Annotated in this window: 45 protein-coding genes (1 of these 45 running past the window's edge); 22 read left to right on the forward strand and 23 right to left on the reverse strand. The window is 64.6% G+C overall.

Features of this window, described 5'->3' with window-relative positions; translation table 11 throughout:
* Positions 1-185: 185 nt before the first annotated feature.
* Positions 186-875, reverse strand: a complete 690-nt coding sequence (locus IVB12_RS04020; RefSeq protein ID WP_247296118.1) for an aspartate/glutamate racemase family protein — start codon at positions 873-875, stop codon at positions 186-188.
* A 260-nt stretch (positions 876-1,135) separates the two neighbouring features.
* On the opposite strand from IVB12_RS04020, the gene IVB12_RS04025 reads away from it, so the two are divergent.
* The 4 genes from IVB12_RS04025 to IVB12_RS04040 are packed head-to-tail and all read left to right on the forward strand — an operon-like array spanning position 1,136 to position 5,638.
* Positions 1,136-2,797, forward strand: a complete 1,662-nt coding sequence (locus tag IVB12_RS04025) for a thiamine pyrophosphate-binding protein (RefSeq protein ID WP_247295881.1) — start codon at positions 1,136-1,138, stop codon at positions 2,795-2,797.
* Between the two features lie 3 nt (positions 2,798-2,800).
* A complete protein-coding gene (locus IVB12_RS04030; protein ID WP_247295884.1) occupies positions 2,801-4,066 on the forward strand; it encodes an FAD-dependent oxidoreductase in 1,266 nt (421 codons plus the stop codon).
* Positions 4,067-4,075: 9 nt separating this feature from the next.
* On the forward strand, positions 4,076-4,819 hold the full coding sequence (locus IVB12_RS04035) for an aspartate/glutamate racemase family protein (protein WP_247295887.1): 744 nt from the start codon (positions 4,076-4,078) through the stop codon (positions 4,817-4,819).
* A 39-nt stretch (positions 4,820-4,858) separates the two neighbouring features.
* Positions 4,859-5,638 (forward strand): SDR family oxidoreductase, encoded by a 780-nt coding sequence (locus IVB12_RS04040; RefSeq protein ID WP_247295889.1) that lies wholly within the window; start codon positions 4,859-4,861, stop codon positions 5,636-5,638.
* 99 nt (positions 5,639-5,737) lie between these two features.
* Here IVB12_RS04040 and IVB12_RS04045 read toward each other — a convergent pair whose 3' ends face one another.
* Genes IVB12_RS04045 through IVB12_RS04055 form a run of 3 tightly spaced genes read right to left on the reverse strand, consistent with a single transcriptional unit; the run spans position 5,738 to position 9,495 of the window.
* Positions 5,738-6,532 carry an IclR family transcriptional regulator gene (locus tag IVB12_RS04045; RefSeq protein ID WP_247295890.1) on the reverse strand — a complete coding sequence of 265 codons (795 nt, stop codon included), beginning with the start codon at positions 6,530-6,532 and terminating at the stop codon, positions 5,738-5,740.
* Positions 6,533-6,554: 22 nt separating this feature from the next.
* Complete coding sequence (locus IVB12_RS04050; protein WP_247295892.1) at positions 6,555-8,288, reverse strand: FAD-dependent oxidoreductase; 1,734 nt, start codon at positions 8,286-8,288, stop codon at positions 6,555-6,557.
* Between the two features lie 7 nt (positions 8,289-8,295).
* The gene (locus IVB12_RS04055; protein WP_247295894.1) at positions 8,296-9,495 is read right to left on the reverse strand and encodes an ABC transporter substrate-binding protein; all 1,200 of its coding nucleotides are present in this window, start codon (positions 9,493-9,495) and stop codon (positions 8,296-8,298) included.
* 142 nt (positions 9,496-9,637) lie between these two features.
* Here IVB12_RS04055 and IVB12_RS04060 point away from each other — a divergent pair, with 142 nt between their 5' ends.
* On the forward strand, positions 9,638-9,898 hold the full coding sequence (locus tag IVB12_RS04060; protein ID WP_247296134.1) for a hypothetical protein: 261 nt from the start codon (positions 9,638-9,640) through the stop codon (positions 9,896-9,898).
* Here IVB12_RS04060 and IVB12_RS04065 read toward each other — a convergent pair.
* The gene (locus tag IVB12_RS04065) at positions 9,843-11,405 is read right to left on the reverse strand and encodes a hypothetical protein (protein WP_247295896.1); all 1,563 of its coding nucleotides are present in this window, start codon (positions 11,403-11,405) and stop codon (positions 9,843-9,845) included. The genes IVB12_RS04060 and IVB12_RS04065 overlap by 56 nt on opposite strands.
* A 353-nt stretch (positions 11,406-11,758) precedes the next feature.
* On the opposite strand from IVB12_RS04065, the gene IVB12_RS04070 reads away from it, so the two are divergent.
* From IVB12_RS04070 to IVB12_RS04095, 6 genes are all read left to right on the forward strand, one after another.
* Positions 11,759-12,220 (forward strand): Hsp20 family protein, encoded by a 462-nt coding sequence (locus tag IVB12_RS04070; RefSeq protein WP_247278317.1) that lies wholly within the window; start codon positions 11,759-11,761, stop codon positions 12,218-12,220.
* Between the two features lie 75 nt (positions 12,221-12,295).
* Entirely contained in the window at positions 12,296-12,787 is a 492-nt protein-coding gene (locus IVB12_RS04075) for an Hsp20/alpha crystallin family protein (protein WP_247278318.1), read from the forward strand.
* A gap of 84 nt (positions 12,788-12,871) precedes the next feature.
* Positions 12,872-13,207: a hypothetical protein gene (locus IVB12_RS04080; protein WP_247295898.1), complete on the forward strand. Its 336-nt coding sequence runs from the start codon at positions 12,872-12,874 to the stop codon at positions 13,205-13,207.
* Between the two features lie 158 nt (positions 13,208-13,365).
* Complete coding sequence (locus IVB12_RS04085) at positions 13,366-14,469, forward strand: trypsin-like peptidase domain-containing protein (protein WP_247295900.1); 1,104 nt, start codon at positions 13,366-13,368, stop codon at positions 14,467-14,469.
* A gap of 125 nt (positions 14,470-14,594) precedes the next feature.
* On the forward strand, positions 14,595-15,386 hold the full coding sequence (locus IVB12_RS04090) for a fumarylacetoacetate hydrolase family protein (RefSeq protein WP_247295902.1): 792 nt from the start codon (positions 14,595-14,597) through the stop codon (positions 15,384-15,386).
* Positions 15,387-15,536: 150 nt separating this feature from the next.
* Complete coding sequence (locus IVB12_RS04095) at positions 15,537-15,920, forward strand: hypothetical protein (RefSeq protein ID WP_247295904.1); 384 nt, start codon at positions 15,537-15,539, stop codon at positions 15,918-15,920.
* A 71-nt stretch (positions 15,921-15,991) separates the two neighbouring features.
* Here the strand turns inward: IVB12_RS04095 and IVB12_RS04100 are convergent, their stop codons facing one another.
* Positions 15,992-16,843: a CoA ester lyase gene (locus IVB12_RS04100; RefSeq protein ID WP_247295906.1), complete on the reverse strand. Its 852-nt coding sequence runs from the start codon at positions 16,841-16,843 to the stop codon at positions 15,992-15,994.
* Positions 16,843-17,295 (reverse strand): MaoC family dehydratase, encoded by a 453-nt coding sequence (locus tag IVB12_RS04105; protein WP_209959275.1) that lies wholly within the window; start codon positions 17,293-17,295, stop codon positions 16,843-16,845. Before IVB12_RS04105 ends, IVB12_RS04100 begins: the two co-directional genes overlap by 1 nt.
* Before the next feature lie 228 nt (positions 17,296-17,523).
* Between IVB12_RS04105 and IVB12_RS04110 the strand changes: the two genes are divergently transcribed.
* Positions 17,524-18,690, forward strand: coding sequence for an acyl-CoA dehydrogenase family protein (locus IVB12_RS04110; RefSeq protein ID WP_247295908.1), 1,167 nt, complete (start codon positions 17,524-17,526; stop codon positions 18,688-18,690).
* Between the two features lie 34 nt (positions 18,691-18,724).
* On the opposite strand, the gene IVB12_RS04115 is transcribed toward IVB12_RS04110, so the two are convergent.
* Both IVB12_RS04115 and upp read right to left on the reverse strand, forming a co-directional pair.
* Complete coding sequence (locus IVB12_RS04115; protein ID WP_247295910.1) at positions 18,725-20,296, reverse strand: AMP-binding protein; 1,572 nt, start codon at positions 20,294-20,296, stop codon at positions 18,725-18,727.
* Between the two features lie 33 nt (positions 20,297-20,329).
* Complete coding sequence (gene upp / locus IVB12_RS04120) at positions 20,330-20,965, reverse strand: uracil phosphoribosyltransferase (protein WP_130216606.1); 636 nt, start codon at positions 20,963-20,965, stop codon at positions 20,330-20,332.
* A gap of 618 nt (positions 20,966-21,583) precedes the next feature.
* Between upp and IVB12_RS04125 the strand changes: the two genes are divergently transcribed.
* The 6 genes from IVB12_RS04125 to IVB12_RS04150 all read left to right on the forward strand — a co-directional run bounded on the left by IVB12_RS04125 (position 21,584) and on the right by IVB12_RS04150 (position 29,776).
* The gene (locus IVB12_RS04125; protein WP_247295912.1) at positions 21,584-21,673 is read left to right on the forward strand and encodes a K(+)-transporting ATPase subunit F; all 90 of its coding nucleotides are present in this window, start codon (positions 21,584-21,586) and stop codon (positions 21,671-21,673) included.
* Positions 21,674-21,784: 111 nt separating this feature from the next.
* Positions 21,785-23,488 carry a potassium-transporting ATPase subunit KdpA gene (gene kdpA / locus IVB12_RS04130; protein ID WP_247295913.1) on the forward strand — a complete coding sequence of 568 codons (1,704 nt, stop codon included), beginning with the start codon at positions 21,785-21,787 and terminating at the stop codon, positions 23,486-23,488.
* A gap of 17 nt (positions 23,489-23,505) precedes the next feature.
* Positions 23,506-25,620: a potassium-transporting ATPase subunit KdpB gene (gene kdpB / locus IVB12_RS04135; RefSeq protein ID WP_247295915.1), complete on the forward strand. Its 2,115-nt coding sequence runs from the start codon at positions 23,506-23,508 to the stop codon at positions 25,618-25,620.
* 106 nt (positions 25,621-25,726) lie between these two features.
* Positions 25,727-26,329 (forward strand): K(+)-transporting ATPase subunit C, encoded by a 603-nt coding sequence (locus IVB12_RS04140; RefSeq protein WP_247295917.1) that lies wholly within the window; start codon positions 25,727-25,729, stop codon positions 26,327-26,329.
* Between the two features lie 37 nt (positions 26,330-26,366).
* Positions 26,367-29,090 carry a sensor histidine kinase KdpD gene (locus IVB12_RS04145; RefSeq protein ID WP_247295920.1) on the forward strand — a complete coding sequence of 908 codons (2,724 nt, stop codon included), beginning with the start codon at positions 26,367-26,369 and terminating at the stop codon, positions 29,088-29,090.
* Complete coding sequence (locus tag IVB12_RS04150) at positions 29,087-29,776, forward strand: response regulator transcription factor (RefSeq protein ID WP_247295923.1); 690 nt, start codon at positions 29,087-29,089, stop codon at positions 29,774-29,776. The genes IVB12_RS04145 and IVB12_RS04150 overlap by 4 nt, the downstream gene beginning before the upstream one ends.
* A gap of 49 nt (positions 29,777-29,825) precedes the next feature.
* On the opposite strand, the gene IVB12_RS04155 is transcribed toward IVB12_RS04150, so the two are convergent.
* Complete coding sequence (locus IVB12_RS04155; protein WP_247295925.1) at positions 29,826-30,710, reverse strand: Ku protein; 885 nt, start codon at positions 30,708-30,710, stop codon at positions 29,826-29,828.
* Between the two features lie 116 nt (positions 30,711-30,826).
* Here IVB12_RS04155 and ligD point away from each other — a divergent pair, with 116 nt between their 5' ends.
* The gene (gene ligD / locus IVB12_RS04160) at positions 30,827-33,511 is read left to right on the forward strand and encodes a DNA ligase D (protein ID WP_247295927.1); all 2,685 of its coding nucleotides are present in this window, start codon (positions 30,827-30,829) and stop codon (positions 33,509-33,511) included.
* A 68-nt stretch (positions 33,512-33,579) separates the two neighbouring features.
* Here the strand turns inward: ligD and IVB12_RS04165 are convergent, their stop codons facing one another.
* Positions 33,580-33,744 carry a DUF3309 family protein gene (locus tag IVB12_RS04165; protein WP_084298933.1) on the reverse strand — a complete coding sequence of 55 codons (165 nt, stop codon included), beginning with the start codon at positions 33,742-33,744 and terminating at the stop codon, positions 33,580-33,582.
* Between the two features lie 180 nt (positions 33,745-33,924).
* Between IVB12_RS04165 and IVB12_RS04170 the strand changes: the two genes are divergently transcribed.
* Positions 33,925-34,239, forward strand: coding sequence for a polyhydroxyalkanoic acid system family protein (locus IVB12_RS04170; protein ID WP_247295929.1), 315 nt, complete (start codon positions 33,925-33,927; stop codon positions 34,237-34,239).
* Positions 34,240-34,241: 2 nt separating this feature from the next.
* On the opposite strand, the gene treY is transcribed toward IVB12_RS04170, so the two are convergent.
* The 6 genes from treY to IVB12_RS04200 are packed head-to-tail and all read right to left on the reverse strand — an operon-like array spanning position 34,242 to position 48,245.
* Positions 34,242-37,028, reverse strand: coding sequence for a malto-oligosyltrehalose synthase (treY, locus tag IVB12_RS04175; RefSeq protein WP_247295931.1), 2,787 nt, complete (start codon positions 37,026-37,028; stop codon positions 34,242-34,244).
* Position 37,029: 1 nt separating this feature from the next.
* Entirely contained in the window at positions 37,030-38,784 is a 1,755-nt protein-coding gene (gene treZ / locus IVB12_RS04180; RefSeq protein WP_247295932.1) for a malto-oligosyltrehalose trehalohydrolase, read from the reverse strand.
* The gene (gene glgX / locus IVB12_RS04185; RefSeq protein ID WP_247295934.1) at positions 38,781-40,859 is read right to left on the reverse strand and encodes a glycogen debranching protein GlgX; all 2,079 of its coding nucleotides are present in this window, start codon (positions 40,857-40,859) and stop codon (positions 38,781-38,783) included. Before glgX ends, treZ begins: the two co-directional genes overlap by 4 nt.
* 3 nt (positions 40,860-40,862) lie before the next feature.
* Positions 40,863-43,001, reverse strand: a complete 2,139-nt coding sequence (glgB, locus tag IVB12_RS04190; protein ID WP_247295936.1) for a 1,4-alpha-glucan branching protein GlgB — start codon at positions 42,999-43,001, stop codon at positions 40,863-40,865.
* Positions 42,994-46,287 (reverse strand): maltose alpha-D-glucosyltransferase, encoded by a 3,294-nt coding sequence (gene treS, locus IVB12_RS04195; RefSeq protein WP_247295938.1) that lies wholly within the window; start codon positions 46,285-46,287, stop codon positions 42,994-42,996. Before treS ends, glgB begins: the two co-directional genes overlap by 8 nt.
* Positions 46,288-46,298: 11 nt before the next feature.
* The gene (locus tag IVB12_RS04200; protein WP_247295942.1) at positions 46,299-48,245 is read right to left on the reverse strand and encodes a maltotransferase domain-containing protein; all 1,947 of its coding nucleotides are present in this window, start codon (positions 48,243-48,245) and stop codon (positions 46,299-46,301) included.
* Positions 48,246-48,449: 204 nt separating this feature from the next.
* Between IVB12_RS04200 and malQ the strand changes: the two genes are divergently transcribed.
* On the forward strand, positions 48,450-50,411 hold the full coding sequence (malQ, locus tag IVB12_RS04205) for a 4-alpha-glucanotransferase (RefSeq protein ID WP_247295943.1): 1,962 nt from the start codon (positions 48,450-48,452) through the stop codon (positions 50,409-50,411).
* A gap of 19 nt (positions 50,412-50,430) precedes the next feature.
* The gene (locus tag IVB12_RS04210; RefSeq protein WP_247295945.1) at positions 50,431-52,230 is read left to right on the forward strand and encodes a glycoside hydrolase family 15 protein; all 1,800 of its coding nucleotides are present in this window, start codon (positions 50,431-50,433) and stop codon (positions 52,228-52,230) included.
* Between the two features lie 78 nt (positions 52,231-52,308).
* Here IVB12_RS04210 and IVB12_RS04215 read toward each other — a convergent pair whose 3' ends face one another.
* The 6 genes in view from IVB12_RS04215 to IVB12_RS04240 are tightly spaced (at most 45 nt apart) and all read right to left on the reverse strand, a layout consistent with a single transcriptional unit that may run on beyond the window.
* Positions 52,309-53,121, reverse strand: a complete 813-nt coding sequence (locus tag IVB12_RS04215; protein WP_247295947.1) for an HAD family hydrolase — start codon at positions 53,119-53,121, stop codon at positions 52,309-52,311.
* 45 nt (positions 53,122-53,166) lie between these two features.
* On the reverse strand, positions 53,167-53,697 hold the full coding sequence (locus tag IVB12_RS04220) for a gluconokinase (RefSeq protein ID WP_247295949.1): 531 nt from the start codon (positions 53,695-53,697) through the stop codon (positions 53,167-53,169).
* The gene (gene pgl, locus IVB12_RS04225; RefSeq protein ID WP_247296120.1) at positions 53,684-54,433 is read right to left on the reverse strand and encodes a 6-phosphogluconolactonase; all 750 of its coding nucleotides are present in this window, start codon (positions 54,431-54,433) and stop codon (positions 53,684-53,686) included. The genes IVB12_RS04220 and pgl overlap by 14 nt, the downstream gene beginning before the upstream one ends.
* A complete protein-coding gene (gene zwf / locus IVB12_RS04230) occupies positions 54,433-55,944 on the reverse strand; it encodes a glucose-6-phosphate dehydrogenase (protein ID WP_247295951.1) in 1,512 nt (503 codons plus the stop codon). Before zwf ends, pgl begins: the two co-directional genes overlap by 1 nt.
* Positions 55,945-55,988: 44 nt before the next feature.
* A complete protein-coding gene (gene gnd, locus IVB12_RS04235; RefSeq protein ID WP_247295953.1) occupies positions 55,989-56,987 on the reverse strand; it encodes a phosphogluconate dehydrogenase (NAD(+)-dependent, decarboxylating) in 999 nt (332 codons plus the stop codon).
* Between the two features lie 12 nt (positions 56,988-56,999).
* On the reverse strand, positions 57,000-57,671 hold the 3' portion of the coding sequence (locus IVB12_RS04240; RefSeq protein ID WP_247295954.1) for a bifunctional transaldolase/phosoglucose isomerase. The gene runs 2,178 nt beyond the window's last position; 672 of the gene's 2,850 nt are visible here — the last part of the coding sequence; its start codon lies off the right edge, out of view; its stop codon occupies positions 57,000-57,002.

The following is a 57,671-nucleotide window of genomic DNA, read 5'->3' on the forward strand; positions in this document are numbered from 1 at the left end:
CGATAGGATGATCGAGCAACATCGTCGTCTCCAGGTTGAATGGATGCAACCTCAGTCTGGCCTCAGACTTGGTCGCTATCCACCCCCATGGAATCTTCGCTGCGCTCGCAATGACGTGGAGAGAGGAGAGCACCCCAGCACCGCCTGCTGATGGCATGCTGCCGTCGCCGGGATTTGATACAAATTCACCCGATCGCGAAGTCGGCTGCCGTCTCGGCATGAATGGCCGTCGTGTCGAACGTCTCGACCGAGGTATCGTCAAGGCCGACCAGCATCGTGATCTCGGTGCAGCCGAGGATGATGCACTCCCCGCCGGCGCGGACGAGCGCAGCCATCACGTCCTGATAGCGCCGGCGCGAGGGAGCGGTGACAGTTCCAAGACACAGCTCATCGTAAATGATCCGGTTCACATCGGCGCGCGCCTCAGGGGGAGGAACCAGGACGTCGAGATCATGCGCGCGCAGCCGGTCGATGTAAAAGTCTTGCTCCATCGTGAACTTGGTGCCGAGCAGCCCGACCCGGCGGTATCCTTTCGCCCGTATCCGCTCCGCTGTCGCATCGCCAATGTGAATCAACGGAACGGTCACGCTGGAGCTGATGTCGGGCGCCAGTTTGTGCATCGTGTTCGTGCACAACACGATCGCTCGCGCCCCGGCGCTTTCGAGACGCCGCGCGACTTCCGCCAGGCTGGCGGCGGCCTCGCTCCAGCGGCCGCCGTACTGCATCTCCTTGATCTGCTGAAAATCGTAGGAATACAGCAGCAGCGGCGCCGAATGCAGCTTGCCCATGCGGTCGCGGACCCGCTCATTGATGAGCCTGTAATAGAGCGCGGTGCTCTCCCAGCTCATGCCCCCGATCAGGCCGATGGTTTGCATTCGGTCTCCAGACACGTTGGTTTCGGCCGGATCGTAGACGAAGACGTCGACGCTCGCCATCATCGTTGTGGCCCATGGCGGACGCCGGGCGCAGACGTGACCTCAAAGCCCGATCGTGCAAACGGCAAGGGCGGGCATGACGCCTGCGCAGGCGGCGAGAAGCCTTTCGATCTTGCACGTCCTGTCGGCCTGTCCTACGCCAATTCCGCACACAATTGGCGAGGCGCTGGGCGCGTCGTCAAAGCCTTGAGGGAGCCGTCATGACCATTCGCAACACCCGCACCGGGGGCCAGATCCTGATCGATCAGCTCCTCGCCCAGGGCGTCGAGCGCGTCACCTGCGTGCCGGGTGAGAGCTATCTGGCGGCCCTCGATGCGCTGCACGACAGCCCGATCGATGTCGTGATCTGCCGCGCCGAAGGCGGCGCTGCGATGATGGCGGAGGCCTATGGTAAGCTCACCGGCCGCCCCGGAATCTGCTTCGTCACGCGCGGGCCCGGCGCGACCAATGCCAGCCACGGCGTCCACATCGCGATGCAGGATTCGACGCCGATGATCCTGTTCGTCGGCCAGGTCGATAGCGGCATGCGCGAGCGCGAGGCGTTCCAGGAGCTGGACTACAAGGCCGTGTTCGGCACCATGGCGAAATGGGCCGTCGAGATCGATCGCCCCGACCGCATTCCGGAGCTGGTCGCGCGCGCCTTCCGTGTCGCCATGCAGGGCCGCCCTGGTCCCGTCGTGATCGCGCTGCCGGAGAACATGCTGACCGAGACCGCAGCGGTTGCCGACGCCATGCGCATCGAGCCGGCGGTGAGCTGGCCCGCGCCGGCCGACATCGAGAAGCTCGACGCGTTGCTTGCGGGCGCCAAGGCGCCGCTCGTCATTCTCGGCGGCTCGCGCTGGACGGATGAGGCGACCAGGAGCATCGCCCGCTTTGCCGAGCGCTTCGACCTGCCGGTCGCGACCTCGTTCCGCCGGGCTTCGCTGATCGACGCCGACCATTCGCATTACGCCGGCGATCTCGGCATCGGGCCGAGCCCGGGGCTGAAGGCGCGCATCGAGGGCGCCGACGTCATTCTGCTCATCGGCGGCCGCATGTCGGAGATGCCGTCCTCGTCTTACACGCTGCTCGGCATTCCGGTTCCGCAGCAGAAGCTGATCCACGTGCATCCGGGCTCCGAGGAGCTCGGCCGCGTCTATCAGCCGGCGCTGGCGATCCAGGCGACGCCCGCCGCGTTCGCGGCGGCCGTCGAGACGCTGAAGCCCGCCGGAACGGTGGCCTGGAAGGGCGAAGCGGCGAAGGCGCATGCCGATTATCTCGCCTGGACCGAGAAGGCGCGCGAGCTGCCGGGCACGTTCCAGTACGGCCAGGTCATGACCTGGCTGCGCGACCGCCTGCCCAAGGACGCGATCGTCTGCAACGGCGCCGGCAATTATGCCGGCTGGATCCATCGCCACCACCGCTTCCACAGCTTTGCCGCGCAGCTCGCGCCGACCTCGGGTTCGATGGGCTATGGCGTGCCGGCGGGCGTGCTGGCCAAGCGGCAATATCCGGACCGCGTCGTCGTCGCCTTTGCCGGCGACGGCTGCTTCCTGATGAACGGCCAAGAGTTCGCCACCGCCGTGCAGTATGACGCACCGCTGATCGTCATCATCGTCGACAATTCGCAATACGGCACCATCCGCATGCATCAGGAGCGGGATTATCCCGGCCGCGTCGTCGGCACCCAGCTCAAGAACCCTGATTTCGCGATGTACGCGAAAGCGTTCGGCGGCCATGGCGAGCGCGTCGAGCGCACCGAGCAGTTCGCACCGGCGTTCGAGCGCGCGCTCGCCTCGGGCAAGCCGTCGATCCTCCACTGCATCATCGATCCGCGCGCGATCTCAGTCGGCAAGGACTTTGTGCCCGCGGCGAAGGCTTAGGCGATGGCGACCGGCCGCCACGTCGCCATCATCGGTGCCGGCGCGATCGGCGTGATTAGCGCCATCGAGGCGCTGCGCGAGGGCCATCGCGTCACGCTGATCGATCCGGGCGAGCCCGGTGGCGAGCAGGCGGCGAGCTATGGCAATGCCGGCTGGCTCTCGTCGCATTCGGTGATCCCGCCGGCCGAGCCGGGCGTCTGGAAGAAGGTACCGGGTTATCTGATGGATCCGCTCGGGCCGCTCGCGATCCGCTGGTCTTATCTGCCGAAAGCGCTGCCCTGGCTGATCAAATATCTGCTCTCGGGCTGGACCGAGACGCGGGTCGAGAAGACCGCCTTTGCGCTGCGCGACCTCTTGAAGGACGCACCGTTCTTGCACAAAAAGCTCGCGGAAGAAGCGGGCGTGCCTGAATTGATCGAGCGCAACGGCGTGATGCACGTGTTCCCGTCGCGCGGCAATTTCGACAGTGATCTCGGCTGGCGCCTGCGCAAGCGCGTCGGTGTTGAATGGCTCGAGCTCAACGCCGACGAGATGCGCCAGCGCGAGCCGGACCTGCATCCGCGCTACACCTTTGGCGTGGTGGTGGAGGAGGCCGGCCGCTGCCGCAATCCCGGCGCTTATGTCGCAGCGCTCGCCAATCACGCGCTCGCCAGCGGTGCGAAGCACGTGCGCGCCAAGGCGACAGGGCTAAAACTCTCCGGCGACAAGCTCGTCGCCGTCGTTACCGAAACCGGCGAGATCGCTTGCGATGCCGCAGTGGTGGCGGCGGGCGCCCGCTCGAAGCAACTTACTGCGTCCGTCGGCGATCCGCTGCCGCTCGAGACCGAACGCGGCTATCATGTCATGATCGAGAACCCGGAATCGGGGCCGCGCAGCTCGATGATGGCGTCCGATGCCAAGATGGTGGTGAACTGGACCGACAGCGGCCTGCGCGCTGCCGGCACGGTCGAGATCGCCGGCCTCGAAGCCGCGCCAAACTGGAAGCGAGCCGAAATCCTGCGCAACCACCTCATCAGCATGTTCCCCAAGCTGCCGAAGGACATGCCAGCCTCGCGCGTCAAGACCTGGTTCGGTCATCGTCCGAGCATGCCGGATGGACGACCCTGCATCGGCCATGCGCGGGCCTCGCGCGATATCGTCTATGCCTTCGGCCATGGCCACATCGGCCTGGTCGGCTCGGCGCGTACCGGCCGTCTGGTCGCGCAGCTCCTCAGCGGCAAGCAGCCTGAGATTCCGCTGGCGCCGTTCGCACCCGATCGTTTCCTCTGAGATCGCAACATGAATCCTCCAGCCGATTCGTCCTCCCGCATTGCCCGTGGCGGCAAGGTCATCTATGGCGCGCCGCTCGGTATTTTGATGCTGGAAGCGCGCTTTCCGCGCATCCCCGGCGACATGGGTAACGGCACGACCTGGCCGTTCCCCGTGCTTTACCGCGTGGTGAGTGGCGCTTCGCCGGAGAAAGTGGTGCTGAAGGGCGCAGCCGGCCTGCTGCCCGATTTCATCGATGCCGCGAAAGACCTGGTGCGGCTCGGGGCCGAAGCCATCACCACCAATTGCGGCTTCCTCTCGTTGTTCCAGAAGGAGATCGCGGCCGCCGTCGGCGTGCCGGTTGCGACCTCGTCGCTGATGCAGGTGCCGTGGGTGCAGGCGACCTTGCCGCCCGGCAAGCGCGTCGGCCTCGTCACGGTGTCGGGCTCGACGCTCTCGCCCGCCCATCTCGAAGGTGCCGGCGTGCCGCTCGATACGCCGCTGGTCGGCACCGAAAACGGCAAGGAGTTTTTTCGCGTCCTGATCAAGGCCGAGAAGGACGATATGGACGTGGCGCAAGCCGAGCGCGACGTGGTCGAGGCCGGCAAGCAGCTCGTCGCGAAGAATCCGGAGGTCGGCGCCATCGTGCTCGAATGCACCAACATGCCGCCTTACGCCGCAGCGCTCCAGGCCGAGGTCGGGTTGCCGGTCTATGACATCTATTCCATGATCACCTGGTTTCATGCCGGACTGCGCCCGCGCGTCTTTGCGTGAACGCGTCCGTGAGATCGTCACAAGTCCTGGAGTGAACCCATGAAGCTAACCGGCAAGGTCGCCGCCATCACCGGCGCGGCGCGCGGCATTGGCAAGGCTTGCGCGAAGAGATTCCTGGACGACGGCGTCAAGGTCGTCATCTCGGATGTCGATGCCGACGGCTTGGCCGCCACGGCGGCCGAGCTCGGACGGCCGGATGCCTTGCGCACCGTGGTCGCCAATGTCGCCGCGCGCGCGGACGTGGATCATCTTGTCGCAACTGCTGCCAAGGAATTCGGCCGGCTCGACATCATGGTCAACAATGCCGGCGTGGCCCGCAATCAGGACCTTCTCGATATCTCCGAGCAGGATTTCGACGACGTCATCGCCATCAATCTGAAAGGCGCGTTCTTCGGCGTGCAGGCGGCGGCGAAGCAGATGATCGCGCAGGGCGGCGGCGGGGTCATCATCAACATGTCCTCGGTGAACGCGCTGCTGGCAATTCCGACGCTCGCGACCTACGCCATCTCCAAGGGCGGCATGAAGCAGCTCACCTCCGTCGCCGCCGTCGCGCTCGCCCCGCACAACATCCGCGTCGTCGCGGTCGGGCCCGGCACGATCCTGACCGACATGGTGGCTTCGGCGATTTATACGTCCGAGGATGCGCGCAAGACCGTGCTATCGCGCACGCCCGCGGGCCGCGGCGGCGAGCCGAGCGAGGTCGCCTCGGTCGTGGCGTTCCTGGCCAGTGACGATGCCTCCTACATCACCGGGCAGACGATCTATCCGGATGGCGGCCGGCTGATCCTGAACTACACGGTGCCGGTGAAGGAGAAGTAGGGCTGGAAAGTCGGCCCACATGCGCTGTCATCGCCCGGCCCGTGAATCCATCCCCCCTTCGCGGGGCATGACAGCAGTTGTGAGGCGGCGGTTTGCCTCTTACTCCGCCGCAACCGTCATCCTGTGTCCGAGCCGCTTCGAGATGCCGCCGGCGCAGTCGCGCAGCGCATGCCCGATCGGGCTGTCCCAGCGCGCATCAAAGGTGCCCTCCGGGCCCATCGCGGTGATGACCAGCGCGACGTGGCCGGAATGATCGAAGACCGGTGCTGCGAACGCATTGACGCCGGGCAGAGGATCGCCGAGCGCGCGGGCGAGGCCATGCTTGCGAACCTCCGTGAGCATCTCGGCGATCTTCGCGCCTTTCACCGCGCGCTTGGGATTGTAGCCGACCCCGTGGCGGTCGAGGCCGCTTTCGAGCGCGGCATTGATCGTGTTCTCCGGTAGGAAGGCGGCGAAGGCCCGGCCGGTCGCGGTCTCCAGCAGCGCCATCACCGAGCCGGCCCGCATCACGATGTGGACGGGCTGGGCCGGCTCTTCCAGTTGCACCACGGTGGGACCGTGCGTGCCCCAGACCGCGAGCGAGACCGCGTGGCCGATCTGGCTTGCAAGGCTAGCGATCCTGGGACGTGCGATGCGCACACCGGAGAGGCGGCGCAGGCTGATCAGGCCGAGCTCCAGCGCCAGCGCGCCGATCTCGTAGCGGCCGGTGGTCTCGTCCTGCTCGATCAATCCGATGCGCGAGAAGCTGGCGAGATAGGGATGCGCCTTGGCCGGCGTCATGCCGGCTTCGCGGGCGAGATCGCGCAGCATCATCGGCTCGCCGCTGCTTGCGAGCGCGCGGAGCAGTTCTCCGCCGACCTCGATCGACTGGATGCCGCGGCTTGCCCTCTTCATGCGCCTCCTGACGTGCGTCCGCTTACGCCGCCTTGCGCTTGGCGGCGCTGTCGGCAAGGTGTCGTCCGGCAATGTAGCCGAAGGTCAGCGCCGGCCCAAGCGTGATGCCGGCGCCGGGATAGTTGCCGCCCATGATGCTCGCCATGTCGTTGCCGGCGGCATAGAGCCCCGGAATCACCCGACCTTCGGCGTCGAGCGCGCGCGCGTTCTCGTCGGTGACAATGCCGGCATAGGTGCCGAGATCGCCGATCACCATCTTGATGGCGTAAAACGGGCCGTGCTCGATCGGCGCGACGCAGGGATTCGGGCCGTGCAGCGCATCGCCCTGGTAGCGATTATAAGCCTTCGAGCCCTTGCCGAAGGCGGCATCCTGGCCCTGTGGCGCGGTCGCATTGAATTGCTTGACGGTCTCGGTGAACGCCTTGGCATCGATCCCGGCCTTCGCCGCGAGCGCTTCCAGCGTGTCGCCACGCATGAGGTAACCGGTCTTGAGGTGATGGCCGAGCGGCATCGGGAAGGGCGGCACGCAGCCGAGGCCGTATTTGCGCAGCGTTTTGTGATCGCAGACCAGAAACGCCGCGATCTCTTCGCCGGGCTTGGCCGCCTTCACCATGGCCTGGACGAAGTCGTGATAGGAATTGCCCTCGTTGGTAAAGCGCTTGCCGTCGCGCATCACCGCGATCACGCCGGGCTTGGCGCGGTCGATGAAATGCGGCATCACGCCCTTCGAGCCGTCCTTGCGCGTGGTCAGCGACACCGGCACCCAGGCGGCCGCGTTCGGCAGGCGATCCTCGACATGCCCGCCGGCACTTTCCGCAAGGCGCAGGCCGTCACCAATGTTGCCGGTCGGTCCCGGCGAATGGTGCTCATTGCCCGTCGGCGCATGTGGAAACAGCTTTCTGCGCCGCTCGACATCGTGGGGAAAGCCACCGCAGGCGAGCACGACGCCCTGGCGCGCGCGGACGCGCACATCGCGTCCCTCGCGCGAAACGATTGCGCCGGTCACGGTACCGTTCTCGACCGAGAGCTCGCGCACCGGCGAGGACAGCCACATCGGAATCTTCAGGTCGAGCGCGGATTTCGCCAGCCGTCCTGCGAGCGCATTGCCGTTGGTGAGCGTCATGCCGCGGCCGTAGCGCAGCACGTCCATGAGATGACGTGACAGGCGCTTGGCGACATAGGCCGCCGAGGTCAGCGACTTCGTCACGCGCATGAAGTGGATGATCTCCTTGCCGGAGCCGAGCATCATGCCGAACACGGTCAGTTCGGGCAGGGGCATGCCGAGGGTCTTGATGAGGTCGCCGAGCTCGCGGCCGTCGAATGGGCGCGTTACCATGGAGCGGCCGCCCTGCGCACCGCCGGGCGCCTCGGCATGGTAGTCGGGAAACACCAGCGGCATGTCGAAGCGCAGCGCGGTCTTGGTGGTGAAGAAATCGACCGCTTCGGGGCCGGCGCTGAGGAATGCATCGACCCGCGCGGCGTCGTAATTGTTGCCGGCTTCGTGGCGGAGATAGGTGCGGGCCTGCTCCGGCGTCTCCTCGATGCCGTAAGCCCTGGCGAGCGAGGTGCCGGGAATCCAGAGCCAGCCGCCGGAGCGGGCGGTGGTGCCGCCGAAGCGCGGCTCCTTCTCGACAATGAGCACGTCGAGGCCGCGATAACGCGCGGTGATTGCCGCCGACATGCCGGAGGCGCCCGATCCGGCCACGAGCACATCGCACTCGTAAGTCTCAATTGTGCTTTGGTCGCTGCCGGTCATCTGGATCTCACTTCTTCAGGAGCGGACATTTGGACTCGGAGACCGGGCGAAAGGCGTCCTCGCCCTTCACAGTCTTGACGATGTCCAGATAATCCCACGGCTCTTTGGACTGCTCGGGCGACTTCACCTTGGCGAGATACATGTCGCGGATGACGCGACCGTCCTCGCGCAAGCGTCCGCCATGGACGAATGTATCCTCGATCGGCAGCTCGCGCATCTTGGCCATGACCTTGGCGGAATCGTCTGTTCCGGCGGCTTTGATGGCTTTGAGATAATGCAACACCGAGCCGTAGACGCCGGTCTGGATCATGGTCGGCATCACCTTGGTGCGCTCGTAGAACTTCTTCGACCAGGCCCGGGTCGCCTCGTCCATGGCCCAGTATGAGGCCGTGGTCATATAGGTGCCCTGCGCGGCCTTGAGGCCGATCGCGTGCACGTCGGTGTCGAACATCAACAGGCCGACCAGCTTCTGGCCGCCCTGCACCAGCCCGAATTCGCCCGACTGCTTGATGGCGTTGTCGGTATCCTGGCCGGCATTGGCGAACGCGACCACGTCGGACTTCGAGCTCTGGGCCTGGAGCGCGAAGGAGGAGAAGTCGGCCGTATTGGTCGGGTGCTTGACGCCGCCGAGCACCTTGCCGCCCATCTCGTTGATGAAGCGGGTTGCGTCCTTCTCGAGCTGCTGGCCGAAAGCGTAGTCGGCGGTGATGAAATACCAGGACTTGCCGCCTTCCTTGATCACGGCGGAAGCCGTCACCTTCGACAGCGCGTAGGTGTCGTAGGTGAAATGCACGGTGTTGGGGCTGCACAGCTCGTCGGTCAGCGAGCTCGCGCCGGGGCCCGAGAGCAGGGCGATCTTATTGCGTTCGCGCACCATGTTGTGAACGGCGATGGCGATGCCGGAATTGGGGATGTCGACGACGGCGTCGACCTTGCCGTTGTCGAACCAGCCGCGCACGATCTGCACGCCGACGTCGGTCTTCATCTGGTGGTCGGCGCTGATGATCTCGATCGGCTTGCCGAGCACGGTCGGCCCGAATTCCTCCACCGCCATCTTGGCGGCTTCGACCGAGCCAGGTCCGCTGTTGTCGCGGCCCCAGCTCGACAGGTCCGTCAGCACGCCGATCCGGACCGCGTCGTCCGAGACTTGTGCAGTAGCAGCAGACGTCATGGCCGCGAGCATGGCGTAAGCCAAAAGCCCTCTCATCGTCGTTCCCTCGCTTATTGGCCGCTTGGCGCGGCTGGTCTTGTGGCTGCAAGTTAGATAATAGCGAATGAATTTGTCAATGGCGAATGCGAGGCCGGATTTGGCAGTCAGGGTCCGTGCAGGACATGAGTTTGGAGCATCGGTGCTCATTCCAGCGCGATTTGGCGATGATGAGCACCGGAATCGACGGGCAGGGCACGGCAGCGACAGGGTCTCTGCGCCAGCGGAGAACTCGACGACGACGCATGTTGGCACGCTCGCGGTGTTCTCGACCTATGCGGTCGGCTTCACGGCGCGGCTGATCGGCGGCGCGACCATCGGGCACTATGGCGGCCGGCTCGGCCGCCTCATCGTCGCGGCGAGCAGGCGGGATTTGCCGCGTTCGGAAACACCAGGAAGGTGATGGTCGCCGGCGCGAGCCGGATTGCTCCTGCCGGTGTTGCGTGCGCCTCAAGCCGGGGCAATCTGCCATCGGCAGTCAGCGCGAGCGTCTTGTCGTTCAGCTGCACAATCGTGCCTTGCAACCGCGCCGCATGCAGTGCGTACCGTTCGGCTGAGTCCGAGAGCGTCAGCGGGCGCGATGCGCGGCGCGACGTGTTGATTGCGAGCAGCGACACCGCACCTGCCATGGTCGGATGGCAATGGGCGTAGAGATGAAGATCTGGTGAAGCGGCCCTGTCTGCATCGAGCACGATCTGTCCCATCAGCCGGCGCCAGAGCAGCGCAGCCCAGTAACTCGGCCGTGGCCGGAACGTGGCTTCGTCGAGCAGACCGTAGTCGCTGGCAGCGAGGGTGTTGTGCATCACCACCTGGACGCCGGCCTTCGCCAGGCGTCCGAGCTGGTCGAGATAGCGGAACGTGTCGAGAAAGGTCCGGTCCCATCGGCTGCCGCCGCAGGCCGCATCAGCCGTCTCAGTCAGCCAGATCGGCTTGCCCGGCTCGAATGTGTCGCGCAGCGCCTGGTAGGTCGCGCGTGTTGCATCCGTGCGTGCAAGCCATCCTTCCGAGAGCGCCTGCGCCGGATCATCGTGCCCGCCGCAGCGCGGCGAGATCGTGTTGTAGTGGTGATAGGAGAAGCGGTCGACGCCCGAACCGGATGCAGCGAGCAGATCGCGCGTGGTGATGCCCACCCCGGATGGCGATGGCGCGTCGCCAACGGAGCCTGGACCGAGGATCAAGGTCTCGGGCGAGTCGCGCCGCACCCAATCGCGGAAGATCTTGAAGTCGCGCCCATAGGCGGTCGCGTCATAGCCGGCCGGTGCGCCGTTGGTCGCTGCGAGCGTCGGCTCGTTCATGAATTCGGCGGCGGCGATGCGGCCGCCCAGCGCGCGCGTGGTGTCGATGAGCTGCTGCGCCTGATCCGGTTTCCACACCCCATCGGCATCGCGGCTGCCGGGACTGATCGCAAACGAGGTGACGATCTCGGCATCGACCGCGCGCGCGAACTCGACGACGCCGCGCCACTGGTGGTGGCTGAGTACGGAATTGAACCCCGGCGGCGGCTTTCCCGGCGCGTCGGCCAAGAACGTCGCATTGGCCCAGGTGCCGCTCACGCGCAGATAGGCCGGCGACAAGGCGGCGGCGAGCAGGCGCAGGCGTGCATTGGTCAGATCGATCGGCGGTCTTGCGCTGTAACGATCCCGCTGGTCGAAGGCCCGTGCCGTTCGCGGATAGGGCTTCCAGAACCGTCCGCCGGTCACCTCGACCATCTCGATGTTGTAGGACTGAAAGCGCGTATCGACCGTTCCGATCGCCTTCAAGTCCGCCGCCACGACGGGCCCGTCGCCGGCGCGCGCCACGCACATCGTTGCGGCCACGAGCAGCGCAATCGTCAGCGCGCATGCCGCTGCGCCACCGGTTGGGTGCTTTCGGGATTCCCGGCTGTCGTATGCGGCCCGGTGCTTCGTCATGCGTTGCCGGTCCGGATGCATGAGAGGCAACCCTGGTCTTTGCCAAGTTCGTCAATTTATCTCTATTTTACCCTGCGATCGATCCCGGGGGCTTCCGGGCCGCCTGCCGCCGGTGGCCTCGGGCAGGGAGGGGCGGGCCGTCAGCCGAGCATCAACCAGGGTGGGGCACAAAAAATTTGTGGCGGCCCCCTTGAAATTGATGTCGGTTTTTCTAAGTCGTTTTTCGCCGCGAGAGCGGTGTGCCGGATGCCAGAATCGGGTCCGGCACGGGCGCCGGGCTGGTCTTTTTAGGTCCGTCTGAAATCCCCGCCTTGCGCTCCTTCGTATCCATCTTGCTCTTTGGAGGACTTGGTATGAGGACCAGTTTCGACTTCGCGCCCCTGTGGCGCTCCACCATCGGCTTCGATCACCTGGCCGACCTTGTCGACAGCACACTGCGCCAGGCGACGGAGGACAATTATCCCCCCTACAACATCGAGCGTTCCGGCGAAGATCATTACCGGATCAGCCTTGCCGTCGCGGGCTTCGGCGCCAACGACATCACGGTGACGGCCGAACAGAACGCGCTCACGATCGAAGGCAGAAAGCCCGAGGGCGCTCCGCGCGAGTACCTGTATCAGGGCATCGCCGCGCGTCCTTTCCGCCGCGTGTTCAACCTCGCCGACTATGTCCAAGTGAAGCAGGCCTCCTTCCAGGACGGGCTCCTGATCATCGACCTCGTCCGCGAGGTTCCGGAAGCCATGAAGCCGCGCCGGATCGCGATCAACGGCGGTACACCTGCGGCATCGCAGATCGAGCAGAAGAAAGCAGCCTAAGCATTCGATCGAGCGAACGGCGGAACGCGGCGCTAGGATGCGCGCCGCGCTCCCCGATGCATGGAGGAGAGAACCATGGCTTTTCGTGATCTCATTCCCTGGTCGAGGAACCAGGAGCTCGCGCCTGCGCGCGATAACTTCGATCCGTTCCTGACGCTTCATCGCGAGATGAACCGTCTGTTCGACGATGTCTTCCGCGGCTTCGGCGGGACCAGCCTGTCGCCGCTGATGGAGGGCCGTTTCGGCTGGCCAAAGGTCGAACTCAGCGAGACCGACAAGACGCTAACCGTTTCGGCCGAACTTCCCGGACTGGAGGAGAAGGACGTCCAGGTCGAGATCGCCAATGGCGTCCTGACGCTCCGCGGCGAGAAAAAAGCCGAGCGCAACGGCGAAGGCAGATACTTTACCGAGCGCTATTACGGTGCTTTCGAGCGGCAGATCCCGCTGGAGGGCGTCGAGGAGGACAAGGCCGAGGCGTCATTCAAGAATGGCGTCCTGACCGTGTCGCTGCCAAAGTCGGAAAAAGCACGCGAAGGCGTCAAGCGCATCGCGATCAACACTCATTAGCATCAATCACGGACGGCGGCGGTCGGCGCCGCCGTCCATCGTCAACAAACCCGTCCCTTGGAAAGGAGCATGAGGGGAGGACCGATGACCAACGTGAACACCAATGCCGGCACTCTCAACCCGCTGTTTCATCCCGCTGCCCATTACGACTCGCCTGCCGACGTCCTGAATGCCGAGGAACTCTCCACGCCGGAGAAGCGGATCATCCTGTCATCCTGGGCCTCGGACATGTACGCGGTCGAATCCTGTCCCGCTCTGCGCGAGATACCAGGCATGAGCCACACCGTACGGCTCGCCGATATTCTGACGGCGTTGCGCCGGCTCGACGGCGACAATGACAATGATGACCCGCCGCGCGGGGGCGGCGTCCCGATGCGGTTGCGGCGGCCCTGGGCCGCCGCCGAGAGGCAAGCCGCATGATGCTCACGCACACTGTTCTGACGCTCGTGCTGATCGGTCAGGCCTCGGCGGCCTTCGCCGTTCCTTATCTGGCCATGCACGGTCTCATCGCCGCGCCGCGTGACTGAGGCCACAAAGTTCTTTCATTCAAATCCTGGGCTAGGCGGCAGGTGACGAAGATGAATGCTGTGCGTTTGCTTTCGCTGGCGTTGCTGTTGCTGACGCTCACAGCATCGCAGCCCGCCGCTGGCCAAATTCCGGACCTGAAGACGGGCGGCTCGGTGCCGACCCTGGCGCCGCTGGTGCGTCAGGTGACGCCGGCCGTGGTCAACATCTCCGTGCATGGCCGCGTGCGCGAGGACAATCCGCTCTATCGCGACCCGCTCTTCCGCGAGTTCTTCGACGTCCCCCGGCAGATCGAGAAGGAGGTCAACGCGACCGGCTCGGGGGTCATCGTCGATGCCCAGCGCGGTTACGTACTCACCAACAATCACGTGGTCGAAGGCACCTCCGCCGTTCAGATCACCACCAAGGATGGCCGGCAGTTCTCCGCGAAGGTCATCGGCCGCGATCCGCCGACGGACGTTGCGGTGCTCCAGATCCAGAACCCGGCCGGGCTCAAGGCGCTTTCCTTCGGCGACAGCGACGCGCTCGAAGTCGGCGATTTCGTGCTTGCGATCGGCAACCCGTTCGGCCTCGGCCAGACCGTGACGTCCGGCCTCGTCAGCGCGCTGGGCCGGACCGGACTCGGCAAGCAGGGTTATGAGGACTTTATCCAGACCGATGCTGCGATCAATCCGGGCAATTCCGGCGGGGCGCTGGTCAGCCTGCGCGGAGAACTGGTGGGCATCAACTCGGCCATCATCTCGCCGGCCGGGGGCAATGTCGGCATCGGCTTTGCAATTCCGGTCAACATGGCGCGGAAGGTGATGGAGCAGATCGTCGCCAAGGGCCGCGTCGAGCGCGGCCGGATCGGCATTTCGCTGAAGGACCTGCATCCATCAGTCAACAAGGGATTCAACGAAGGTGCCGTCATCGCGGAGATTGCGGCGGATTCGCCGGCGCAACAGGCAGGCCTGCGCAAGGGCGATATCATCACCAGGGCCGACGACCGCCCGATCCGCACCGCCACCCAACTCCGCAACACGATCGGCCTTGCGCGCATCGGCGAGGAGGTCAAACTCGTCCTGCTGCGCAATGGGACCCCGCTAACGGCAGTCGTGAAAGTCGCCCCCGCGCCCGAAACAAGCAGTGCCGCCGCTGGCAACCGTTTCGTCCGTTAGCGGGTTCGCACCGCGCGGTATCCAGCAAGCCGCGCCGATCCATGTTGCTGGCACACCGAATATCGACTATCAGCCGGATCGGCGCGCATGACGCTGCCCAAGCAAAGGCAAAGGGAGCACCCGAGATGACCTCACCCACGCGACGTGATTTGCTCGCAACCGCTGCGGCGGCTACCGCCGTTTCGATGACCGAGGTCGCATCGGCCGCCGCGCAGGGCGGACCCAAGCCGATCTTTCCGGTGCCGATGGTGACGATCCCGATCGTCGGCGAGACCCAGGTGTTCCAGGTGCGCCGCATCTACTGCATCGGCCGCAATTATGCGGCGCACGCGATCGAGCGCGGCTCGGATCCGAACCGCGAGCCGCCGTTCTTCTTCCAGAAGCCGACCGACGCGATTCAGAACGTCGCGATCGGCGAGGTCGCCGATCATCCCTATCCGTCGCTGACCAAGAACTATCATCACGAGGTCGAGCTGGTTGCGGCGCTGAAATCCGGCGGCACCAACATTCCGGTCGAGAAGGCGCTCGACCATGTCTATGGCTATGCGCTCGGGCTCGACATGACCCGGCGCGATCTTCAGAACGGCATGGCCGCGGAGAAGAAGCCCTGGGAGATCGGCAAGAGCTTTGATCATGCGGCCGTGCTCGGTCCGATTCACCCGGCAAGCAAGACCGGCCATTTCGAGAAGGGTGCGATCTCGCTGGCAGTCAACGGCACCGTCCGGCAGAACTCCGATCTCAGCAAGATGATCTGGAGTGTCGCCGAGCAGATCGCAAAACTGTCGGAAGCGTTCGAGCTGAAGGCCGGCGACATCATCTATTCCGGCACGCCGGAGAATGTCGGCCCGGTGGTGAAAGGCGACGTGCTCGTGTGCAAGCTCGAGGGTCTGCCGGACATGTCGATCAGGATCGTCTAGCAGTTGCGCTGAGTGGCCCGCGTGGAGCCCCGGTTGACGGCACAAGAGCTGCTAACGCCGAGTTCCATCGATTGCCCTTGGTTGGCCGGCAAGCGAACTTGGTACGGCCATATTTGAGCAGGAGTGGTCTGTCGCGAGGGAGGCGCTCCGATGAACAAAGCCGTGATCACCGCTATTGCAATGCTGATTTTTGTGCCGGCGAGCGCAGTTGCGCAGGAGCGCGCGGGCGATGCAGCGCTCGGCGCCCTATCCGGTGCGGTCGTACTGGGTCCGGTCGGCGCCGTCGCCGGAGCGCTGGTTGGTTATACCGCCGGACCTTCGATCGCCCGGTCCTGGGGCCTGAGAGGTTCGCCGTCGGCAAGACACCGGCAGCCGCCACGTCGCGCGGCCGCGACCCGCGTCCCACCGCGCACGCGCGAGGCGATGGCTGCCAATGGCCAGACGAGCGCTGCCGGCAACCCGACCCCGCCGGCTCAAGCCGCGCCTGCCGTGCCGGCCCAGACCTCGGCTCCGCCCGTTCAGGGGTTCGACTGAGGCGCGGCTTCAACCGACACACCTTCGGCAGGTTGAAGGTCGCCCGCGCGGCCAGCCGAAGTGACGGCGATCTAGGGTTGGCCCAGGATCTTCTTCGCGGCGCGAAGATGCGGCTTGTCGATCATCTGGCCGTCGAGCCGCAGCGTGCCGGCATTGGGATTGCTCGCGAATGCCGCGATTACCTTCTCCGCCCATATACGTTCGGCCTCCGTCGGCTCGAAGGCCGCGTTGACGACATCGACATGCTTGGGATGGATCAGCGCCTTGGCTGAAAAACCGTCGCGTCGTGCCGCGCGCGTCTCGGCGTCGAGGCCGGCGAGATTGTCGATGTCGGTATAGACGGTGTCGATCGGCGCAACCTCGGCCGCGGCCGCCGCCATCAGGCAGAGATCGCGCGCGAGCCGATAGGGGCTGTGGAACACGCCGCCCGAGGCTTTCTCGGTGGCGCCGAGCGAAGCCGAGAGGTCTTCGGCACCCCACATCAGTCCAGCGAGGCGAGGGGAGCAGCCTTTGTAGCTGCCAAGCCCGAAGATGGAGCCGGCGGTCTCCGCCGCGACGCAGACGATGCGCGTCGCGCCGACCGCGATGCCGGCCGCCGCCTCGAACGCTTCGAGCCAGGTCGCCACCTGCCGCACATCGTCGCCGCCTTGCGATTTCGGCAGCACGATGCCGTCGGGCTTGCCCGGCATCACCGTGGCGAGATCGGCGAGCGTCATTCCGGTGTCGAGCGCGTTGACACGGACATAGAGCTGGTGCGGGCCGCGAGAGCCCTTCAGCATCGCCAGCGTCAACCCGCGCGACTCCTCCTTCTTCTCGGCGACGACGGAATCCTCGAGATCTATGATCAGCGCGTCGGCCTTGCCTTCGCTCGCTTTCTCGAATTTGCGCGGGGAATCACCCGGCACGAACAGCATCGAACGCATCAGACCGGCCTCTTGTGCATCATCGCCATGCGCCGGCATTTGCCGACGATCTCGTCGTTCTGGTTGAGGGCGTGGTGCTCGAACTCGACGATGCCCGCCCTCGGGCGCGATTTCGATTCCCGCAACGAAAGCACCTTCGTCGTCGCCCGCAACGTGTCGCCGTGGAAGACCGGCTTTGGAAAAGTGACGTCGGTCATGCCGAGATTGGCAACGGTGGTCCCGAGAGTCGTATCATAGACCGTCATGCCGATCATGATACCGAGGGTGTAAAGACTGTTGAAAATGCGCTGGCCGAACTCGGTCTTCTCGGCGAAATGCGCATCGATGTGCAGCGGCTGCGGATTGAGCGTCAGCAGGCTGAACAGGGTGTTGTCCATCTCCGTGACGGTCCGGGTCAGCGGATGCCTGAACTCTTGGCCTACGGAGAAGTCCTCGAAATAAAGCCCGGCCATCGCGGTTTCCCTCCTTGCGAAATAACGACGCGCTCGCACCGTCGCGCCGCATGACCCTATGCATGGTACACGCACTTGGCAGGCAAATTCACGTATCTGTACTGAGATTTTCGAGCTAAAGAACGCAAGCGAGGGAAGGTCCGGTGCGGCAATCTTCCATCGCCGGTTGGGTGGGCTCAAAGATCGGGCACGTGAGTCGCCGCGGCTCCTAGCACGGAGATCAAGAACATGGATTTCGCGCTCACCGATCAGCAGGAAGCCATTCGCGACGCCATCGCCAAGATCTGCGAAGGCTTTCCCGACGCCTATTGGCTGAAGAAGGATCACGACGGCGGCTTCCCGCACGACTTTCACAAGGCGCTGGCAGATGCCGGCTGGCTCGGCATCTGCGTGCCGGAGGAGTATGGCGGCTCCGGGCTAGGCATTACCGAAGCCGCGATCATGATGCGCACCATCGCGGAATCCGGTGCCGGCATGTCCGGCGCGTCCGCGGTGCATATCAACGTGTTCGGACTCAATCCCGTCGTCGTGTTCGGCACCGAGGAGCAGCGCAAGCGCATGCTGCCGCCGATGGTCGAGGGTCGCGAGAAAGCCTGTTTCGCAGTGACCGAGCCCAACACCGGTCTCAACACCACTCAACTCAAGACCCGCGCGGTCGCCAAGAACGACCGCTACATCGTCAACGGCCAGAAGGTGTGGATCTCGACCGCGCAGGTCGCGCACAAGATCCTGCTGCTGGCGCGCACCACGCCGCTGGAAGAGGTGCGCTCGCCGACCCACGGCCTCAGCCTGTTCTACACCGATTTCGACCGCAACAAGATCAAGGTCCACGAGATCGAGAAGATGGGCCGCAAGATCGTCGATTCCAACGAGCTGTTCTTCGAGGACTTTGAAATTCCGATGGAGGATCGGATCGGCGAGGAAGGCAAAGGCTTCGAGTACATCCTCGAAGGCATGAACCCGGAGCGTATCCTGATCGCGGCGGAAGCGGTCGGTCTCGGCAAGCTCGCGCTATCGCGTGCGACCGAATACGCCAAGACGCGTGTGGTGTTCAACCGGCCCATCGGCAAGAACCAGGGCATCCAGCATCCGCTGGCGGTGAACTGGGTCGAGCTCGAGGCGGCCTGGCTGATGGTGATGTCGGCGGCCTGGCAATACGACAAGCGCATGCCCTGCGGCGCTGCCGCCAATGCGGCAAAGTATCTCGCCGGCGAGGCAGGCTTCTCGGCTTGCGAGCAGGCGGTGATGACCCATGGCGGCTTCGGCTATGCCAAGGAATTCCACGTCGAGCGCTATTTGCGCGAGATCCTGATCCCGCGCATCGCGCCGGTCAGTCCGCAGCTCGCGCTCAGCTTCATCGCGGAAAAGGTGCTTGGCCTCGCCAAGTCTTACTGAGCGACTCTTCCGGCGCAAACTCAAAAGGCCGTTCCTATTCGGCGGCGATCCGTTCCATGGCCATGGCACGAAGCCGGGCGCGCTGAATCTTGACGCCATTGGCGCTGTCGGTGACGGGGAAGGCATCCACGATATAGACCCGCGCCGGCACCTTGTAGCCGGCGAGCCGCTCGCGCAGATGGGCGATCAGCGCTTCCTGTCGCGGCGGCTCTCCAGCTGGGATCACGAAGGCGACGCAGCGGGCCTGTCCCTTCAGGTCGATCGCGACCACCTGGGCGTCGGCGACACCGGCGCACGATTTGAGCTCGTCTTCGATCTCGCCGGGCGCGACCAGGAAGCCGCCGAGCCGCATCGCATCGCCGGCACGGGTCTCGTAGACGAACGAACCATCACCGCGCAGCCGGCCGATGTCGCCGGTGCGGAAGAAGCCATCGGCGGTGATCGGTTCCCGCGTCGCCTCGGGATTGTTGAAGTAGCCGAGGAAGCACGACGGCGCGCTGATCTCGATCTCGCCGGAGACGCCCTGGGCCGCAAGCTCGCCGGTCTCGACATCGCGGATGCGGATTTTTGCGTCCGGTGACATCGGCCAGCCGCCGCCTTCGATGCGATCGGCGAAGGCATCGCTGCCGCGGCCGATCGAGAACAGCGCCTGCACCTCGCTCGAACCGTACAAGCCGAACAGCGGCATGCCGCGCATCTCGGCCTCCGCGGCCAGCTCGCGCCAGCCGGGCTGGAATGCGGCGAAGCCGCAGATTTCGAGATGCGGAAACGGTCGTGGTGCATCGGTGAGCGCGAGGATGCGGCGGAACATCTCGTCCGAGCCGAATGAATGCGTGATCCTGCACTCCCCCGGGATTCGCACGGCCGGCGCCGCCTCGAAAGCATCGAGTACATGGATGGTCGCGCCCGCTGCGATGAAACCGAGCAGGCTCGTCATGCCAAAAGTGCCGCATAACGGCAGCATCGCCAGCAGCGAATGGCGCTGCGGATCAAGCTGCAGCGCCTTGGCGACGGACGCGGCATGCGTGGCCAGCGTCCGCTGCGAATGGGCGACGAGCTTCGGGCCCTTGGTCGTGCCCGACGTCGTGTACAGCAGGACGGGCAGATCGACGTCCTCCTGAGCCGGCGGGGCAGGCGGATAGGACCTGTCGAAGGCGTCGAACCGCACACTCGGCCATTGCGCGGGGATCGCGGTCTTGCCCACGACGGCAAGCTGTTGCAGCCCGGGCACCTCGTCCTTGGCGACATCGGCGAGAATGGCGGCAAAATCGATCGAGCGAAACGCGGCCTCGATCACCATGAGCTTGGCACCGGACAGGCGGAGCAGATGCGCGACCTCCGCACTGCGATAGCGCGTATTGACGGCAGCGACGACCGCGCCTAGGCGGGCGGCGGCGAACAGCAGCGCGAGCCATTCGATCCGGTTGACCAGCCAGACCGCGACGACGTCGCCCCTCCCGATGCCCTGCGCGGCGAGCCAGGCGGCGGTCTGCTCGATCCTTCTTGAGAGCTCCGCACGCGAGATCGGCGTGCCATCGAACACGAGGACGCGACTGGCCGCCTCGGTCGGGATCAGCGCTTGCAGCGAATATCTGTCGATCAGCATGGCGATCGGAGTAACCCGATCGTGCAAAGCTGTCTACTTGGTGCCGAACATCCGATCGCCGGCGTCGCCCAGGCCCGGCACGATGTAGCCGTGGTCGTTGAGCCGCTCGTCGATCGCGGCGGTCCAGACCGGCACGTCGGGATGCTCGCTCTGGAACTGCGCGATGCCCTCGGGCGCGGCCAAGAGGCAGACGAAGCGGATGTCGCGGGCACCGCGCGCCTTGAGCAGGGACGCGCCGGCGCAGGCCGAATTGCCGGTGGCCAGCATCGGGTCCATCAGAATCACGGTGCGATCGGACAGGTCCTGCGGCGCCTTGAAGTAATATTCCACGGCTTGCAACGTCTCGGGGTCGCGGTACAGCCCGATATGAGCGATGCGCGCCGAGGGCATCAGCGCCAGCATGCCGTCGAGGAAGCCAACGCCCGCGCGCAGGATCGGCGCCAGGGTGAGCTTCTTGCCGGCGATCTTCGGCGCCTGCATCGGGGCGATCGGCGTCTCGATGTCCACCAGCTCCAGCGGCAGGTCGCGCGTCACCTCGTAGCCGAGCAGCATCCCGATCTCGTTCAGGATCTCGCGAAAGCTCTTGGTCGAGCGGTCCTTCTCGCGCATCAAGGAGAGCTTGTGCTGGACCAAGGGGTGGGCGACCACGTTGACGCTGCTTGTGCTCATAAAACCGCTCTACACGGTTCCGTGAAATTGCGCCAGATCGGCCGAGTCTTTTCCGCGGGATATGCGGCCTCAACCGGGCATCGCGGCCGCGCTGCGCGCCTCAGGACGGTCGCGGTGACCGCCTGCTCGAGATTTCCCTTCAGTAGTTGCATGCTACTTGTTCGGGGCGGGCGCCGCGCCGATCGTGGCGTCTCGACTGCGGCGTCCAGCAGTCCGGTAGCTCACGCTCGCGCGACAGCGCACAATGCCACTCGCCGTCGTCATAGGCGATGCGGCGGACCTGCCACATCGGCTTTCGACAGGACGACAAGCGTGTGTCGCTAGCCCCCGCCACCAGCCTTTATGAGATTCCTATAACTTCGTCATAGCCCTCATCTCGAAAACCTATGCCCGTGGTGTCACTTCAGCGCGGTCAAAGTCCGGGCCGGTGCTCCGCGGAAATGCGCCTGCGTTTCCTTCGAGCCTCGTCGGATCCCCGAGAAGCGGTTGCGCCTGACATCAGGGCGCAACGAGGAGTATCTCCATGATGGACATTCTGATGCTGGCGCTGGCCTTCGGCCTGTTCGCGTTCGCGATCGGCTACACCTATACCTGCGAACGGCTGTGACGGAGCGGATCATGATCTTCGATTATGCCCTCGCCGGTACCGTTTCGTTCGGCCTCCTGGCCTATCTCACCTATGCGCTGCTGCGGCCCGAGCGGTTCTGAGCCGTGCTGCTGATTCTCGAATTGTTGCTGGCGGATGCCATGCTCGTCGCCAGCCTGCTGACGGTGCTTCTGCCTCTGCTGCGCCGGCGCCATGCCTGAAGGGTTGATTCCATGACTATGATCGGTTGGCTCCAGATCATTCTGTTTTGCGCCATTATCGTTGCGCTCGCAAAACCGCTCGGCGGGTACATGACGCGCGTGTTCAACGGCGAGCGCACCTTGCTGTCGCCGGTGCTGCGTCCGATCGAGGCCGGCATCTACTGGATCTCCGGCGTCGACGAGAAGCGCGAGCAGCATTGGCTGACCTATACGGTCGCCATGCTGCTGTTCCATATCGCCGGTTTCCTCGTCATCTACGGCGTGATGCGGCTTCAGGCCGTGCTGCCGTTCAATCCGGCCGGGCAGGGCGCGGTCGCCGAGGATCTCTCCTTCAACACCGCGGTCTCCTTTATCACCAACACCAACTGGCAGAACTACGGCGGCGAGAGCACGCTGTCCTATCTCGTGCAGATGCTCGGCCTGACGCACCAGAACTTCCTGTCGGCCGCGACCGGCATCGCGCTGGCGATGGCTCTGATCCGCGGCTTCTCGCGCGCCTCGATGCGCACGGTCGGCAATTTCTGGGTCGACGTCACCCGGTGTACGCTCTATGTGCTGCTGCCGATCTGCGTCGTCTATGCGCTGTTCCTGGTCTGGCAGGGCATGCCGCAGACGCTCGGGCCGTATATCGAGGCGACGACGCTCGAAGGCGCCAAGCAGACCATCGCGGTCGGCCCGGTCGCTTCCCAGGTCGCGATCAAGATGCTCGGCACCAACGGTGGCGGCTTCTTCAACGCCAACGCCGCTCATCCCTTCGAGAACCCGACCGCGCTGTCGAACTTCGTGCAGATGCTCTCGATCTTTGCGCTCGGCGCCGCGCTCACCAACGTATTTGGCCGCATGGTCGGCGACCAGCGCCAGGGCTGGGCGATCCTCTCTGTGATGGGCGTGCTGTTTCTGGCCGGCGTCGGCATCGCCTATTGGGCGGAGGCAAACGGCACCGCGACGCTCCATGCGCTGGGTTTGACCGGCGGCAATATGGAGGGCAAGGAGGTCCGGTTCGGCATCATCGCATCCTCGCTATTTGCCGTCGTCACCACGGCCGCTTCGTGCGGCGCAGTCAACGCGATGCATGACAGTTTTACCGCGCTCGGCGGCATGATCCCGCTGATCAACATGGAGCTCGGCGAAATCATCGTCGGCGGCGTTGGCGCCGGCATGTACGGCATGCTGCTGTTCGTCATCCTCGCGATCTTCGTCGCGGGCCTTATGGTTGGCCGCACCCCGGAATATGTCGGCAAGAAAATCGAGGCGCGTGAGGTCAAGATGGCTATGCTGGCCATCCTGGTGCTGCCGCTGATGATCCTCGGCTGGACCGCCGTCGGCGTGGTCTATCCGGCGGCAGTCGCCTCCATGGCGAATGCCGGCCCGCACGGCTTCACCGAAGTGCTCTACGCCTTCACATCGGCGGCCGGCAACAACGGCTCGGCCTTTGCCGGGCTCACCGGCAACACCTTGTTCTACAACCTGACGCTGGCAAGCGCGATGTTCGTCGGCCGCTTCTTCATGATCATCCCGGCCATGGCGATCGCGGGCTCGCTTGCGGAGAAGAAATCGATCCCGGCGTCCGTGGGCACGTTCCCGACCACCGGAGGCCTGTTCGTCGGCCTCGTGGTCTGCGTCATCCTGATCATGGGCGGCCTGACCTTCTTCCCGGCGCTCGCGCTCGGCCCGATCGTCGAACATCTGGCGATGAACGCCGGCAACCTGTTCTGATTGTTGGAGTGACCTCCATGGATACGATGAAACTGCAAAAACGCGCGCCGATGTCGGCAATGCTCGATCCCAGAATCGTGATGCCCGCGATCCGCGCCTCCTTCGCCAAGCTCGATCCGCGTCTGATGGTGAAGAATCCCGTCATGTTCGTTGTCGAGGTCGTTGCAGTGCTCACGACTGTGATCTTCCTGCGCGACCTCGTCATTGGTGGCGCGAACCTCGGCTTCACCTTCCAGATCATCGTCTGGCTCTGGTTCACGGTGCTGTTCGCCAATTTCGCCGAAGCCGTGGCCGAAGGCCGTGGCAAGGCGCAGGCCGAATCGCTGCGCAAGACCCGCACGGAAAGCCAGGCCAAGCTCCTCACTGGTGCTGGCGAGAATTTCAAGCTCGTGCCGGGCACGAGCCTGAAAGTAGGCGACATCGTGCTGGTCGAGGCCGGCGACACCATCCCTTCCGACGGCGAGGTGATCGAGGGCGTCGCCTCCGTCAACGAGGCCGCCATCACCGGCGAGTCCGCGCCCGTGATCCGCGAATCCGGCGGTGACCGCTCTGCGGTCACGGGTGGCACGCAGGTGCTGTCGGACTGGATCCGCGTCCGCATCACGGCAGCCCAGGGCTCGACCTTCATCGATCGCATGATCAAGCTGGTCGAGGGCGCCGAGCGGCAGAAGACCCCGAATGAGATCGCGCTCAACATCCTGCTCGCCGGTCTCACTATCATCTTCGTGTTCGCCACCGTCACCATCCCCAGCTATGCGGCCTATGCCGGCGGCTCGATCTCGGTGATCGTGCTGGTCGCGCTGTTCGTGACGCTGATCCCGACCACCATCGGCGCGCTGTTGTCGGCGATCGGCATCGCCGGCATGGACCGTCTGGTACGCTTCAACGTGCTGGCGATGTCCGGCCGCGCGGTCGAGGCGGCCGGTGACGTCGACACACTGCTGCTGGACAAGACCGGCACCATCACGCTCGGCAACCGGCAGGCGACCGCCTTCCGTCCCGTGCGCGGAGTGACCGAGCAGGAGCTGGCGGATGCAGCTCAGTTGGCCTCGCTCGCGGACGAGACTCCGGAAGGCCGGTCCATCGTGGTGCTGGCGAAGGAGAAATATGGCATTCGCGGCCGGGACATGGCCGAGCTTGGCGCGACCTTCATCCCATTCACGGCGCAGACCCGCATGAGCGGCGTCGATGCCGGTGGCGCGTCGGTGCGCAAGGGCGCTGTCGACGCCATGCTGAACTATGTCGGCGGCGGCGCGCCGCTGGCGGTTGCCTCCGGCAACGTGGCGCGGGCAACCCAACCGGCCGCCCTGTCGGATCTCGGTCGCGAGATCCAGACCATTGCCGATGATATCTCGAAGGCCGGCGGCACGCCGCTCGCGGTCGCCAGAGACGGCAAGCTGCTCGGCGTCATCCAGCTCAAGGACATCGTCAAGGGCAGCATCCGCGAACGCTTCGCCGAGCTGCGCCGCATGGGCATCCGCACCATCATGATTACAGGCGACAACCCGATGACGGCGGCCGCGATCGCGGCGGAAGCGGGCGTCGACGACTTCCTGGCGCAGGCAACCCCCGAGGACAAGCTCCGGCTGATTCGCGATGAGCAGGCCAAGGGCAAGCTGGTCGCCATGTGCGGCGACGGCACCAACGATGCGCCGGCGCTCGCGCAGGCCGACGTCGGTGTCGCCATGAACACCGGCACTCAGGCCGCGCGTGAGGCCGGCAACATGGTCGATCTCGACTCCAACCCGACCAAGCTGATCGAGGTGGTCGAGATCGGCAAGCAGCTCTTGATGACGCGCGGTGCGCTGACCACGTTCTCCATCGCCAACGATGTCGCCAAGTATTTTGCGATCATCCCGGCGATGTTCCTGGCGTTTTACCCCCAACTCAACGTGCTCAACGTCATGAGCCTGGCGAGCCCGCAGAGCGCCATCCTGTCGGCGATCATCTTCAACGCCCTCATTATCGTGGCGTTGATTCCACTGGCGCTGAAGGGCGTCGCCTACCGCGCTGTCGGTGCCGGCGCGCTGCTCCGCCGCAACCTCTTGATCTACGGCCTCGGCGGCATCGTTATTCCCTTCATCGGCATCAAGGCTATCGACCTCATCGTCACCGCCTTGCATTTGGCTTAACACCGTCATTGCGAGCGAAGCAAATCCAGAGATGCTTCCACGGTCGAAAGCCTGGATTGCTTCGTCGCTTCGCTTCTCGCAATGACGAAACAATTAGGAGAAACACATGCTCAGAGAAATTCGCCCCGCTATCGTGCTCTTGCTGGTGCTCACCGCCATCACGGGCCTTGCCTATCCGCTCGCAATGACTGCCATCGCCGGCACGTTGTTTCCGGTGCAGGCGCAGGGCAGCCTAATCGAAAGGGACGGCAGGGTGGTCGGATCCGCTCTGATCGGGCAGGAGTTCAACGACGACAAATATTTCCACGGTCGTCCCTCGGCGACGCTGGCGCCCGATCCCAATGATTCGACCAAAACTGTGCCGGCGCCCTACAACGCTGCCAATTCGGGCGGCTCCAATCTCGGCCCCACCAGCAAGGCGCTGGCCAACCGGCTGAAGGAAGATGTGGACAAGCTGAAGGTGGAAAATCCGTCCGCGCCGGTACCGATCGATCTGGTGACGACGTCAGCTAGCGGCCTTGATCCCGACATCTCGCCGGAAGCGGCGCAATTCCAGGTGCCGCGCGTGGCGAAGGCACGGAATGTGCCGCAGGACCAGGTCAGGCAGCTCGTGACTGCCAATACCGAAGGCCGTTTGCTAGGCCTGATCGGCGAGCCCCGCGTCAACGTGCTGGCGCTGAATCTCGCGTTCGACCGCGCCGCGAAGTAGTATAGGCTCAGCACGCCGGGATGATTATATTGGCCTGATGGTTCAACCGCGCCGCGATCCCGAACAACGTCCGTCGCCTGATGCGCTGCTGGAAACCGCGCGTCGGGCAGAAAGCGCGAGCGGCAAGCTGAAGATCTTCGTGGGCGCCGCCCCGGGCGTCGGCAAGACCTACGAGATGCTGCAAAGCGCCCACGCCAAGCGCAAAGCCGGCATCGACGTCGTGGTCGGCTTCGTCGAGACCCACGGCCGGGCTGAAACCGAGGCGCTGGTGCGCGGGCTCGAAATGGTCCCCCGCAAGAGGATCGACTACCGCGGCCAGATCGTCGAGGAGATGGACCTCGATGCCGTGATCGCGCGGCGGCCGCAAATTGCGCTGGTCGACGAGCTCGCCCACACCAACGCGGTTGGCAGCCGGCACCCCAAGCGCTATCTCGATGTCGAGGAACTGCTCTCCCACGGCATCGACGTCTATACCGCCGTCAACATCCAGCACATCGAGAGCCTGAACGACGTCGTCGCCCAGATCACCCATGTGCGGGTGCGCGAGACGGTGCCGGATTCGGTGTTCGATCGCGCCGATGCGATCGAGCTGATCGACCTCACGCCCGACGACCTGATCCAGCGGCTGAACGAGGGCAAGGTCTATGTGCCGAGGCAAGCCGAGCGGGCGCTGGAGCATTATTTCTCGCCGGGCAACCTGACCGCTCTGCGCGAGCTCGCGCTGCGGCGCACGGCCGAGCGGGTCGACGAGCAGCTCCTCACCCACATGCAGGCGAACGCCATCGCCGGCCCCTGGGCTGCGGGCGATCGTATCCTCGTCTGCGTCAGCGAGGATCCGCGCGCGGCCGGGCTGGTGCGCTATACCAAGCGGCTGGCCGATCGGCTGCATGCCCCGTTCACCGCGCTCTCGATCGAGACGCGCCGCTCGCTCCAGCTTTCCGACGAGGAGCGCGACCGGCTCGCCGATACGCTGCGGCTTGCCGAATCGCTCGGCGGCGAGGCGCTGACGATTCCCGCTGTGGGCCGCCGCATCGCCGATGACGTCGTGAACTTCGCGCAAGCCAACAACGTCACCCAGATCGTGATCGGCAAGTCGACCCGCTCGCGCTGGTTCGAGATAACGCGCGGCTCGGTCGTGCATGACCTGGTGCGCCGCGCCGGCAACATCACCGTCCACGTCATCGCCGGTGACGAGCTGCCCGGCGAGGCCGTGCCCAAGACCGCGGTACAGACCGCTGCGCGCGTGGAGCCGTTCAATCCGCTGCCCTATCTCAAGGCGCTCGGGATCGTGCTGATCGGGCTCGGCGCCGCGGAGCTGATCCAGCCCCGATTCGGCATCGAGAATGTCGACCTCGTGCTGCTGACGGCGGTGGTCGCGGTCGCGGTCCGCTATGGCCTGTGGCCGTCGCTGCTCGCGACCGTCGCGGCCTCGCTGTGCTACAATTTCTTCTTCCTGCCGCCGATCTATACCTTCACGATCACCGATCCGACCAACGTTGCCGCCTTCGTGCTGTTCATGGTGGTGGCGATGATCGTCTCCAATGTTGCGGCGCGTGTGCGCATCCAGGCCGACACCGCGATCGGCCGGATCCGGATGACCGAGCAGCTCCATGCCTTCAGCCGCAAGCTCGCCGGCACTGCCACGCTCGACGATGTGTTGTGGGCAACCGCATATCAGATCGCGCTGATGCTGAAGGTCCGCGTCGTGTTGCTGCTGCCGGAAGAGGGCTTGCTCACGGTGAAATCCGGTTATCCGCCGGAGGATGAGCTTGATCAGGCCGACCTCGCCGCCGCCAATTGGGCCTGGAGCAACGACCGCCCCGCAGGTCGCGGCTCGGACACCCTGCCGGGTGCGAAACGGCTGTTCCTGCCGATGCGCACAGGCCGTGGTCCGATCGGCGTCATCGGCATCGACAACGACCGCACCGGCCCGCTATTGACCCCGGACCAGCGCCGGCTGCTCGATGCGCTGGTCGATCAGGGCGCGCTCGCAATCGAACGCGTGCTGCTGGTCGAGGCCATGGATCGCGTCAAGCGCACCGTCGAATCCGAACGGCTGCGTTCGGCGCTCCTGACCTCGATCTCGCACGATTTGAAGACGCCGCTGGCCTCGGTCCTCGGGGCGGCCTCCACCATGCGCGACCTCGACGGCGCGCTCTCTGACACCGAGAAGCGCGACCTGCTCGCGACCGTGATCGACGAGTCCGAACGGCTCAACCGCTTCATTGCCAATCTGCTCGACATGACCAAGCTCGAATCCGGCGCCATCGTGCCCAATACGGCGCTGCACGATCTCGGCGAGATCGTCGGTAGCGCGCTGCGGCGAGCGGCCAAGATCCTCGCTGCTCACAAGGTCGAGCTTGTGCTGGCGGCCGATCTGCCGATGCTCGAGCTCGATGCCGTGCTGTTCGAGCAAGTGCTGTTCAACCTGCTCGACAACGCCGCAAAATATTCGGCGCCAGACACCACGATTGCGATCCGCAGTCAGCGCGAGCGGGATCACGTCGTTCTCGATATCGCCGATGAGGGCGGCGGCATCCCACCCGACGAGCTCGAGAGCGTGTTCGACAAGTTCTATCGCGTGCAGAAGGGTGATCATGTCCGGCCCGGCACCGGGCTCGGCCTCGCCATCTCGCGCGGTTTCGTCGAGGCGATGCGGGGCACGATCTCGGCCGCCAACCGCAGCGACCGGAGCGGCGCGATTCTCACCATCCGTCTGCCCGTCCCAGTGCAGACCCACGCATTGGATACCGCCGCATGAGTGCTGCCCCGATCAAGGTCCTGGTCATCGACGACGAGCCGCCGATCCGTAAACTGCTGCGGATGGGGCTGACGACGCAGGGCTATGAAATCCTGGAGGCGTCGAACGGCAAGACCGCGCTGGACAAGCTTGCCGAGGAGCCGGCGCTGATCATCCTCGATCTCGGCCTGCCCGACGTGCAGGGACACGAACTACTGCGCACCATCCGCGCCCGCAACGAGGGGGTGCCGATCGTGGTGCTGTCGAGCCGCGGCGACGAGGCGGGCAAAGTGCAGGCGCTCGATGTCGGCGCCGACGATTACCTGACCAAGCCGTTCGGCATGGAAGAGCTTCTGGCCCGCTTGCGTGCCGCGCTGCGCCACCAGCTTCAAATCAAAGGCGAGCGCCCTGTATTTCGCACCGGCGATCTCTCCGTCGACCTCGTCCGCCGCATCGTCAAGGTCGGCGAGCGCGAGGTGAAGCTGTCACCGAAGGAATACGATCTGCTTCGCGTGCTGGTGCAGCACGCCGGCAAGGTGCTCACCCACCGCTTCCTGCTGAGGGAGCTCTGGGACGAGCTGACCGACGCGCAATATCTGCGCGTCTATGTCCGCCAGCTCCGCCAGAAGATCGAAGCCGACCCGGAACGGCCGCACCATGTGCTGACCGAGACGGGAATCGGATACAGGCTGAAGGCGGGCGATTAGACCAGCCGTCATTCCGGTATCGATGTTCTGCGTCGCGCCGGAATGACAGTCAACCCGCCTTGCGATGCCTTGCCGTCGACCGGTGCGCTTTTTTCGCGCTGCGATGGCGCCCGGTCGACCGGCGCGCGTGGGACTTCGCCGATGTTTTCCCGCCTCCGCGCCCCTTCAGGCTCTGCTTCAGCGCGTCCATGAGGCTGACCACGTTGCTCGGCCGCTCCTCGGGCTCCGGCAGCTCGATCTTCTTGCCGCTGGCCTTGCGCTTGACCAGCGCCTTCAGCGCGTTCTCGTACTCGTCCTTGAATTCGCTGGGGTCGAAATGCGCGGCCTTGCTGTGCAGGATGTGACCGGCGAGTTCGACCATGTCCTTGGTGATCTTCGGGCTCTTGATGTCATCGAAGAACTGGTCCTCGTCGCGCAGCTCGTACGGATAGCGCAGCGTGGTGCCGAGCAGGCCTTTGCCGAGAGGCTCGATCGCCATCACGTGCTCGCGATTGGTGAGCACGATTTTTGCGAGTGCCACGCGGTCCTGATCCTTCATCGCGTCGCGGATCACGGCGAAGGCGTCGGCCGCGGCCTTGCCGTCCGGCGCGATGTAATAGGGGTGGTTAAGGTAACGCTTGTCGATCTCCTCGCGCGGCACGAAGCTCTCGATGTCGATGGTGTGGTTGCTCTCGATCTGCACCGCTTCGAGCTCCTCAGGCTCGATCTCGACGTACTTGCCCTTGCGCAGCTCGTAGCCGCGGCCCTTCTGGTCGCTCTCGACCACGTCGCCGGTCTCGGAATCGATCATCTGCTGCTTGAGCCGGTTCCCGGTCTCGCGGTTGATGAGATGAAACCGCGTCTTCTCGGCGGCGGTTGCGGCGGGGTAGAGCACGACGGGGCAGCTGACCAGCGAGAGCTTCAACGTTCCCTTCCAATAGGCACGCGGGGCCATTCCATTCTCCAGCGTTTTCAAGGCGTTTTGGAACCCCAACCCGGCCATGGGGTTTTGGTTCCGGGTGGGACTTTGGCCGTGATAGGCTTGATGCCGAAAGAGAAGCGGGACCGGTCGTGCTGCAAAAACTCTCCACTTACCGACAGAAGCGTGACTTCGAGAAAACGCCCGAGCCATCGGGCAAGACCGCCGTGGCGCCGTCGAAGCAGCGGCGCTTCGTGATCCAGAAGCACGATGCGAGCCGGCTGCACTACGACCTCCGACTCGAGTTCGACGGTGTCTTCAAGTCCTGGGCCGTGACGAAGGGGCCCTCGCTCGATCCACATGACAAGCGGCTGGCGGTCGAGGTCGAGGACCATCCGCTCGACTATGGTGATTTCGAAGGCACGATCCCCGAAGGCCAGTATGGTGGCGGCACCGTGATGCTGTGGGATCGAGGCTATTGGGAATCAGAAGATCCGGAAGCCGGCTTCAAGAAAGGCGATCTCAAGTTCACCCTCCATGGCGAGAAGCTGCAGGGAAGCTGGGTGCTGGTGCGCATGCGCAATGACCGCACCGGCGGTAAGCGGACAAACTGGCTGCTCATCAAGCATCGTGACGAATATGCGCGCGAGGGCAACGACAACGACATCCTCGAGCAAGACAAGTCCGTTGCTTCTGGCCGCGCGATGGAACAAATCGCTGAAGGAAAGGGCCGCGCGCCCAAGCCCTTCATGCTGGCCAAGGGGCCGAAGGGCAAGGCCGACGCAGTCTGGCAGTCCAACCGCGCCGAGGAGACGAAAGGGCGCACAGTGAAGCCCGCGCCGCGCACGGCGTTGAAGGCTAGACCGACGGCGAAGAAGACTGCCGCGACAGCAGCGAGCGCCAAGAAGGTCTCGGAGATGCCGGACTTCGTGGCGCCGCAGCTCTGCACGCTGGTCGAGCGGCCGCCGGCCGATGGTGGCTGGTGGCACGAGATCAAGTTCGATGGCTATCGCGTCCAGCTCCGAGTCGAGGACGGCGAGGCGACGCTCAAGACGCGGAAGGGTCTCGACTGGACCGGCAAATTCGCCTCCATTGCCGAGGAAGCGGGGGCGCTGCCGGACGTGCTGATCGACGGCGAGATCGTCGCGCTCGACCACAACGGCGCGCCGAACTTCTCCTCGCTTCAGGCTGCGTTGTCGGACGGCAAGACCGACGAGTTGATCTTCTTTGCCTTCGATCTCCTCTTCGCCGAGGGCGAGGATTACCGTCGGCTGCCGCTTGGCGAGCGCAAGGCGCGGCTGAAGGAGCTTCTGGAATCACGCAAGCGGAAAACGAGCCAGATCCGGTATGTCGAGCATTTCGAGAGCGGGGGCGATGCCGTGCTGCAATCGGCCTGCAAGCTCGAGCTCGAGGGTGTGGTGTCGAAGAAGCTAGATGCCCCGTATCGCTCCGGCCGCACCGAGAGCTGGGTCAAGTCGAAATGTCGCGCCGGCCACGAGGTGGTGATCGGCGGCTACAAGACCACGAACGGCAAGTTCCGCTCGCTAATGGCGGGTGTGCAGCGCGGCGATCACCTCGCCTTTGTCGGCATGGTCGGCACCGGCTTTGGCGCCGACAAGGTCAAGCGCCTCATGCCTTCACTGAAGGCCATGGAGGCCAAGCAAAGCCCCTTCGGCGGCAAGAACGCGCCGAAGAAGACCCGCGAGGTGCACTGGCTGAAGCCGGAGCTCGTCGCCGAGATCGAGTTCGCCGGCTTCACCGCCGACGGCAATATCCGTCAGGCCGCGTTCAAGGGACTGCGGCAGGACAAGCCGGCCAAGGAGGTTGAGGCGGAGACGCCGGTCGATACCGAGCTCGCCGAACCGTCGGCCAGAGGAGCGAAGCGCGCAAAAGCGCGGCCAGGTGCGCAGTCGGCCCTGGGCGGCAGCAACGCCGAGGTCATGGGCGTCGTCATCTCAAAGCCGGACAAGGAGCTCTGGCCCGAGGACGGACATGGCGATGCCGTGACCAAGCTGGACCTCGCGCGCTATCTCGAAGCCGTCGGCGAATGGATGATCGTGCACCTCAAGGGCCGGCCATGCTCGCTGATCCGCGCGCCTGACGGCATCAAGGGCGAGTGCTTCTTCCAGCGCCATGCCATGCAGGGGACGTCGAACCTTCTGGAGCTCGCAAGAGTCTCCGGCGACCGCAAGCCGTATTTGCAGATCGATCGGATCGAAGGGCTCGCGGCGGTGGCGCAGATCGGCGGCGTCGAGCTGCATCCCTGGAATTGCGCGCCCTATGCCTATGACACGCCGGGCCGGCTGGTATTCGATCTCGATCCGGCGCCCGACGTCGAATTCGCCGACGTCGTCGAGGCGGCCAAGGAGATGCGGCAGCGGCTGAGCGATATCGGCATGGACAGCTTCTGCAAGACCACAGGCGGCAAGGGCCTCCACGTGGTGGTGCCGCTGCTCCACGGCGCGCGCGACAAGGTGAGCTGGAAGGAGGCCAAGGCGTTTGCGCAAGGCGTCTGCCAGTGGATGGCCGATGACGATCCCGAACGCTATCTGCTCAACATGTCGAAGAAGCTGCGCAAGGGAAAGATCTTCCTGGACTATTTGCGCAACGACCGCATGTCGACTGCGGTTGCCCCGCTGTCGCCGCGCGCGCGAACCGGTGCCACAGTGTCGATGCCCGTGACTTGGGCGCAGGTGAAGAGCGACCTCGATCCGAAGCGATATACGATGCGCACGGTGCCGGGCCTGCTGGCGCGATCGAAAGCGTGGGAGGGCTACGATGATGCCGCCGCATCGATCAAGGCGGCGATCAAGAAGCTGGCGGGAAAGGTGAAGTAGATTTGTGCTACCGCGCGTCGTAGGGTGGGCAAAACAGAGCCTGCCCACCCTACACGATCCGCCTTCGGCTATATGCGTCCCATCAGGAGCAGGATCAGCAGGATGATGATGACGAGTCCGAGGCCGCCGCCGCCGTAATAGCCGGTGCCGTAGAACGGTCCGCCGCCGATGCCGCTGAAGCCGCCGAGCAGGGCGATGACCAAGATGATCAGAATGATCGTGCCGATAGACATGCGAATCTCCTCCAGCCCTTTCTTGAAAGGGTCGTCTGACCTGTCCCGTTATCCGAGGGCAACTTGCCGCAGGTTTTAAAGTTCCGGCTTCGCAATGCGGGTTCCGGCTTCAGCATGTTTGGAACTTTTGCCTTTCCATGCGGCATGATGAGGTGAGGGATCAGCAGCAGGGTCACGGCCATGGCAGAACCGCTCGTCGTCTCAATTCCGCATCGTCTCGGCCGCGACGAGGCGGTACGCCGGCTCAAGACGGGGCTTGGCCGCGCCGCGGCAAGCATTCCCGTGATGCAGGTCGAGGAGGAGCGTTGGAGCGGCGACTGCATGAATTTCCGCATCCGCGCGCTCGGGCAGATCGCGACCGGCCAGGTCGACGTTGCCGAAGATCACGTCCGGGTCGAGGTGGTGCTGCCCTGGCTATTGCAACGCTTTGCCGAGATGGCCCAGGGCGCGATCAGGAAGCGCGGACAGTTGCTGCTGACCAAGGACGGAAAGTAGTCTCAGGCGCGCACGCGCTGCCGCATCGGCTTCGCTGCACTGGCGGTGCGCGCCTCGATGACGGTCCCGGGAAGATCGCGCAGGGCCTGCGCGAGCGGCAGTTCATCGCCTGCAAGGCCCGCGGCGGCGTAGCCGGTGATATCGACGGTTGCATCGAAGCCTTCCAGCGCCGGCCATTCCCGACCTCCTTGCGTGAACGGCGCGAAGTGACGCCCGACCGCGACGATCGCGGCCGCCCGGCCGTGACGGCGGGCGAAGGCGATAACGTGCTCAGCATGCCCGCCGCGAACCTCGAGTGGCTGATAGTTACCCTGGACGAAGATGTCGGCGAGCCGGTTGCGCAGCTTGAGGAGATGACGGGTCCAGGCCAGCTTGAGCCGGCCGTCCGGCCAGGCCTTGATCAGGTCGCTCCAGTCCGGAGCTTCCAATGACGTCAGCGCCCTGCGGCGCGCGGCAAAGTCCACCGGCCGCCGGTTGTCGGGGTCGACCAGCGACAGGTCCCAGAATTCGGTGCCTTGGTAGAAGTCTGGCACGCCCGGCAGCGTCGCCTTGAGCGTGAGCTGGCTCAGCGAGTTCAACATGCCGAGCAGTGCGACGCGACGGGCCAGGGTCTGCAGAGCCTCCAGGAATTCTGCGGATTGAGCGGGGTCGAGGATCTTGCCGATGAAGCTCTTGAGGCCGTCTTCATACGCTTCATGCGGATTGAGCCAGCTCGTCTCCTCCTTGCCTTCACGCGCGGCCTTGAGGGCATAGGCTTGGATGCGCTCGACGAAATCAGGACCGACCGGCCCTTGGAGCGGCCAGGCGCCAAGCAGGGTCTGGTAGAGCATGTACTCGAATGTCGCCGACGGCGCGCGGAAACTATCTCGGTGGGTGAGATGCGGCGCGTTCAACACCTTCCAGCGCGCCACCGCGCTGGTCCATTCGCCGGTAATCTCGCTGAGCGCCGCGATCCGCGCGCGGGCATCCTCGCCGCGCTTGGTGTCGTGGGTGGCCGTGGCGGTCATGCCGTGCGGCCATTCCCTGGCACGGGCCTGCATGGCCTGATGGAAGGCGGGAATAGTAAGGCCGACGCTCGCGGGATCACCGCCGACCTCGTTCAGCGCGAGCAGCCGGTGGAACTGGTAGAACGCGGTGTCCTCCAGCGACTTCGCCATCATCGGTCCGGTGAATTGCTGCACCTTCAGCGCGAAGCGGCGCACGCGCGGCGCGCTGTGTGGAGGACGCCCAGGCTTGAGCAGGTCCATGGTCAGAGCGTCGCGCAGGAAGTCGAAAATGCCATCATCCGCGGCGAACCATTCCCCACGAGCGCGTTCGATGGTCTCATCGATTAGCTTGCGATCGTGTGCGGTCGGCGCGCTCGTCGTGAGGTAAGTGCGGTAGACCGGAAAATGCAGCACATAGAGCTCGAGCGCCTGGCGCAGGCTGTCGGCGGAGAAGTCGCGCGTCGAGTAATGCCCGTTGGCGATGCGCGCCAAAAGGCGCGTCAGCACGGTGAACTCACTGGTGAGCAGAGTCTCCAGCACCCGCCGCTTGGCGTCCTTGACGTAAGGCGCAAGCCGGGGCGGCCGGTTGCTGATCTGCCGCCAGGTCTCGTCCAAGGCCGTCAGCCCCTTGGCGTCGACCAGCACCTGGGTGATGACGTTCATCCATTCATAGCCGGTGGTGCCCTGGACCCCGGCGAAGTGCGGCAGGCGCTCGTGCTCGCACAGGATCTTCTCGACCACTGTATAGAATGGCTTTGTGTTGCCTTGGGCGTCGCGGACCAGCCGGCGTAGCCGCTGGCAATATTGCGCGGGATCGCGCAGGCCGTCGATGTGATCGAGACGGATGCCTTGCAGTCTGCCGTCGGCGATGAGCTGTTTGACCAGCCGGTGCGTGGCGGCAAACGTGCCGGGATCCTCGACGCGCAAGCCGGCGAGGCCGTTGACGTCGAAGAAGCGGCGATAGTTGATGTCGCTGGAGGCGAGCCGCCAATGCCCGAGCTTGTAGTGCTGGCGCTCGAGCAGATGATGCAGCGCCAGCGTCTGGGCGGGACGGTCCTTGGCAGCGCGATAGGCGGCAAGACCGCGCGCGATGATGTCGGCAGCACCCGCAATGTCCTTGAGTTCTGCCTTGAACGCGGGAGCTTCCTTGCGGTTGGGACGGCGCAGTCCGGTATAGCGCGCCGCGAGCGCGAGCAGGCGCTTGCCGGGCTCCGTTTCCCCCGCATCCGCGTCCTTGACGATCATCCGCAGCACTTCGCCATAGCGCTCCGGCGCGACGGGTAAGCGGTGCTCGAAATACCAGGCGGAAAGACTGCCCTGGTCGGGATCATAGCGCAGCTCGATCTCGCCACGCTCGAGCGCCTCGCCATAGGACGCGCCGAGAATCGGCAGCAGCACGCCGCCGCGGGCGCGGAAGGCCAGTTGATCCCAGTCGATGTCGAATGAGACCGCATGCGGTGAAGCCTGGCCCCACTCCAGCACGTCGAGCCACCAGGGATTGTCGGCAAAATGCACGCCGACGTGATTGGGCACGAAGTCGATGATGAGTCCGAGGTCGTGCTCGGTCAATGTCTCGCTCAGCCGCGCGAAACCGGTCTCGCCGCCGAGTTCGGGGCTGAGCTGGCTGTGATCGACCGTGTCATAGCCGTGGGTCGAGCCCTTGCGAGCCTTCATCACCGGGGAGGCGTAGAGATGTGTGATCCCGAGCGCCTTCAGATAGGGCACGACCGCGGCGGCCTTGTCGAAGCCGAAATCCGCGGTGAGCTGGAGCCGGTAAGTCGCGAGCGGAATGGCGGGAGGCATGCTAACCTCCGAGGCGCCAGACCACCGACCAGGGCGGAAGCCGCTCGCCGGCCTCGCCGCCCCAGATCGGCGTGCCCGAATTGAGGTTGGAATACGCGACATCCTTGTCTGAGAGATTGGCGGCCAAGCGCAAAGTCCTGCCGTCGCCCATTCGCCAATGCGCGGTGAGCAAGCCCGTATCCGCTGCCTCGGCATCGCCGAAACTTGCTCCTTTCAGACGGGGCACGACCTCCTGGCGGCGGACGGCGAGCAGCTCGCGCACCAGCGCGAGTCGTGCCTTCTGTTCGGAGGTGCGGCCGGTCCAGTCGAGCACGGCCGATTGCAGCGTGGCCGGATCGAGCGGATCCGGTACCTCGTCGCCGTATTTCTCGTAGGCCCAGGCATATTCCTGCTTGCGCCCCTTGCGGACGGCATCGGCAAGGCCGCCCCGAAAATCGCAGAAGAACGGGAAGGGCGCTGTCGAGCCCCATTCCTCGCCCATGAACAGCATCGGGATCATCGGTGCGAGAAGCGTCACCGCGAGCGCGGCTTCGATCTGCTTTGATCCTGCCAGGCTCTCGAGCCGGTCGCCGAGTGGGCGGTTACCGATCTGGTCGTGGTTCTGGAGAAAATTGACGAAGGTCGCCGGCGGCAGTTCGCCGCTCGGCTCGCCGCGCGGCTTCTTGCCCCAGAATTCCGAGATCTCGCCCTGGTAGACGAAGCCCGATGCGAGCGCGCGCGCAAGATCCATGCGCGGGGTCTGGTAGTCGGCATAGTAACCGGCGAGCTCGCCGGTCAGCATCACGTGCCAGACGTGGTGATAGTCGTCGTTCCACTGCCCGCGGTATTTGCCGTTCGGCGGCTCCTGGGCGGCATCGAGCAGGCTCGCGCGGTTGTCACCGTTCTCCAGCACGAGATGGATGTGCCGTCCCGTGGCCTTGGCGAGCTCGCCGGCGGCGACGCTGAGGTCTTGCAGCATCGACTGCTCACCGGGTACCGCCATGATGTGGTTGGCGGCATCCAGCCGCAGGCCATCGAAGCGGTAGTCGCTGAGCCAGGACAGCGCGTTCTCGACCGCGAATGCGCGCACCTGCGGCACGCGATAATCGATCGCGCTGCCCCAGGGCGTGTGTGCCTCGGTAAAGAAGGTCGGCGCATAGCGGCCCAGGTAATTCCCCTCGGGACCGAAATGATTGTAGACGACGTCGAGGAACACCATGAGCCCGCGCAGATGTGCCTCGTCGATCAGCGTCTTCAGGTCTTCGGGCCGGCCATAAACGCTATCGGGCGCATACCACAGCACGCCGTCATAGCCCCAGCCGCGGCGGCCGGCGAAATCGGCCAGCGGCATCAATTCCAGTGCAGTGATGCCGGTCGCTGTGAGATGATCGAGCTTGTCGATCATGGCGCGGTAAGTGCCCTCCGGCGTGAAGGTGCCGACATGGGCCTCGATCAGCACCGTCTCTTCCCAAGGGCGGCCGCGCCAATCGCGCGCGCGCCAGGCGAAGGCGTCATGATCGATCACCTCGCTCGGGCCAAACACATCCGCGGGCTGGAATGCCGAGGCCGGATCGGGCACGTCGATCTCGTCGTCGATCCGGAATCTGTAATCGCTACCGGCGCGCAGGCCGGCAATGTCGGCCACGTACCAGCCATCTTGCCGGCGCTGCATCGCGCGTCTTCTGTCGAGCAGGAGATCGACACGGCGCGCACCGGGCGCCCACAGCCGGAACGACACGCCGTCCTTGGTCGGCCTCGCCCCGAAGGATGGCCTCATAGCGCCCCCGCGAAGGCGAGCACGGATCGCGGCGGCGCCTTGCTGTCGCTTCCGGGCAGAAAGTCGATCGAGTTCAGCCTGGCCTCGGTCGTGTTGAGGATCTGCTGCCAGCTCTTGTATTCGGTCATTTTGGGCAATTTGAATGCGATCTCTTCAGGAGCGGCGTTCAGAACGATAAAGATCGCGGCGCTGCCCGGTTCCATCGGTCCCATCACATAGGAGAGAAACCGCCCTTCCGGGAATTTCCAATCGTTCTCCGTCATCTCGTCGCCGGCCGGCGTCAGCCACAGCGCACCGTAGGAGATGCCGTCCTTCGGGCGGCCATCGAGCCAGCGATGGCTGCGCAGTTGCGAGAACCGGCGGCGGATGTCGGCGAGATGGGCGACGAAATCGATCATGTCGTCGTCCTCTTTGCCGAGATTGTCCCAATTGATCCAGCCGATCTCGTTATCCTGGCAATAGGCATTGTTGTTGCCGGTTTGAGAATTGCCGACCTCGTCGCCGGCGAGGATCAGCGGAACGCCTTGCGCCAGCATCAGGCAGGCCAGCACGTTCTTGCGAAGCTGCCGGCGCAGACCGAGGATCTGGGGGTCGTCAGTGGGGCCCTCGACGCCGCAATTGTTGCTGTGGTTGTCGTTGGAGCCGTCGCGATTGTCCTCGCCGTTGGCCTCGTTGTGCTTCTCGTTGTAGCTGAAGAGGTCGGCGAGCGTGAAGCCGTCATGCACGGTGATGTGGTTGATGCTGGCGCGCGGCCGCCTTCCGTCATGGTTGAAGAGGTCGGATGACGCCGTCATACGGCTGGAGATATCGCCAATCAGGCTGCCTTCGCCGCTCCAGTAGCGGCGCATGGCGCTGCGGTAGCGATCGTTCCATTCCGACCATTGCGAGGGGAAGGCGCCGACCTGGTAGCCGCCGAGCCCAAGATCCCACGGTTCGGCGACGAGCTTGACGGTCGCCAGCACCGGATCCTGCCGGACCGCGGTCAGGAACGAGCTGCCGCGATCAAAACCGTTCGGGCCGCGCGCCAACGTGGTGGCGAGGTCGAAACGGAAGCCGTCGACATGGCAGACCTCGACCCAGTAACGAAGCGAATCCATCACCATCTGGAGCACGCGCGGATGGGTGAGGTTCACCGAGGAGCCGCAGCCGGTGAAGTCGTCGTAATAGCGCGGGTTCTCGCGGCTCAGCCAGTAATAGGAGGCGTTGTCGATGCCGCGATAGCACAGCGTCGGCCCGAGGTGATTGCCCTCGGCGGTGTGGTTATAGACAACGTCCAGCATCACCTCGATGCCGGCGTCGTGCAGCCGCGCGACCGTTGTGCGGAAGGAATCGAGCGCGTTGTCCTGCGCGTAGCGCGGCTCGGGCGCGAAGAAGGACAGCGTGTTGTAGCCCCAGTAATTGGCGAGCTTCTTCTCCACCAGGATGCGGTCGTCGACGAAGCTGTGCACCGGCAGGAGCTCGATCGTGGTGACGCCGAGCCTCTTCAGATGCTCGATCATCGCCGGCGATGACAGACCGCCATAGGTGCCGCGCAGGTTCGGCGGCACGTCATCGCGCTTCTGCGTCAGGCCCTTGACGTGGGCTTCGTAGATGATGGTGTCTTCCCAGGGGATGTTGGGCCGGATCTCACGCCGGCCCCAGTTGAAGGTCTCGTCGAGGACGACGGCCTTCGGCATGCCGCGCGCATTGTCGCGCCGGTCGAACGACAGGTCCTCGCGTGGTGAGCCGGTGCGGTAGGCGAAATGCGCATCGCTCCAGACCAGCCGTCCTGAAAGCCGCTTGGCATAGGGGTCAAGCAGCAGCTTGTTGGCGTTGAAGCGGTGGCCGTGCTCGGGCTCGTAGGGGCCGTGCACGCGGTAGCCGTAGAGCTGGCCGGGCGAGACGTCGTTGAGATAGCCGTGCCAGACGTCTTCGGTCCTCTCAGGCAATTCGATGCGTTCGAGCTCGCGGCGGCCCTGTGTGTCGAACAGGCAGAGCTCGACCTTCTGCGCGTTGGCAGAGAACAGCGCGAAATTGGTGCCGCGTCCGTCCCAGCTTGCGCCGAGGCGTGCGGGCGATCCAGCAGTCAGGCGCATGTGTCAGCTTTCCGGAACGAGGAAGATTGCTGCAAGCGGCGGAATCGTGAGGCGAAGCTCGCCGCCCTCGGCGTGAACTTCGCCGATGTTGCCGACATTGCTGCCGCCATAATGGGCGGAATCCGAGTTGAGCACTTCCTTCCACTTGCCGCCAAAAGGCACGCGAACGCGGTAATTCTGATAGACGTTCGGCGAGAAGTTGACGATCACCAGGCATCGCGCCTGCTCGTCGAAACCCTTGCGCAGCCAGGCGAAGACGTTGCGGTTGGCATCGTCGGTGATCAACCATTCGAAGCCGGCCTGGTCGCAATCCATCTGATGCAACGCCGGCACCGCGCGATAGAGCCGGTTGAGATCGCGGATCAGCGCCTGGATGCCGGAATGGTACTTGTATTCGAGCAGGTGCCAGTCGAGCGAGTGGTCGTGGTTCCATTCGCGGATCTGCGCGATCTCCGCGCCCATGAACAACAGCTTCTTGCCGGGATGGCCGAACATGAAGCTGTAATAGGCGCGCAAGTTCGCAAAGCGCTGCCATTCGTCACCGGGCATGCGGCCGAGAATCGAGCGTTTGCCGTGCACGACCTCGTCATGAGACAGCGGCAGGATGAAATTTTCCGAGAACGCATAGTGCAGGCCGAACAGGATCTCGCCGTGATGGTGCTTGCGGTAGATCGGATCCTTGCTGATGTAGCTCAGCGTGTCGTGCATCCAGCCCATGTTCCATTTGTAGCCGAAGCCGAGCCCGCCGAATTCGACCGGGCGCGAGACCTGAGGCCAGGCGGTGGACTCCTCAGCCGCCGTGGTCGCCTGCGGGAAGCGGGCGAACACCTCCGTGTTGAAGCGGCGCAAGAAGTTGATCGCCTCGATGTTCTCCCGACCGCCGTACTGGTTCGGAATCCACGCGCCGGGCGGCCGGCTGTAATCGAGATAGAGCATGGATGCCACCGCATCGACGCGCAGCCCGTCGATCGCGTAGCGCTCCAGCCAGAACAGCGCGTTCGACACCAGAAAGTTCGTCACTTCGGTGCGGCCGTAATTGTAGATCAGCGTGCCCCAATCCAGATGGCGACCCTGGAGCGGGTTGGCGTGCTCGTAGAGCGCGGTGCCGTCGAAGCTGCCGAGGCCATGCGGATCGTCCGGGAAATGGCCGGGTACCCAGTCGAGCAGCACGCCGACGCCCTCGCGATGGCAAGCATCGACCAGCGCGGCAAAATCCTCCGGCGTGCCGAAGCGGCTGGTCGGCGCATAAAGGCCGGTCGGTTGGTAGCCCCAGGAGCCGTCGAAGGGATGCTCGCTGACAGGCAGGAATTCGAGATGGGTGAAGCCCATGTCGCGCGCGTAGGCCGGTAGCTGCTCGGCCAATTCGCGATAGGTGAGCCATTCGTTGCCGTTCTTGCGCCGCCACGAGCCGAGATGGACCTCGTAGATCGACATCGGCGCCGACAGCGCGTTGATGCCGTCGGGCGCCGGCCGTGGCCGCGGCAGATGCGCCTCGTCGAACACGATGGAGGCGGTCTTCGGCCGCACCTCGCTCGCGAACGCCAGCGGATCGGACTTCAGCGGAAGCAGATGGCCGTGCGGGCCGATGATTTCGAACTTGTAGTGATCACCAACCTTCGCATGCGGGATGAATAGTTCCCAATAGCCGCTGCCGCGGACCCGCATGGGATGGCGCCGGCCATCCCAGAAATTGAAATCGCCGACCACGGAGACGCGCCGCGCATTCGGCGCCAGCACCACGAAGCCGATGCCATCGACACCTTCGTGCCGCAACGGATGGGCGCCGAGCTTGTCGTAGAGGCGCTGGTGGGTGCCTTCGCCGAGCAGATAAAGGTCGAAATCGGTCAGGATCGGCGGAAAGCGGTAGGCATCCTCGAACTCGACGACGTTGCCGCCGAATTTTGCGCGCAGCTGATAACGTTTCGAGGCGTTAGGCAGCGCCCCGATGAACAGGCCGGAATCGTGCACGCGATCGAGCGGGGCGACTTCGCCATGCTCGCCGACCACCTCGACATTGGAGGCTTCGGGCAGAAAGGCGCGCACCACGCTTCTACCGCCCTCGGGGTGCAGCCCGAGATAGTGGAACGGATCGGAGTGGCGGCCCTCGATGATCGCGTAGGCCTCGGCAGGCAGTTTAGGCATGGGCTTCGCCCTCGGCACTGGACAGAATGCGAAGCAGTCCGGTCAGCGGCGCATGGAGCCCCTCAGGCCGGTGGGACAGCTCGTACTCTACTTCGTCGAACGCTTGATCAAGCAGGAAGAATCTTAACAGGCCTTGCGCGGATTGCGGATTGTCCGGCCACAGCCGCCGATCGGTCATGGCTTCGCGATAGGCGGACAGGAAGGTTGCGGTGGCGCGCTCGCGCCATTCGTCGAGCGCGGCCGTGAGCCGGCCCTGCTCGTCGGAGGCGCCCGTGAGCGCGCGACCGAGAGCCGTGTTAACCGAAACATCAATCGAGTGGATCAGGCCCGCGACGTCGCGCGCGGCCGGCGCCTTACGCCGCTTGTCGGCCAATGGAACACGCGGATCGCCGTCGAAGTCGATGATGAAGATATCGTCCTTCACGATCAGAGTTTGTCCCAGGCGGAAGTCGCCATGATGACGGATGTTCAACCCGCCGATCCCGGAAGGCAATAGCGCATTCAGTCGGTCGGGCAGGGTCGCGCGCGCCTCCGTGAGCTGATCGATCAGCGGCCGGTCCGCCTCCCGCAGGCCGTCGCGGCTTTCGGCCAGCCGTTCGAAAACCTGCTCGGCGCGCGTCTTAAGCTCGGATACGAGGCGCTTGACGTACGCGGGGCCGATCGGCTCCGGAGCGAGATCGTCCGGCGTTGCCGCGGCCAGAGCGACATGCAGCTCGCCGAGCCGCCGGCCGATCTGCGCCACGAAGTGCAGATAAGGCGCCTGCTCCTGGGTCTCGCGCAGCGTTTCGCCCGCTGGCAATACGCGCTGCTCGTCGATATAGCGATCGAGATAGCCCGTTGTCATCGTCCAGCCATCGCCCTGGTTCTCAACATAGGCATGCAGCACGCCGAGTGTGCTGCGCTGCTCGCCCTCGACCAGCTCGACGCTGCCCAGCAGCGGCGGCGTATTGGCAAAGCGTGCGACCTCCGTGAGATAATGGCCGATCTCGATCTCGGGACTGACGCCGCTTTCGAGCCGCCGATAGATCTTGGCGACGTATTGGTTGTCGACCAGCGCAGTGCTGTTCGACTGTTCGATCGCGCGGATGCGTTCGGGCTCCTTGATGATGTAATCGGCAAACCGGCTGGTTGCCTTGAACTCCAGTCGCAGATTGTTCTCCTCCACCACCAGATTCTGCGACAAATTGCGCAGGAACAGGCCGATGAAGATCTGGTCGGTCGCGACATCGAGCAGCGTGCCTTCGCGCGCGCCCTGGCGCACGGCGGCGAGCGCCTTCGGATTGAAGCGCTCGCGGTCGAAACGCACCCACTCGATCTGCAACGGCAGCACGTAGCGTGTCGCCACGTCTCCTTGCTTGGTCTCGAAGAACGCGATCCAGGGCCGGTTGTCGCCGATGTCGCAGAACGGCACCGCCGAGGTCAGCGCGGTCTTGATGTGCTTGGCATTGTGCTCGGGATACCACCGCGTCCGCGAGAGGAATCCCGGCAGCACGTCGCGCTCGAACACGCCACGCTCGCGGGCGAGCGACACCCAATTCGAGTTCACCGGCACCACCAACGTCTCGAACTCCGGCACCGCGCGCGGCGTCACCGGCTCGGACTTGTCGCGCTCCTGAAGCTGGAACCAGTAGAAGCCGTAGGGCCCCAGCGTGATCATGTAGGGCAGTTCGCCGATCGGAGGAAAGCGCGTGCGGCCGAGCATTTCCTGCGGGATGCGGTCCTTCCAGGGCGACAGATCGAGCTCGGTTGCCTGCGCGGCGCGCGACAAATTGGCGACGCAGAGGATCACCTCGTCGCGATATTGCCGGACATAGGCCAGCACGGCGCGGTTGGCGGGGCGGATGAAGGTCATGGTGCCGCGGCCGAAGGCGAGCGTCGACTTGCGCACCGAGATCAGCCGCTTGGTGGCGCTGAGCAGTGAAGACAGGCTGCGCGACTGCGCCTCCACATTCACCGCCTCATAGCCGTAGACCGGGTCCATGATCAGCGGCGCATAGAGACGGGCCGGATCGCAGCGCGAGAAGCCGCCGTTCCGGTCCGGACTCCACTGCATCGGCGTGCGGACGCCGTTGCGGTCGCCGAGATAGATGTTGTCGCCCATCCCGATTTCGTCGCCGTAATAGATGATCGGCGTGCCGGGGAAGGACAGCAGCAGCGAGTTCATCAGCTCGATCTTGCGGCGGTCATTGTCCATCAGCGGCGCAAGACGTCGGCGAATGCCGACATTGATGCGCGCGCGTGGGTCATTGGCGTAGGTGGTCCAGAGATAGTCGCGCTCGACGTCGGTGACCATCTCTAGCGTGAGTTCGTCATGATTGCGCAGGAACAGCGCCCATTGGCAGCTCGCCGGGATGTCCGGGGTCTGGCGCAGGATGTCGGTGATCGGGAAACGGTCCTCCTGCGCGATCGCCATGTAGATGCGCGGCATCAGCGGGAAGTGGTAGGCCATGTGGCACTCGTCGCCACGGCCGAAATATTCCTGCACGTCTTCCGGCCATTGATTGGCCTCGGCCAGCAGCAGCTTGCCCTTGGAGTAGGCGTCGAGCTCCTGACGCAGGCGCTTGATGATCGCATGCGTCTCGGGCAGGTTCTCGTTCGAGGTGCCCTCGCGCTCGCACAGATAGGGAATGGCGTCCAATCGGAAGCCGTCGACGCCGGCATCCAACCAGCGCTTCATCACCTGGATGATGGCGCTCACCACGCGCGGATTGTCGAAATTGAGGTCCGGCTGGTGCGAGAAGAAGCGGTGCCAGTAGAAGGCGCCAGCCTCGGGATCCCACGTCCAGTTCGACTTCTCCGTGTCGGTGAAAATGATGCGCGTGCCCTGGTATTTCTGATCGGTGTCGCTCCAGACGTACCAGTTGCGTGCGCTCGAGCCCGGATGGCTGCGGCGCGCGCGCTTGAACCATTTGTGCTGGTCCGAGGTGTGGTTGACGACGAGCTCGGTGATGACTCGCAGGCCCCGCTTCTGCGCCTCCTGGATGAAGCGCTTGAAATCCTTCATCGTCCCGAAATCGGGGTTGACCGCGCCGTAATCGGCGATGTCGTAGCCGTCGTCGCGGCCGGGCGAGGGGTAGAACGGCAGCAGCCACAGCGCGGTGACGCCGAGCTCCTGGAGATAGGGCAGCTTCTCGGTCAGGCCGGCGAAGTCGCCGATACCGTCATTGTTGCTGTCGGCAAAGGCCTTGACGTGGAGCTGGTAGATGATGGCGTCCTTGTACCAGAGCTCATCCACGATCTCGGCAGCCTCGGCTTTCCTGGTGTCGACGGAAGACAGAACATTCATGGCGTGAACCCTTACGCCAGGCCGCGGAACAGGAGCGCGGGATCGCGCTCGGGATCGATACGCAACCTGACCCCGCCCCATTCGATGCCGGACCGTTCGCCGGTGAGGAGGTTTTCGAGTGCCGCAACATGATGTCGCTGCCCGCTGGCGTCAACAGTGACGTCACCGAGCGGCAGCCAGAATTCGCGCACATGGCGCGACAGCGCGATCACGACAACGACGGTGTTGGCAGGCTCGGCCGCCTCCTTCACGAAGGCAATGGTTTCGCCGTCCTCGATGCCGAGGAAGCGCAAATTGGCCGTCTGCTGGAGCGCCGCATTCTCGTTGCGGACGCGATTGAGCGCGGTGATGTAGGGCTTGATGTTGCCGGGCGTGTCCCAGTCGCGCTGCTTGATCTGGTATTTCTCGGAATCCAGATATTCTTCACGGCCGGGGATCGCCGTGTGCTCAAGCAGCTCGAAGCCGCTGTAGATGCCGTAACTGCCCGACAGCGTCGCGGCCAGCGCAAGGCGCGACTTGAATGCCCAGGCTTCGCCGCTCTGGAGGTGAAAGGGCAGCAGGTCGGCTGTGTTGACGAACAGGTTCGGGCGATAGAAGTCGCGTTCGGGATAACGGGTCAGTTCGCCCAGATATTGCTCCAGCTCCCACCGCGAGGTGCGCCAGGGGAAATAGGTGAAGGACTGCGCGAAGCCGAGCTTGGCGAGCCCCTTCATCAGCTTCGGTCGGGCGAAGGTCTTGGAGAACAGGATCACTTCGGGATGTCGGCGGCGGATGTCGCGGATCAGCCACTCCCAGAACGGAAATGGCGCGGTGTCGTGATTGTCGATGGCGAAAATGGTCACACCATGGTCGATCCAGAACAGCATGGCATCGCGAAACGCGTTCCACAGCCCAGCCCTGTCGACGGAGTTAAAATCGGGGATGACGATATCCGAATAGGCGCCATCCACCGTCCGCACCGAGCGATCCGGCCGCCACTTGAACCATTCCGGATGCTGCGTCAGCCAGGGATGGTCCGGGGAGCATTGCACGGCGAAGTCGAGCGCGAGCTCGAGGCCGTACTCCAGGCAGGTCGCAACCAGTGCGCGGAAATCCTCGATCGTGCCGAGCTCGGGATGCAGCGCATCGTGTCCGCCTTCCATCGTGCCGATCGCATAGGGCGAGCCGGGATCGCCTTCACCCGCCACTGGCGCATTGTTACGGCCCTTGCGGCGGGTGTGGCCGATCGGGTGGATTGGCGTGAAGTAGAGCACGTCGAACCCCATCGCGGCGATGTCGGGCACGCGGGCGATGCAGTCTCTCAGCGTGCCATGCCGGCCGGGGATCCGGCTCTGGCTGCGCGGCATCATCTGGTACCAGGCGCCAAAGCGTGCCCTATCGCGGTCGATGATCAGCGGAAAGGAGGCTGAGCGGGTGAGGTCGGGCCGCGACTGGCTCTCGGCCATGGCTTCGCCGAGCTCGGTTGCGAGCAGCGGGCCGACGTCGCCGCTCTGAAGAAAATCCTCGCACTGTCTGAGGATGACCAATGCTGCGTCTTGCCCCGCGCCATGCGCCTTGGTCAAGAGGCCGGCGCCCTCGATGGCGTCGAGGGTGACATCCGCACCGGAGCGTTGCTTGCGCGCGACGCTGTGGGACCAGGTGGCGAACTCGTCGGTCCAGGCTTCGATGGCGTAGATGTATTGCCCGGCCCCGGTCGGGACGAAGGCGCCCGACCAGCGGTCATTACCGTGATGGGTCATCGGCTCACGCTGCCATTCGCGGTCCTGCTCGCGGCGCCACAGCAGCGCGGCGCCGATCACGGCGTCACCGTCACGATAGATGTCGGCCCAGACCTCGACCCGGTCGCCCGCGATCCGCTTCACGGCAAAGCGGCCGCCATCAATCAAGGGATAGACGTCTTCGATGAGGAAAGCGCTGCCGGCTGCAGCACTTTCGACAGTTTGAATTGTCTTGTTCACGGTGATGCCATTGACAAGAAAGCAGGGGCCCGTTTCCCTTGTCGGGAACCTACGCTTGAGACCTATATAGAAAGCCGCTTGTGTGTCATTAGTTCCCGCTGGGAACGGCAGGCGCAGTTTGTGAGTTAAGCCCGACTAACGTCTTCCGCTGCCTCTTAAAATCGATGCCCCCGGCAAGTGGGTGGCCTGCAAGCTGCGTGCCGAATGGATCTTTTAGCTCAAGCCCGAATCAAGGGCGTTCAATCTGAATTCGTTGATGCCTTGGGAAAGCTGCGGGTCACCGACCCCATGGCCCTCAAATCGATCCTCGACGCCCTGCCGGAAAAGCGGCTTTACCGCTTTGTCGGCGGGCCGGTCGTGGTGCGCGCCTTGGGGCATCCGCGAACGGAATTGGCGGCTGTCGGTGCGCCACCATTGCAATGGAAATTGACGGCAAATGGCAAAATGATCGGGCAAGGCGAGACGCGTGAGCCCGTGATCGCCTGGCCTGCCGGCCTGCCGCTCGGCTATCATCGTTTGACTCTGACCGACGCGGAAGGCGTGACGGAAGAGGTGCCGATGATCGTGGCGCCCGAGCGCGCGTTCGGCGGCGATTTCGACCGTGGTTGGCTGCTTGCCGTGCAGCTCTATAGCGTCCGCTCCAGCCGCAATTGGGGCATCGGCGATTTTACCGACCTGGCCGATCTCGTCCGACTCGCCAAACAATTGGGAGCCGACGGTATCGGGCTCAATCCGCTGCATGTGCTGTTCGACGACCACCCGGCCGATTGCAGCCCCTATTCGCCGAACAGTCGGCTGTTTCTCAATCCGCTCTATATCGACGTCGAGGCGATCCCGGAATTCTCGGCCGACCTCGTGCCGGATGCCGCCGCGACTGCAGCGCGGCTGCGCGAAGGCGACCGTGTGCCCTATACGGACATGGCGGCGTTGAAATGGCTGGGCTTGCGCGCTGTCTACAACAGTTTCGTGACGAGCGCGAGCGAAGCGCGCCGCAAGCAGTTCGAGGCTTTCCGCGCCGCCCGCGCACCGCTGTTATCCCGCTTTGCCTGCTTCGAGGTGCTGCGTCATCGCTTCACCGCGCCATGGTGGGAATGGCCGGTGGAATGGCAAAAGCCTGATGATGCGCAATGCGCCGAGCTGCGCAATGGGGCCGACAAGCGCGACGTCGAGTTCGTCGAATTCGTGCAATGGACGGCTGACAGCCAGTTGCACGCGGCCAAGGAGCTGGCGACCCAGCTCGGCATGCGGGTCGGACTCTATCTCGACGTTGCTGTCGGCGTGCAATCCAACGGCTTCGATGCCTGGAACGAGCAGATGGCGATTTCCCGCCATCTCGCCGTCGGCGCGCCGCCCGACGTGCTCAATACCGTCGGCCAGGACTGGGGTCTTGCCGGCTTCAACGCAGGGGGCCTGGAAGCTCAATCCTTCGTGCCGTTCGCCGACATGCTCGCCGCCTCGATGCGCCATGCTGGGGCCATCAGGCTCGATCACGTGCTCGGTTTGAAGCGGCTTTATCTGGTGCCGCGCGGCTTCAAGCCCGACAACGGCGCCTATGTGCAGATGCCGTTCGAGGCGCTGCTGGCGGCGGTGGCGTGCGAGAGCGCGGCCCACAAATGCATCGTGATCGGCGAGGACCTCGGCACCGTGCCGGAAGGCTTCCGCGAGATGATGCAGGATTTCGGCATCTGGTCCTACCTCGTCATGATGTTCGAGCGCGATGATACCGGCCATTTCCGCAACGTCGACCACTACCGGCCCAACGCACTGGTCACGCTGAACACCCATGACCTGTCGACCTATGCCGGTTGGCGCTCGTTCGGCGATCTCAGGATGAAGCGCTCGCTCGGTATCGATCCCGGCGAGAACGATCAGGCGCGCTGGGATGCGCTCGGCAGGCTCGACGAGATTTTGCGCCAGAACGGCATCAATGCCAACGACCTCTATTCGGTGCTCGCCTTCCTGTCGCGCACGCCGTCGCGGCTGCTCGCGGTGTCGCTGGAGGATCTGCTCGGCGTGATCGACCAGCCGAACATTCCCGGCACGATCGACGAGCATCCGAACTGGCGCCAGCGGCTCCCTGTTACGCTCGACAAGATCGCGTCCAAGATCGATCTCGCGGCTTTGAAGGCCGCGACGCGGGAACGTTCATTGAACGGCGGAAGCTGAAATCCTGGGCTCGACGACATTGTCTCAGAAGATCGAGGACTATGCACTGATCGGCGATTGCGAGACGGCCGCGCTTGTCGGGCGCAACGGCTCGATCGACTGGCTGTGCTGGCCGGCCTTCGATTCCGACGCCTGCTTTGCCGCGATCCTCGGCACCCACAGGAACGGCCGCTGGCTGATCGCACCGAGCGGGGATGTCACGGCTACGTCGCGCCGTTATGTTGGCGATTCACTCATCCTCGAAACCCGGTTCGAGACGGACAATGGCACCGTCGCCCTGATCGACTTCATGCCGCCGCGCGGCAAGGCGTCTGATATCGTGCGGCTGGTCCGCGGCATCAACGGTGCGGTGAAGATGCGGATGGACCTCGTGATCCGCTTCGGCTTCGGCGCCGACATTCCCTGGGTGCGGCGGATCGACCATTCCCTGATGGCAATTGCCGGCCAGGATATGACTGTGCTGCGCACGCCTGTTGAGACCCGCGGCGAGAATCTGACCACTGTTTCCGACTTCGAAGTGACGGCCGGCGAGACCGTACCGTTCGTGCTGACCTACGGACCCTCGCATCTGCCGCCGGTCGAGTCGATCGATCCAGAGATCGCGCTCGAGGAGACCGAAAGGTTCTGGCAGGACTGGTGCAGCCACTGCACCCGCGATGGCAATTATCACGATCTCGTCATGCGCTCGCTGATCACGCTGAAGGCGCTGACCTTCGCCCCGACCGGCGGCATCGTCGCGGCACCGACCACGTCATTGCCGGAGAAGCTCGGGGGCAGCAGGAACTGGGACTACCGCTTCTGCTGGCTGCGCGATGCCACCTTCACGCTGCTGGCGCTGATGAACTCGGGCTACACCGAGGAAGCCCTGGCCTGGCACAACTGGCTCCTGCGCGCCGCCGCCGGCTCGCCCTCGAACATGCAGATCATGTACGGCATCTGGGGCCAGCGCCGGCTGTTGGAGTGGGAGGCGGGCTGGCTCGACGGCTATGAGGGCGCCAAGCCGGTGCGCATCGGCAATGCCGCGCATGCGCAGCTTCAGCTCGACGTCTATGGCGAGTTGATTGACGCTTTCCACCAGTCGCGCATGGCCAAGCTCAAGCTCGACGAGGAGACCTGGGCGCTGGAATGCGCGGTGCTCAATCATCTCGCCGAGGTCTGGGACCGGCCCGATCACGGCATCTGGGAGCGCCGCGGCCAGCCCAAGCACTACGTCTTCTCCAAGGTCATGACCTGGGTCGCCTTCGATCGCGGCATCAAGAGTGCCGAGACCTTCGGCTTTAAGGCGCCGCTGTTGCACTGGCAGGCCTTGCGCGAGGCCATTCATCGTGACGTCTGCAACCACGGCTTCGATGCGGACGAAAACACGTTCGTCGAGTCCTACGGCTCGAAGCTGCTCGATGCCAGCGTGCTGCTGTTGCCCGCCGTCGGGTTCCTGCCGCCATCGGATCCCCGGATCCGCGGCACCATCGCCGCTGTCGAGAAATGGCTGATGCGCGACGGCTTCGTGCTGCGGCATGACCCGCGCGAGCTGCCTGCGGGGCAGCCGCCGCTCGAAGGCGCGTTCCTGGCCTGCACGCTGTGGCTGGCCGATGCTCATGTGCTGTCGGGCGATCTCGACAAAGCACAAATGTTGTTCGATCGCGTGGTGGGCATTGCGAACGATGTCGGGCTGCTGGCGGAGGAATATGATTTCGTGGCACGGCGCCAGACCGGCAACTTCCCGCAGGCGCTGACCCACATCGCGCTGATCAACACCGCACATAATCTGTCGGCGGCCCGGCAGGAAAGCGAGAAGCCGGCCGTGCAGCGCTCGCAGTAGTGACGCAGCGGGCGACTGCCGAGAGTAGGAGGTTAATTGCTTCCGCTACGGTTCAGCTGAAACCAGCCGACGCCAAACTCAGCCCACCCCATTCCGCTTCAAGATCATCTCTATCGCCTCGGCAAAACCGTCCTGCTCGTTGGTCGCAGTGACGTGAGTGGCGTGGTCCTTGACGTTGTCGGCGGCATTACCCATGGCGATCGAGATGCCGCTGACGCGGAACATCGCGAGGTCGTTCTGCATATCGCCGATGGTGGCGACCGCGTCGGTGGAGATGCCAAGGCGCTTGGCCATGGCCTGCACGAAGGTGCCCTTGTTGAAGCCGGGCGGGGTGATGTCGAGATAGTAAGTTTGCGAGCGTACCGCTGTGGCCTCGTTGCCGAGCGCCTCCTGCATTGCCTTCTCGCACCGCTCAAGGCCTGCGGCATCGGCACTGGCGCCGACGATCTTGCAGGCGCTCGCAAGGTACGGCGAAAAATCCGTCACGATGGTCGGATCGGCGCGGATCGTGCGCTGCTCATGCGCGACATAGCTGCCCTCGCGATTGTCGATCAGCCATTTGTCGGTGGAGAAGAGCCAGACGTCGGCGCCGTATTCGCGGAGGATCCGCAGCGATCTCTCGGCCGCGCCCGCCGGGATGAGGTGCTGCTCGACCGGTCTCATCTCGGGATCGACGATCGAGGAGCCGTTGAACGGCCCGACCGGCAGCCAGAGCGCCAACGGCTCGATCAGGAAGCGCATGCCGATCGCGGGGCGGCTGGAGGTGATGGTGAAGCCGATGCCTGCCTGGTGCAACCGCTGCACGACAGACCTCGCGCGCTCCGTCAGCGTCTTGTCCTTGGTCAGCAGCGTGCCGTCGACGGCGGAGACGACCAGTGAGATCTTCGTCATGGCAGGACCTTAAGGTTCAGGTTTTCTTATTCAGATATCTTGGCCTTAGCGCTTCGCCCCGCCCAACCTCAATTGCCGCACCACGCCGTCCACGATCGCCTCGACGGATTCGTCGATCGAGACGGTGATGACGTGCTCGCCCGCCTCCGGCGGTTCCAGCGTGTTGAACTGGCTGGTCAACAGCTCGGGCGGCATGAAATGACCTTTGCGGTGGGCGAGCCGCTCGGCGATCAGCTGCTTCGTGCCCTTCAGGAAGACGAAGCGGACGTCGTCGCGTCCGCGCAGCAGCACGTCACGATAGGCGTGTTTCAGCGCCGAGCAGGCGATGATGACGTGCTCGCCGCGTCCGCAGACCCGCGCGATCTCGTCGGCGATCGCATTGAGCCAGGGCCAGCGGTCTTCGTCGGTGAGCGGATGGCCCGCCTTCATTTTCTCGACATTGCTGGCGGGATGAAAGCTGTCGCCGTCCTCGAAGCGCCAGCCGAGGCGCTCGCCGAGTGCCGCCGCAATCGTGCTCTTGCCAGAGCCAGACACGCCCATCACGATCAATGCACAAGGTGCTTCAACGCCCGCCACGAATTCCCTCCGGAAGCGCGGCCTGGTCGACCAGCCAGACGGTCTCACCATTCGAACGCGCGCGCAATGCCGGCAGAGTCTCGCCATTGAGGAGGCGCGTCAAGATCGGCCGCTTGTCGTGCCCGGCGATCCCGAACAGCATTTCGCGGCAGGATGCCAGAACGGGCAGGGTGAGCGAGACCCGCGGGACGAACGGCGCGACATTGGCCTTGGGCACCCCGACGACCCAGCGTTCGGTCTCCTCGACTTCGGGATAGCCGGGAAACAGCGAAGCGGTGTGGCCGTCCGGGCCTACGCCCATCAGGACCATGTCGAACAGCGGCCGTGCCGCATCGAGCCGGTCAGCGCCATAGAAGGCTTGCAGCTCGCGAGCATAGGCCTCGGCGGCGCGATCAGGATTTTCGGCCGTGGTCGGGATCGGGTGGATATGGCCTGAGGGCGCACTGCGATCGAGGAAGCTCGCGCGGGCGGCTGCCATGTTGTTGAGGGGATCGCTTTCCGGCACGAAACGCTCGTCGCCGATGAACCAGTGCACGCGCTCCCACGGAATTCTTTCGCGCCAGGCGTCGCTGCCGAGCAATTGATAGAGCTTCCTCGGGCTGGAGCCGCCGGTGAGGCAGATTGCGATGCGCGAAGGGTTGGCGGCGATCCGCGCCATAACCCGTTCGGCCGCGGTAAGCGCCAACGCCTCGGCGTCGGCCGCGACGATCAGTTTCGGCTGCTCGGCCGCTTCCATCACGAGTACTTCCGCCAGCTTCGTCCGTCGCGCCGGAGCAGCTCGTCCGCGCAGGCCGGGCCGTCGCTGCCGGCTTTATAGGTCTCGATGCCGTTGGTGCCCGCGCTTTGCCAGGCGTCCAGGAACGGCTGCACCGCATCCCACCCGGCCTCGATGCCGTCGGCGCGCTGGAACAGGATGTTGTCGCCGATCATGCAGTCGTAGATCAGTGTCTCGTAGCCGGTCGAGGGATCGGCGTGGAAATAGTCGCCATAGCGGAACTTCATCTCGACGCCGTCGATGGTGACGCTCGGTCCCGGGATCTTGGCGTTGAACTGGAGCTCGATGGTCTCGGTCGGTGCAATGCCGATAGTGAGAAAGTTTTGCGACAGGCGATCGACGGCCGTGCCTGAGAACATCGACAGCGGCGCCTGCTTGAACTTGATCGCGACCTCCGTGCGCTTGTGGCCCAGCGCCTTGCCGGTGCGCAAATAGAAGGGCACGCCGGCCCAGCGCCAATTGTCGATCATCAGTTTGAGCGCGACATAGGTCTCAGTGGTGCTGCCGGGCTTGACGTCTGCCGTCTTGCGATAGTCCGGAATCTCCTCGTCGCCGATGCGGCCGGCGAGATATTGCGCGCGCACCGAGCTCCTCAGCGCTTCCTGCTGGCTCGGCCGCTGGATCGCGGTGAGAACCTCGGCCTTCTCCGAGCGGACAGAATGGGCGTCGAACCGGCTCGGCGGCTCCATCGCCACCAGCGACATCAGCTGGAACAGATGGTTCGGCACCATGTCGCGGAGCGCACCGGTGGCATCGTAGAAGCCGCCGCGATGGCCGACGCCGAGCTTCTCCTCTACCGTGATCTGAACGTGGTCGATATGATTGCGATTCCAGATCGGCTCGAACATGCCGTTGGCAAAGCGCAGCACCAGGATGTTCTGCACCGTCTCCTTGCCGAGGTAATGATCGATCCGGTAGATCTGGTGCTCATCCATGATCTTCAAAAGTTCGGCGTTCAGCGCGCGCGCCGAGGCGAGGTCGGTGCCGAACGGCTTCTCGATCACGAGGCGCCTCCAGGTGCCGTTCTGCTTCATCAGGCCGGTACGGCCGAGCTCGCGCGCGGTCGGCGCGAAAGCCGCTGGCGGGGTGGCGAGATAGAACAGCCGGTTGCCGCCGGTGCCTTCCGAGCATTCCAGCGTGTCGAGATGCTCGCGCAAGCGGTCGAACGAGGGCGGATCCTTCGCATCGGCCTCGACGAAGGTCACGCATTGCAGCAGCTGTTTTGCGATCACGTCGTCAACCGGGCGCGTTGCAAACTCGCGCAGGCCCTTCATCAGGCTGTCGCGCAGCTCGTCATCCGATTGAGCCTTGCGGCCAACGCCGACGACGCAGAATTTCTCCGGCAAAAGGTCTTCGGCGGCGAGATTGTAGAGCGATGGCATCACCAGCCGATGGGTCAGGTCTCCGGTCACGCCAAAGATGACGAAGGCGCAATTTTCCGGCTTGCGCTTTGGCTGCGGGTCTTTTGTCACGAATTGTCGGCCTTCGCTTGAGTACGTTTTACTGCAGCTTCGAACTATTTTGACTTCGGCACGCCGGGCTGCTTCGGCTCCTGGTGGCCGCCGAACCCGGCGCGCATTGCGGAGAGAATTTTCTCGGCGAATGTGTGTTCCTTGCGGGAGCGGAAACGCGTGTAGAGGGCCGCGGTCAACACTTCGGCAGGGACCGCCTCGTCGATCGCCGCATTCACGGTCCAGCGTCCTTCGCCGGAATCCTCGACGAAGCCGGAATATTCCGCCAACGCCGGGCTGTCGGCGAGCGCCGTCGAGGTGAGGTCGAGCAGCCAGGATGGGATCACGCTGCCGCGCCGCCACACCTCGGCAATGTCGGCGAGATCTAAATCGTAACGGTGGTCCGCCGGCAACGCCTCGATATTGGCGTTCTTGAGGATATCAAAACCTTCGGCATAGGCCTGCATCAGACCGTATTCGATGCCGTTATGGATCATCTTGACGAAATGTCCGGCACCGATGGGGCCGGCATGGATGTAGCCCTGCTCGATGCGGGGATCGCGGCCCTCCCGCCCCGGCGTGCGTGGAATGTCGCCGGCGCCGGGCGCGAGCGCGGCGAAGATCGGATCGAGCCGGTCCACCACCTGCTTCTCGCCGCCGATCATCATGCAATAGCCGCGGTCGAGCCCCCACACTCCGCCGGAGGTGCCGACGTCGACATAGTGGATGCCGCGCTCCTTCAGCGCCTTGCCGCGGCGGACGTCGTCCTGCCAGAAGGTGTTGCCGCCGTCGATGATGACGTCGCCCGCCTGCATCACGCCGGCGATCGTCTCGATCGTGGTCTCGGTGATACGTCCCGCAGGTAGCATCACCCAGGCCGCGCGCGGCCGCTCGAGTTTCGAGATGAATTCCTCGAGCGTCGCGGAGCCGATCGCGCCATCTGCGGCAAGGCCGGCGACGGCCTTGGCGTCCTTGTCGTAAACCACGGCCTGATGGCCGTGACGCATCAGGCGGCGAACGATGTTGCCGCCCATCCGGCCGAGACCGATCATGCCGAGTTGCATGTGAGAGCTCCTTTAATTCAATGCGTCGCTAAGCGCCGTGTTGAGCGCCGCGAGACCTTTCTTGAGCCCGCCCTTCAGGTGGACGCGCAGCGCGCGCCGGCCGCGCTCGGTGAGCACGTCGAAATCGCCGCGCGCCTGCGCCGCCTTGATCACCCCAAAGCTCGCCTTCTGGCCCGGCACCGGCAGATCCTTGGCGTCGTCGGCGGTGATCTGGAGGAACACGCCGCTATCTGGCCCGCCCTTGTAGGCCTGCCCGGTGGAGTGCAGAAAGCGCGGTCCGAATTCGGCGCAGGTCGCGACATGCCGCTTCTCGCGCACTTCGAGCCGCATGGCCTGAAGTGCGTCGATGGTGGTCTTGTCGCGCGCGATGTAGCCGAGCAGGGCGACATAGTCGCCATGGCCCGAGCGCGACAGATGCGCCTTCAGCCATGAGGTAAGGTCGCCATTGGCGCCGGCGGCGCGCAGTGCCGTGGCGTTGGCTTCATCGGTGTAGAGGTCGGCTTCATCGGTGCTGACCACCGGCTGCTCGGCTGGCAGCGCGCCGGTCTTCTCGAACTCTGAAGTGAGCTCGCGGGTCTTGATCTTGGCCGCTTCCACGTCCGGCTGGTTGAACGGGTTGATGCCGAGAATGCTGCCGGCCACGGCCGTCGCCATCTCGAAGCGGAAGAACTCCTGGCCGAGATG

The organism is Bradyrhizobium sp. 179 (assembly GCF_023073535.1).
Taxonomy (GTDB): Bacteria; Pseudomonadota; Alphaproteobacteria; order Rhizobiales; family Xanthobacteraceae; genus Bradyrhizobium.

Coding starts and splice junctions, on each gene's coding strand:
- IVB12_RS04065 (WP_247295896.1), bottom strand. CDS start 11,405: ATGACGAAGCACCGGGCCGCATACGACAGCCGGGAATCCCGAAAGCAC.
- IVB12_RS04080 (WP_247295898.1), top strand. CDS start 12,872: ATGACCAACGTGAACACCAATGCCGGCACTCTCAACCCGCTGTTTCAT.
- IVB12_RS04145 (WP_247295920.1), top strand. CDS start 26,367: ATGGTTCAACCGCGCCGCGATCCCGAACAACGTCCGTCGCCTGATGCG.
- IVB12_RS04030 (WP_247295884.1), top strand. CDS start 2,801: ATGGCGACCGGCCGCCACGTCGCCATCATCGGTGCCGGCGCGATCGGC.
- IVB12_RS04150 (WP_247295923.1), top strand. CDS start 29,087: ATGAGTGCTGCCCCGATCAAGGTCCTGGTCATCGACGACGAGCCGCCG.
- IVB12_RS04105 (WP_209959275.1), bottom strand. CDS start 17,295: ATGGCCGGGCTTTATTTCGAGGACTTCTCCGTAGGCCAAGAGTTCAGG.
- IVB12_RS04020 (WP_247296118.1), bottom strand. CDS start 875: ATGCAAACCATCGGCCTGATCGGGGGCATGAGCTGGGAGAGCACCGCG.
- IVB12_RS04155 (WP_247295925.1), bottom strand. CDS start 30,710: ATGGCCCCGCGTGCCTATTGGAAGGGAACGTTGAAGCTCTCGCTGGTC.
- IVB12_RS04110 (WP_247295908.1), top strand. CDS start 17,524: ATGGATTTCGCGCTCACCGATCAGCAGGAAGCCATTCGCGACGCCATC.
- treZ (WP_247295932.1), bottom strand. CDS start 38,784: ATGAGGCCATCCTTCGGGGCGAGGCCGACCAAGGACGGCGTGTCGTTC.
- IVB12_RS04095 (WP_247295904.1), top strand. CDS start 15,537: ATGAACAAAGCCGTGATCACCGCTATTGCAATGCTGATTTTTGTGCCG.
- IVB12_RS04090 (WP_247295902.1), top strand. CDS start 14,595: ATGACCTCACCCACGCGACGTGATTTGCTCGCAACCGCTGCGGCGGCT.
- upp (WP_130216606.1), bottom strand. CDS start 20,965: ATGAGCACAAGCAGCGTCAACGTGGTCGCCCACCCCTTGGTCCAGCAC.
- IVB12_RS04070 (WP_247278317.1), top strand. CDS start 11,759: ATGAGGACCAGTTTCGACTTCGCGCCCCTGTGGCGCTCCACCATCGGC.
- IVB12_RS04050 (WP_247295892.1), bottom strand. CDS start 8,288: ATGACCGGCAGCGACCAAAGCACAATTGAGACTTACGAGTGCGATGTG.
- treY (WP_247295931.1), bottom strand. CDS start 37,028: ATGCCTCCCGCCATTCCGCTCGCGACTTACCGGCTCCAGCTCACCGCG.
- glgX (WP_247295934.1), bottom strand. CDS start 40,859: ATGCGCCTGACTGCTGGATCGCCCGCACGCCTCGGCGCAAGCTGGGAC.
- kdpA (WP_247295913.1), top strand. CDS start 21,785: ATGACTATGATCGGTTGGCTCCAGATCATTCTGTTTTGCGCCATTATC.
- IVB12_RS04085 (WP_247295900.1), top strand. CDS start 13,366: ATGAATGCTGTGCGTTTGCTTTCGCTGGCGTTGCTGTTGCTGACGCTC.
- IVB12_RS04040 (WP_247295889.1), top strand. CDS start 4,859: ATGAAGCTAACCGGCAAGGTCGCCGCCATCACCGGCGCGGCGCGCGGC.
- treS (WP_247295938.1), bottom strand. CDS start 46,287: ATGAATGTTCTGTCTTCCGTCGACACCAGGAAAGCCGAGGCTGCCGAG.
- IVB12_RS04140 (WP_247295917.1), top strand. CDS start 25,727: ATGCTCAGAGAAATTCGCCCCGCTATCGTGCTCTTGCTGGTGCTCACC.
- kdpB (WP_247295915.1), top strand. CDS start 23,506: ATGGATACGATGAAACTGCAAAAACGCGCGCCGATGTCGGCAATGCTC.
- IVB12_RS04215 (WP_247295947.1), bottom strand. CDS start 53,121: ATGACGAAGATCTCACTGGTCGTCTCCGCCGTCGACGGCACGCTGCTG.
- IVB12_RS04100 (WP_247295906.1), bottom strand. CDS start 16,843: ATGCGTTCGATGCTGTTCGTGCCGGGTGATTCCCCGCGCAAATTCGAG.
- IVB12_RS04170 (WP_247295929.1), top strand. CDS start 33,925: ATGGCAGAACCGCTCGTCGTCTCAATTCCGCATCGTCTCGGCCGCGAC.
- IVB12_RS04115 (WP_247295910.1), bottom strand. CDS start 20,296: ATGCTGATCGACAGATATTCGCTGCAAGCGCTGATCCCGACCGAGGCG.
- IVB12_RS04035 (WP_247295887.1), top strand. CDS start 4,076: ATGAATCCTCCAGCCGATTCGTCCTCCCGCATTGCCCGTGGCGGCAAG.
- IVB12_RS04055 (WP_247295894.1), bottom strand. CDS start 9,495: ATGAGAGGGCTTTTGGCTTACGCCATGCTCGCGGCCATGACGTCTGCT.
- IVB12_RS04075 (WP_247278318.1), top strand. CDS start 12,296: ATGGCTTTTCGTGATCTCATTCCCTGGTCGAGGAACCAGGAGCTCGCG.
- IVB12_RS04045 (WP_247295890.1), bottom strand. CDS start 6,532: ATGAAGAGGGCAAGCCGCGGCATCCAGTCGATCGAGGTCGGCGGAGAA.
- pgl (WP_247296120.1), bottom strand. CDS start 54,433: ATGGAAGCGGCCGAGCAGCCGAAACTGATCGTCGCGGCCGACGCCGAG.
- malQ (WP_247295943.1), top strand. CDS start 48,450: ATGGATCTTTTAGCTCAAGCCCGAATCAAGGGCGTTCAATCTGAATTC.
- IVB12_RS04025 (WP_247295881.1), top strand. CDS start 1,136: ATGACCATTCGCAACACCCGCACCGGGGGCCAGATCCTGATCGATCAG.
- glgB (WP_247295936.1), bottom strand. CDS start 43,001: ATGCCTAAACTGCCTGCCGAGGCCTACGCGATCATCGAGGGCCGCCAC.
- IVB12_RS04125 (WP_247295912.1), top strand. CDS start 21,584: ATGATCTTCGATTATGCCCTCGCCGGTACCGTTTCGTTCGGCCTCCTG.
- IVB12_RS04165 (WP_084298933.1), bottom strand. CDS start 33,744: ATGTCTATCGGCACGATCATTCTGATCATCTTGGTCATCGCCCTGCTC.
- gnd (WP_247295953.1), bottom strand. CDS start 56,987: ATGCAACTCGGCATGATCGGTCTCGGCCGGATGGGCGGCAACATCGTT.